Below are 50,814 nucleotides of genomic sequence, written 5' to 3'. Positions count from 1 at the left end.
GGCTCAACTCGGCCATCTCAGTGCTCCTGTTCCAAGATTGCGCTTCAACAGCCGCAATCCTTCAAAACAGAAGCCTCAACCGCAAACCGACCCGCCAAATGCCGCGTCAGCGGCTTCGTTCAATCCCTCTTCGATTCTGTCAAAAGCTGAACCGCTCTAGAGCAATCCCAGGAAAAGTGTGAGGCGGTTTTCTGTTCGAAATCGCGTCAAAACAAACAGCCTTCAATCCCCGGCGACGAAGAACAGCCACTGGCCGGTCGGCGTGATGCCGACGCGGTAGAAGATGTAGGCGCCGAACTGCTTCATGTCGTCATAGTCGCTTGCCGTGACGAGCTTGAACAGCTCGACGCGCTGCCTGGGATCGAGCTTGTCGAGCGGCAGCGCGAAGAAATACGGCCAGACATAAAGTTCTTGCGGCGTGCCGGTGTCGACATGCACATAGCCGGCGCTCAGCACCTCTTCGAGTATAGCGAGGATCTCCTGGCCGTCGCCGTCGCCGGAGAGCCCCTTCAGGAAGGTGATCGGGTCGCCTTCGATGTCGCCGAGCGACAGCTGCGTCATCGATTCGCCCGAGCCGATCAGCGACCGAAGTTTCTCGATATCGCCGCTCTTGCAGGCTTCGATGATCAGGCCGTGCATACGCTTGACCGGTTCGGGGAGCTTATCGAGGTCATAGACGACCGGTGGCGGCGGCGCGTCCGGATCGGCGCGCGGACTGGTGACGCCGCCGCTGCCGGTCGGCGCCTCGGGCTCGCTCTTGTCGTCGGCCGGCTGGCCGGTGTCGGAGGGTTTGGTGCCGGGCGGGACCGGCATCGGCACGGTGGTTCCCGGAACGGCCTGGTCGTCGCTGGCGGGCGGCGTGACCGGCGAAGGCAAATCCTCGCGCTGGATCTCGCTCAGTGCAAAGGAAGGCGTGCTGGAGAGGCATATCGCCAATGGCACGGCGCAGCAGGAAGCAGCGATCCAGATGCTGAGGGCCAGCCCATGCGGTCGGCCTGCCAACGAAAATCTCACCCCTTGCCTCTCCATGGTTTCCGGGCTCGCTCGGTCCGGACAGCGCTTTGAGCTGTTAAGGCACCCAGGCATGATGCCCAAAGGGCGCGTGGCCGTAAAAAGACGCAAAAGCGGGCGGGCTAGTGCTTCAGCCGCTCCGGCTCGAAGGCGCCGGAGATCACTTTTTCGCGCATGCGGTCGAGCAGGGCCAGCGCGGAGGTCTCGCCATTAGCGCGCAGCATCTCGCCAAAGGCGGTTTCAAGCGCCGCCTCGGCAATGATCTCGGGTTCGATGCCGGCCGACAATCCTTCCGCCCAGGCTTCGCTGTGGCTCTCCACGGCGGTCAGGCGCTTTTCTTCCCTGACCAACGCGTCGATGTCGCTGACACCATGTTCCATTGCGATGTCCACCTTTTCAAGCGTCGATCCGGCAAAGGACCGGGCTTGACTTGCCAGTTCATGCACAGCCCGGCATAAGTGATTGTAAATACGACATTTTTGCGGTCGCATCCACATTTCGAGTAAGGCTGCGCTCAAATCGTTCCGAGCTTAGCCGATTAGGCCGGCTTGCGGCATCAAAACCTTCAGTTTGAGTTAATTCCGCATCTGTGCGCTAACGTTTCATTAACATTGTTGCACAAGTGCAACACCATCATTGCACCAAGACACAGCCTGACACAATAAGCCAGGTCACATTGGCGCCGATTGTTGTGGAATGTGTGCGTAACCCGGCGGTCGCGGGTGTCGTCCGTCAATTCCCGTAGCGGGAAGCGATGTCGCGCGAAAGCGTCTCGCCTTCCTTCATGTAGCGGGCGATGGCCTCGGCGGCCGAAGGCGTGCAGCGCGTGTAGGTGCCGCTGAACGAGCGGTAGCCGCGATTGAAAGAGGCGATGAAGCGGGCGCGCCGCTCGGGATCGGGGTTTTCCGACTCCAGCAGCTTTTCCATCTCGAGCCGCCATTGGTCGCCCTTCTCGCCGCAGAGATTGCGCAGGAAATGCAGCGAGCCCAGCACCTCGGCGAGCCGCATCAGCCCGGGTTCGAACGGCGCCTCGGCTGCGAGTGTAGGCCGCGCCGTGACGGCCATGCCGAAGGCCAGGCACGCGGCGAGGAGAGGTGAGGCGCGGGTCATCAGGGTCTTGGCGTGAGAGAGCTAAGGCTTTGTGACGAAACATTTTGTCGCCTGCAAGGCGATTTATGAGAGTTGCCGCCCGTTGTCTTGCGCGGGCCCCAGCAATTCCTCGGCCACCTCGAACACATCGCCCGCCAGCGGCATCGCCGCCATCTCCGCCAGCGAGTAGAAGGCCGCCGTCTCGGCATCGTCGCTGGCCACCGGCTCGCCGCCGGCATAGGCCGCGCCGAAGACCGTCAGCAGATAGTCGACCGCATGGTTCTCGCCACTGCCGTCGATATGGATATCGCGCAACGGCCGGTAATCCCCGGCCTCGAGCCCGGTTTCCTCCTTGAGCTCGCGCGCCGCCGCCTGCGCCAGCGTCTCGCCCGGCTCGACCTTGCCGCCGGGATAGGCGTAGAGCCCTTGCGAGGGCGCCCGCGCCCGCTTGACCAGCAGCACCGTCTTGCCGCGTACGACGGCGACGGAGACGGCGGGAATGATCTTGCGTGGTTCCATGGATTGCCGAATGTTCCTGCAGCCTGTTGTGGACTGACCGGCCGGATCAAGCTTTAGCCGTTGCGGAGTGGCGGTTCCATCGCCACTTTTGGGAAAAATCCCAGGGCATGATCCCGAAAAGTGTGCGGCGGTTTTGCTTCGCTAACCTTCGGTTCGGAAAAGGTCATGCACAGGACAAATCGACGAGCCGAGTTCATGTGCGGACGCTTTGCCCTGACCGCCACGCCGGACGAGACCGCCGCCTATCTAGGCCTGGCGGAGTTGGAGGAGTTTCCGCCCCGCTACAACATCGCGCCGACGCAGCCTGTGCTGATGGCGCTCGCCGGCCCGCAGCGCGCGCCGGGCTCCAACCTGCCGGATCGCCAGGCAATGCTGGTGCGCTGGGGCCTGATCCCGGCCTGGGTCAAGGACACGAAGGAATTTCCGCTGCTGTTCAACGCCCGCTCGGAAGGGGTGCTGGAAAAGGCCTCGTTCAAGACCGCCATGCGCCATCGCCGCGCACTGGTCCCGGCCTCCGGCTTCTATGAATGGCAGCAGTCGGGCAGCGGCAAAGGCCAGCCCTACTGGATCCGGCCACGCCGCGGCGGGGTTGTGGCCTTCGCCGGCCTAGTCGAGACCTATGCCGAGCCCGGCGGCTCCGAGATGGATACGGGCGCGATCCTGACCACCCATGCCAATGCCGGCTTCGCCCATGTCCACGATCGCATGCCGGTGGTGATCGAGGAGCGCGACTTTGCCCGCTGGCTGGATTGCCGCACGCAAGAGCCGCGCGACGTGCTCGACCTCTTGAAACCCGCCGAGCCCGATTTATTCGAGGCAATCCCGGTTTCCGACCTTGTCAACAAGGTCGCCAACACTGGGCCGGGGATTCAGGAGCGGGGCATTGTCGGGCCTCAGCCCGGGAAGGTCAGGCGCCAGAAGCCCGGCGCGGACGAAAACCAGATGACCTTGTTCTAAGGATGATCCCGAAAAGTGGGAACCGGTTTTCGGGGCAAGATCATGCTCAACTAAGGGAACCGAGCATCGGCGTCGCCCTCATCGCCGGCGCCTTCACGATCGAAGACCGCGCCGGTCTGCCTTTTCAGGCGGCGCGCGGCGAGACGATCTTCTGCGCCGGCTTCTTCTTCTTCGCGGTGTGAAGAAGGGCAGCGACGATGGCGGCCGGGCCGATCGCGCGGTAGTGCTTGGTCAGCGGCTGTTGCGGCGGTCGGCTTTGTTCCTGCTTGCTTCGAGGCATTGTTCTCTTCCCTGGTAACGCTTTCGTGTCTTCGCTTGATGGTCGATTCGGACCAAATCGTGACGTCCTGGCGGTCTAGCCGGCGAATGTTTCATCACTGTGCCGACATGTTTAATAAAATGTTTCGTCCGGTCTTTACCTGTGATCCAACGACATCTTTCCCGAGACGAGCGACTTGACGGCAACACCGGCGGGCGCGATAAAGCCGCCCATGAAAACGTCTTTCGCCATTTGTGGCATTTGCATTATTGGCTAGCCTCGCGCTGGTCCGGACGTTTTCGCCTCATCTTTCCCTAGATTGGACAAACGCCCCGGCCAGCAGGCTGGAGTCTGACTTGCGCGTCGGCGCAAAGTGGGTTCGCGAGTAACCAACCGGGAAGGGCACGCATGTCTGACGCATCGAAGGGCCTCAGCCTCTACAACACGCTAACGCGGACGAAGGAGCGTTTCATTCCGATCGATCCGCAAAATGTGCGTATGTATGTCTGTGGCCCGACCGTCTACGACTTTGCCCATATCGGCAACGCCAGGCCGGCGATCGTCTTCGACGTGCTGTTCCGTCTGTTGCGCCAACTCTACGGCGAAAGCCACGTCACATATGTGCGCAACATCACGGACGTCGACGACAAGATCAATGCCCGCGCGCTTCGCGATTTCGGCGCCGATATCGCTGCCGGAAAGCTCTCGCTCAACGATGCGATCCGGAAAGTCACGGAAAAGACCGCCGACCAGTACCACAAGGACGTCGCCGCTCTCGGCTGCCTGCAGCCGACCTACGAGCCGCGGGCGACCGAGTTCGTCGCGCCCCGCGCGGACGGCAAGGCCGACATGCTGACGCTGATTGCGCAACTGATCGAACGCGGCCATGCCTATGTCGCGGCGGGCGAGGTGCTGTTCGACACCGCCTCGATGCCGGACTATGGCGAACTGTCGAAGCGCAATCTCGACGAGCAGCAGGCCGGCGCCCGCATCGCTGTCGACGCGCACAAGAAGAACCCCGGCGATTTCGTGCTGTGGAAACTGTCCACGCCGGAAGAGCCCGGCTGGGAAAGTCCTTGGGGCAGGGGCCGCCCGGGCTGGCACATCGAGTGCTCGGCAATGTCGGCCGCCTATCTCGGCGAGGTCTTCGACATCCATGGCGGCGGCCTCGACCTGATCTTCCCGCACCACGAGAACGAGATCGCCCAGTCGCGCTGCGCCCATGGCACCAAGGTCATGGCCAATGTGTGGATGCACAACGGCTTCCTGCAGGTCGAGGGCCAGAAGATGTCGAAGAGCCTCGGCAATTTCTATTCGATCCACGAACTGCTGGAGACGAAAACCTTCGGCGGCCGCCCATGGCCGGGCGAGGTGCTGCGGCTGGCGATGCTGATGACGCATTACCGCGAGCCGATCGACTTTTCCGTGCGCAAGCTGGAGGAGGCGGAGAACACGCTGCGCAAATGGAAGCGCGCCGCGGACCTGGCACCTACGGCGGCAAAGGAACTGCCGGCCGATGTCGTGGAAGCGCTATCCGACGACCTCGCCACCTACGCTGCCTTCCAGCGGCTGACGCAGCTTGCCGGCGAGGCGATCGAGTTCAGCGGCGATGGCGGGAACGGTGCCGCCGCTTCGCTGAAGGCGGCGCTTGCCTTTCTCGGCTTCGATGTCGGCGCGGCCGAGGTGGACGAAGCGGCGATCGCCAAGGCGATCGCCAAGCGCCTGGAGTTCATCGCCGCCAAGAACTGGACCGAAGGCGACCGCATCCGGGACGAGCTATTGGCTCAAGGCGTGCAACTGAAGGACGGCAAGGACCCTGTCACCGGGGCGCGCGTGACGACGTGGGAGATAAAGCGGTGAGGGAGGGCTGAATGGAGAGGATGGCGCCAAGCACCCCCCTCTGCCCTGCCGGGCATCTCCCCCTCAAGGGGGGAGATTGGCTGTCACTGCCGCTTTCGCCAATCGCCGACGTTGAGGGGTGGGCACCGTCGGCGAAGCTGCTGATCTCCCCCCTAGAGGGGGAGATGTCCGGCAGGACAGAGGGGGGCGCCTCGCGATGACGCATTACCCTGTGCCTCCGACCAATCGTGGCAATGCGCGCAAGATGCGCAGGCAAATGACAGATGCCGAACTGAAGCTTTGGAATGAGATTCGCGCACACCGACTCATGGGACTGGCGTTTCGACGTCAAATGCCGATAGCCGGCTACATCGTCGATCTTGCCTGCCCCAACAAGAAGCTGATCGTTGAATTGGATGGCTCCCAACACGCCAGGGCCGAAGCCTCGGCGTCTGATGCTGCGCGAACCGCGAAGCTCGAAGCGCTAGGCTGGACCATCCTGCGCTTCTGGAACGACGACGTGATCCGCGATATCGACAACGTCTGCCAGCACATCGTCATCGCGGCCGGCCTGGCCGGTGCCGAAGTGCCTGCGTTACCAACGGAGGAGGAACTCGTTTCATGATCGACCATCTCGGCATCACCGTTTCCGATTTCGACGCATCGAAGGCCTTCTACGACAAGGCGATGGCGCCGCTCGGCGCTTCGCTGCTCTATATGGTACCCACCGAATATACCGGCGGTGCCAAGGTCGGCGGCTATGGCCGCGACCGGCCGGTGTTCTGGCTGAGCGGCGGCAAGGACAAGCCGAAAGATCATCAGCATGTCGCGTTCACCGCGCGCAGCCGCGCCGAGGTCGACGCTTTCCATGCCGCGGCGCTTGCCGCCGGCGGCAAGGACAATGGCGGGCCAGGGCTTCGTCCGCATTATCACCCCAACTATTACGGCGCCTTCGTCTTCGACCCCGACGGCAACAATGTCGAAGCGGTCTGCCATGACCCGGAGTGAGCCCATGAATCGGAGCGAACCCGTGAATCGGAGCGAGCGATGAGCCTCGACAATCGGCCGGTCTATACGGGCGGCTGCCAGTGCGGCGCTGTGCGCTTCCGTGTCGAGGGCACGCTCGGCGACGCCTCGATCTGCCATTGCCGCATGTGCCAGAAGGCGAGCGGCAATTTCTATCTGCCGCTGGTCTCGGTGCGCGGCGCCAAGGTCGACTGGACGCGCGGCGAGCCGAAGCGCTTCCGCTCCTCGAGCGCTGCGTGGCGCGGCTTCTGCGCCGACTGCGGCACGCCGCTGACTTTCGAGGCGCCCGACGGCATGGCGCTGGCGATCGCCGCCTTCGATGATCCGACCGGCATCGCGCCCACCATCCAATGGGGCACCGAAGCCAAGCTGCCTTACGTCGATTCCATACCGCAATTGCCGGGCGAGGATACGATGGCCGACATCGGCTCGGCGCCCTATCTGGCGGAACTCGTCTCATATCAGCATCCCGATCACGACACCGACCAATGGCCGCCGGAGGAAAGACAATGACCGATCAAGTTCGAACCGGCGGCTGCCAGTGCGGCGCCGTGCGCTTCCGCATCAAGGGCAAGCTTGGGCGCCCGTCCATTTGCCATTGCCGCATGTGCCAGAAACAGTTCGGCAACTTCTTCGGCGCGCTGGTGACGGTGCCGAAGGACGGCGTCGAATGGACCCATGAGGAGCCGAGCTATTTCCAGTCCTCGGTCAACATCGACCGCGGTTTCTGCCGCCGCTGCGGCACGCCGCTGACCTACCGCCAGCCGGGCGCGCTCGAGATCGCCATCGGCGCCTTCGACGACCGATCGGACCTGGCGCCGCAGATCCAGGTCAACCATGCGGTGCGGCTGCCCTGGGTGGAAAAGATCTTCGAGGCGCCGATCCTCGACGACCCCGATTTCTATCGGCGGCAGGAGCAGATCATCTCCTTCCAGCATCCCGACCACGAGACGGCCAACTGGCCGCAACAGGGCCTGAAACTATGACGATCCACGCCAGTCCTTTGCGCACGCTCTACCCAGAGATCGAGCCGTTCGAGAGCGGCATGCTCGATGTCGGCGACGGCCACACCATCTACTGGGAGCGCTGCGGCACCAAGGGCGCCAAGCCGGCGGTGTTTCTGCATGGCGGCCCGGGCGGTACCATCTCGCCGAAGCACCGGCGGCTGTTCGACCCGAAACTCTACGACGTCATCCTGTTCGACCAGCGCGGCTGCGGCAAGTCGACGCCGAACGCCTCGCTGGAAGCCAACACCACCTGGCATCTGGTCGCCGACATCGAGCGCCTGCGCGAGATGGCGGGCTTCGACAAATGGCTGGTGTTCGGCGGCTCTTGGGGTTCGACGCTGGCGCTCGCCTATTCCGAGACGCATCCGGAGCGGGTCAGCGAACTCGTCGTGCGCGGCATCTACACGCTCACCCGCGCCGAGCTCGAATGGTACTATCAGTTCGGCGTCTCCGAAATGTTCCCCGACAAGTGGGAGCGTTTTCTCGCGCCGATCCCCGAGGCCGAGCGCGACGACATGATGGCCGCCTACCGCAAGCGGCTGGTCGGCTCCGACCGCCAGGCTCAAGTTCAGGCAGCCCTTGCCTGGAGCCTGTGGGAAGGCGAGACGATCACGCTGCTGCCGGAGCCTGAAACCAGCACGCCGTTCGGCCAGGACGACTATGCGGTAGCCTTCGCCCGCATCGAGAACCACTATTTCGTCCATGCCGGCTGGCTGGAGGAAGGTCAACTGCTGCGCGACGCCTGGAAGCTGAAGGACATTCCCGGCACCATCGTCCACGGCCGCTACGACATGCCGTGCCCGGCGAAATACGCCTGGGCGCTGCACAAGGCCTGGCCGAAGGCTGATTTCCACCTCATCGAGGGCGCCGGCCACGCCTATTCGGAGCCCGGAATTTTGGACCGGCTGATCCGGGCGACGGATGGGTTTGCGGGGAAATGATGATGCACGTTCGCGCTCTGCAGTGACGGATCGCGACCTTTCGAGCTACAACCATGACAAAGCAACGCCTCTATCTCTTCGACACCACCCTTCGCGACGGCCAGCAGACGCCGGGCATCGACTTTTCCGTCGAGGACAAGATCGCGATTGCAAAACTGCTCGATGATTTCGGTATCGATTATGTCGAGGGCGGCTATCCGGGCGCCAACCCGACCGACACCGCCTTCTTCCAGGAGAAGCGTACGGCCAAAGCAAAGTTCGTCGCCTTCGGCATGACCAAGCGGGCAGGGGTCTCGGCCTCCAACGACCCGGGGCTGGCAGCGCTAGTGCAATCGAAATCTGACGCCATCTGCTTCGTCGCCAAGAGTTGGGACTACCATGTGCGCGTGGCGCTCGGCTGCACCAACGAGGAGAACCTGGAGTCGATCAAGACCTCGGTCGAGACGGCTGTCGCGGCCGGCAAGGAAGCGATGGTCGACTGCGAGCATTTCTTCGACGGCTTCAAGGCCAATCCCGATTACGCGCTGGCCTGCGCCAGGACCGCCTACGATGCCGGCGCGCGCTGGGTGGTGCTGTGCGACACCAATGGCGGCACGCAGCCTTCGGAGGTGCGCTCCATCGTCGAGAAGGTGATCGGCGGCGGCATTCCGGGCGACCATCTCGGCATCCATGCGCATGACGACACAGGCCAGGCGGTGGCGAATTCGCTCGCCGCCGTTGAGGCCGGCGTGCGCCAGATCCAGGGCACGCTGAACGGCATCGGCGAGCGCTGCGGCAACGCCAATCTGATCTCCATCGTGCCGACGCTTTCGCTGAAGCCTGCCTTCGCCGATCGCTTCGCGACCGGCATTTCGGCCGAGGCGCTGACCGGCGTATCGCGCCTCTCCCGCGCCTTCGACGAATTGCTCAACCGCGCGCCGGAGGCGCAGGCGCCCTATGTCGGCTCCTCCGCTTTCGCCACCAAGGCCGGCATTCATGCCTCGGCTTTAGCCAAGGAGCCGGCGACCTATGAGCATGTGCCGCCGGAGGCCGTCGGCAACCGCCGCCGCGTCATGGTCTCCGACCAGGGCGGCAAGGCGAATTTTCTCGCCGAATTGAAGAGGCGCGGCATCGAGGTACCCAAGGACGACCACCGGCTCGACGCGCTGATCGCCGTCGTCAAGGAGCGCGAGGCCGAAGGCTACGCCTATGAGGGCGCCGACGCCTCGTTCGAGCTGCTCGCCCGCAAGATGCTGCACGGCCTGCCGGAGTTCTTCAACGTCACCTCGTTCCGTTGCATGGTCGAACGCCGCTTCGATGCCAACGGCAATCTGAAGACCGTCTCCGAGGCGATCGTGAAGGTGATGGTCGACGGCGAGGAGAAGATGTCGGTGGCCGAAGGCCACGGCCCCGTCAATGCGCTCGACATCGCGCTGCGCAAGGACCTCGGCAAGTACCAGAGCGAGATCGTCGATCTCGAGCTCGCCGACTTCAAGGTGCGTATCCTCAACGGCGGCACCGAGGCCATCACCCGCGTCCTCATCGAGTCGCATGATTCCACCGGCGCCCGCTGGTGGACGGTCGGCGTCTCGGAAAACATCATCGACGCCTCCTTCCAGGCGCTGATGGATTCGATCATCTACAAGCTGATGAAGAACCGCGAGATGGCGGGGCTGGTGGCTGCGGAGTAGTTTGAACCATCACCAAAAGTCCGTTGATCCATCACAATTTTGCGATGGTCTTGGATGGCCGGCTGGGCCATAGCGTTGGGCCATGGTCACCGCAACAGTCAATCTCGATGCAGACGCCAAGGCCCGCCGCGGCTTCCTTTTGGCGCTCGGCGCCTATTTCCTATGGGGGCTCTTGCCCTTCTACATGAAGGCGGTGGCGCATCTGCCGCTCGCCGAGGTGATCGCCAACCGCGTCGTCTGGTCGGTGCCGATCGCCGCGGCCGTGTTGATCTGGGCCGGCCGCACCGCCGATTTCAAGGCGGCGATCCACTCGCCTCGCTCGATCGCCATGGCGGCGCTGACGGCGGTGCTGATCTCGGTCAACTGGGGCATCTATGTCTGGGCGATCGCGGTCGACCGCACTGTCGAGACCGCGCTCGGCTACTACATCAACCCGCTGGTCAACGTCGTCGTCGGGGCCGTGCTGCTCGGCGAGCGGCTCGACCGGCTGCAGATCGCGGCGGTGGCGCTGGCCGCGATCGCGGTTACGGTGCTTACTGTCGAGGCTGGCAAGCTGCCATGGGTGTCGCTGGCGCTCGCCTTCTCCTTCGCCGCCTACGGTTTCTTCCGCAAGACGCTGCCGATCGGCCCGAGCCAGGGTTTTCTGCTCGAAGTGCTTTTGCTCTCGGTACCGGCGCTCTGCTACATCGGCTATCTGATCGCTACCGGGCAGGACCATTTCATCTCCAGCACCGCCACGGACACCGCGCTCCTGATCGGCTGCGGTCCGATCACCGCGGTGCCGCTCCTGCTCTTCGCCTTCGGCGCCAGGCTGCTGCGCCTCTCCACCATCGGCATCATGCAATATATCGCGCCGACCATGGTGTTCCTGATCGCCGTGCTGATCTTCGGCGAGCCGTTCGGCACCACGCAGGCCATCGCGTTCGCGCTGATCTGGACGGCGCTCGCAATGTATAGCTGGTCGATGTTCAAGGGCCGAGAGGTTCGCCCGGCGGCACCCGCGACGAGATAAAAGCAATTCCAGGAAAAGTGTGAGGCGGTTTTCCATCCGGAATTGCGTCAAAACAAGGCCAGGGAGCGCCTGATGTACGTTCTGCACATTGGCAATAAGAACTATTCGTCCTGGTCGCTTCGGCCCTGGGTGCTGATGCGCGCCCTCGGCATTCGCTTCGAGGAGCGGCTGACGCCGTTCCCGACCGGATCGAGCTTCAGTCTTTTCCGGTCGTTCTCGCCCAATGGCCGCGTGCCGTGCCTGATCGATGATGGCTGGGCGGTCTGGGATTCGCTCAGCATCATCGAATATCTGGCCGAGCGTCACGAGGGCGTATGGCCGGCGGACCCGAAGGCGCGCGCATGGGCACGGTCTGGGGCGGCCGAAATGCATTCTAGCTTCACCGCGCTCCGCAATCTCTGCCCGATGAGCTGCGGCGTGCGCGTCGAGCCGTTGCCGATGTCCGACGCGCTGAAGCACGACATTTTCCGCCTCGGCGACCTCTGGAACGACGGCCTTGCCCGTTTCGGCGGCCCGTTCCTGGCCGGCGACAGCTTCGGCGCCGTCGATGCCTTCTTCGCCCCGGTGGCCTTCCGGGCGCAGTCCTATGGCCTGACGTTCGAGGGCGCCGCCGCTGCCTATCCGAAGCGGTTGCTCGACCTTCCGGCCATGCGCGAATGGTATGCGGCAGGCCTCGCCGAGACGTGGCGCGAGCCCGATCATGAGGCGGAAGTCCGAGCCAGCGGAACGATCATCCAGGACTTGCGCGCGACGGCTTAGACCGCCGCGCCTGCCACCCGATGCCGAGCCTGCTTGGCGTCCTTCAGCCTTGCGGCCGGAGGGTCGAATGAGCGTCTATGAATTCGTCTATGGGGCCGAAGAATGAAGCCTGCTCGGCGCGGATCTTCTCGTCGCTCCAATCCCACCACCGGATGGCTAGCAGGCTTTCGATCTGGCTCTGATCGAACCGATAACGGATGAGTTTTGCCGGGTTGCCGGCGACAATCGCGTAAGGGGCAACATCCTTCGTGACGATTGCTCCCGCGCCGACGACTGCGCCGTCTCCAACCCGCACGCCGGGCATGACGATGGCGCGGCGCCCGATCCACACATCGTTGCCGATCTCAATGGGGCCGTTCGTCAGAAGGTCGGCTCCGTCCGGCTCCTCCTTGGTCATGTGGACCTTGAAGGGGAAGGTCGAAACCAATGATGTCGGATGGTTCGCGCTGCACATGAAAAGCACCTCGTCGGCGATCGAGCAAAAGGCGCCGATCCGAAGCGCGGAGTGTTCTCCACAGCGGTATATTTTCTTTGGCTCGATGTTATAGGTCCAGCGTCCAACGGTGGCAAATCTTGGGAGTGCCTCCTTATCTCGGCGGAGCCCAAGCTTGATTCGGAGCTTCCTGGCAAACCCCATTTGCACCTCCCCTTACGTCAGCGGGACGGTGTTTAGCACAAGCCTTGGCCGGGTGGGATTGCCTCTTTCAGCCAAGCCGGCGGATCGAGTGTCAAACCCGCCCCAGCCGCCGCACGATCATGTAGACGATGCCGGCGAAGGCGATCGAAATCGCCGTCACCGCCCAGAAGCCGAGCGGCGTGCCGACCAGCGGCAGCCCGCCGACATTCATGCCGAACAGGCCCGAGATTATGGTCATCGGCAGCAGCACAGCAGTCATGACGGAGAGGATGTAGAGCAGCTGGTTCGACTGCTCGGTCAGCTTCGCCATCAGCTCGTCCTGCAGGAGCCGCGTACGCGCCTGCAATTGCTCGCCGTCGTGGTGCAGCGTGTGCGCCCGATGCGAGAGCCTCGCCGCCATGTCGTTGATCGGGTCCGGCAGGTCGTCGCGATGCGAATGGTCGAGATGGCGAAAGAGATTGGTGAGCGTCGCCATCTGCCGGTGGATGATCACCAGATGCCGGCGCGCGTCGACCAGCGCCTGCCGCTCGCTGTGCCATGCATCGCAGACGATGCGGTCCTCGATGCCGTCCAGCGTGTCGCCCATTTTGCCGAGCTCGACCGCCATGCCGTCGAGCGATTGGCCCATCACCGCCTCGATCAATTCGGCCGGTGAGCGGAATTTGCGCGCGCCGCTCTCGACCAGCTTGCGGATCTTGTCGACCGACTCCAGCGGCTGCTTGCGAGCCCCGATCAGCATCGTCTCGTTGAAGGCGAAGCGGAAATGGGTGAGGCCGCGCGCCTCGGCGAAGTCGTGCCTGAGGTCGGGCAGATCGCCGTAGAGGAAGTCGTCCTCGAAATCGATATGACAGCCTTGGCTGGGGGAGAGAAACGCCTCCCGCACCAGCGCCGGCAGCGACTGCTCGGCGCCGATCTCCTTGCGCGCGCGCATGTCGGTGATCCGGTAGCTGCGCCACGTCCAGCGCGCCTCGGCCGGGTCCTTGGTGCGCAAGCCGTCGGCGGTGAAATGATAGATGAAGAACAGACCATGCTCGTCGGGCAGGTAGGGCGAGAGGTCGGTGCCTTCGTTGGGGACAGCGATGTTCATGGCGGCTTCGCCGGCTCTTGATGCGGTCGGGTCGCGGGGGCGGCCAGGCTGCGTTCTAGCACGGGCAACCTCGCTTGCGTGTGACGGTTTGATGACGGCCGGCGCAGACACTGCCACCGCGTCTTCGTGCCCGGAAAGGCAATTGCGGAAGCGTTTCGCTTATCCGGTTGCCAGCCATTTGCGGGACTGGGCGAAGGTCCTGAAGGATTTCGCGTCCATCGGGCGGCCGAAGGCATATCCCTGCAGGATGTCGCAGCCAAGCTCCTTCAGGATACGCGCATGTTCCATCGTCTCGACACCTTCCGCCACGACCCCGATGCCGAGCGACTTGCCGATCTCGATGATCGAGGATACCAGCCGCCGTTGCGCCCCGGAGCCGGTGATCGGCGTGACGAGCTGGCGGTCGATCTTGAGGCGACGTGGCTGCAGCTTGAGCAGGCTGACGACAGAAGCATAGCCCGTGCCGAAATCGTCGATCTCGATGTCGATCCCAAGTTCCTTGATATGTTCGATATTCCAGGCGACAAGATCGTCGTTCTCATCGAGGAAGATGGACTCCACCAGCTCGAACGACACGGTTCCTTCCTTGATCGCGAGCTCGCGCAGGCCGCTGATGAGATCCTTGTCCTCAAGGCGCCTCGCGGAGACGTTGACCGACACGCGCGGGATGGTGAGCCCGTCAAGCGACCAGCGGTCGAAATTCTCCAGCGCCTGTTCAAGGACCGTGCGGTCGATCAGCGACACGACGTTCAGTTCCTCGGCCACATTGAGGAAGATGTCGGGAGCGAGGATGCCGCGCCGCGGATGTCGCCACCGTGACAGCGCCTCGACGCCAACGATCTCCAGCGTATTGGCGTCGAACTGCGGCTGGTAATAGGCGACGAACTCGTTGCGCTCCAGCCCGCCGAGTATCTCGTCGGCGGTCTGCTTGGTCCGGACGATCTCGCTCTGCAGTTCCTCGTTGAAGAATTCATAGCGGTTACGACCGCGGCTCTTTGCGCGATAGAGCGCGAGATCGGCATTGACGAGCAACTGCTTCGCGTCAACACCGCGATTGGCTGCAATGCCGATGCTGACGCCGAACCGGCACTGGTGGCCTTGGTAGTCTACGGGCTGGCGCATCTCCTCGATGATGCGATCGGCAAAAGCCGCGAGTTCGTCGTCGCCCCGCCCATGGCTCACCACTACGAATTCGTCGCCGCCGATGCGCGCCACGAAATCGGATTTTCCGGCCATGGCCTTGATGACCCCGGAGGCATGCATCAGCATGGCGTCACCCGCCGCGTGGCCGAGCGTGTCGTTGATGTGCTTGAAGCGGTCGAGGTCGAGATGCAGCAGCGCCGTGCGGCCGTCGACTGTGCCGCCTTCGGCGAGCATCTCGTCGAGATAGCGGCGATTGGGCAGGCCGGTCAGCGAGTCGTGCAGCGCCACGTGCTCGATGCGTGCCTTCGTGGCTTCCAGCTCCGTATTCTTCGATTCCGACAGCTGGCGTTCCCGCATCAGATTCTCGTTGAGGAGCACGTCGCTGGTCACATCCCATTCGGCGCCGACCATCTTCGGCGTGCCGCCGCTGTCCTGCAGGAAGGTTGCTCGCGCGCGCACATGGCGGGTCGTCCCGTCGGGCAACAGAAGCCTGTACTGCGAGGAATAGCGGCCCCTGGTCGCGGCGGCGGCGTCGAAATCACGTCTTGCCCGTTCCAGATCGTCGGGGTGGATGGTTCGTTCCCAATCGTCATTGCCGCGCGGCTTGCCGTCGGCCGGCTTGCCATAGATCTCGTTGACTCGATCGTCCCAGACCAGCTGGTTGGTGGTGAGGTCATGCTCCCATACGCCGATGCCGGAAGCGTCGAGTGCAAGCTCCAGCCGCTGCGAAAGTCGCCTGAGTTCGGCGTAGTTCTTCTGCCTTTCGCCGAAAAGCCAGCCGGCGACCAGGATAGGCAGCACCACCAGAGTGCCGGCCAACGCCATCGTCGCCAGCAGGACGGTCTCGTTCTTTGGCGTGGTCGGCCAGCCCCCCTTGGGAACCGCGGATATCTGCCAGGAACCTACCGGCAATTGCACCTCGGCCGTCACCGGATTGGCGTTGACGATGTTTTCGCCGCCGAAGAAGCGTTCGCCGCCGCCACCCAGCGCATCCTTGCCGATGAGCGCCAAGTCGATGTCGAGACTGGGATCGGTGAGGCCGCTCGCGGCATAAAGGCGATCCACGTCGATCACCGCAGAGACTATGCCCCAGAAGCGGTCGCCGCCGCCCGCCGTCGGCACGAAGATCGGGATCCGGCCGATAAAGCCGCGGCCGCCCTGCGCGAGATTGACGGGACCGGCAAGGATCAGCGCGCGCTGATCGCGCGCGCGAAGCGCCGCCATGCGTTGCGCCTCGTTTTTGCGGTAGTCGAGCCCTATCGCTTTCTCGTTGCCCTTCATGGGATACATCAGCGAGATGACGAGATCGGGCGCGCCGGCAATGTTGTGCAATTGCGAATTCTGCTTGAACAGATTGGCGGCCAGCGAGGCGAATCTCTGCTGCCCCATATAGGGCTCGGTTACGATGGTCGAGGCGAGGCCCTGCACCAGCTGGAGATTGCCGTTTATGTTGCCTTCCAGCTTGGCGCGAACGACATTGACTTTTGCCAGCACGTCGGCACGGGTCAATTGATCCGTTACTTTTCTGTTCTGCTGGTCGACGAATATGGCGCAGATCAGAAGCACGACGGCAGCGATCGCCGCCGGCAAGTTGGCGGAAGAGAAAACGGCCTGGTTGACTCGGCCGAGATTGAGACCCTTGCTGGTCAAATCGACCCGATAACCTTTCCTGGACATTGGTCCATCGGTCGACGCTAATGGAAAGTGCTTAAATTATAACTTCCACGGCGGGCCGAAGTTTCAGCATCGGCCATCAGGTTTTCCGTACTCTGGCCAGCAAACCGAAGCCTTTGGCTTGTCTGTCGAAGCTGCGTTTTCCCAGGTCTTCAAGAATTTTGCGCCTGTCGGGGAATAAAGCCCGGGCCTTCCGGGTCTTGGTGTGTAGCGAGACCATCCGCCCAAGGCACCCATCAACCAACCCGGAAGGCATACGCACATGAACACGACCATTTGCACTCTCGCAGCCATTCTCGTTGCCACGGGCAGCGCCTTTGCCGGCAGTGACCATTTTTCCTCGACCAATGCCGGCCAGCAGGCCGCCGCCGTCGACACCACCTACACGGCTTCGATGGCGAAGCCGGTTATGGCCCGCCACGACATGAAGCCGGCGGCCAGGATCGCTGCGCAAGAGTCCGGCCAGGGCATTTGGGGCCGCTAGGCGGGAGTCAGGATCAAAGGTCCTGATCCCCGTGGGACCGACAGGTCCTCACCCAGGGGTCAGGACCAGGTCCTCCGCCGACTTCTCCGAACTACCTTAATCGCAGCCACTAGAGGAGACTTCCGATGTTCAACATGACGCGCCGCATGGTGCTGGGATCCGCGGCGGCAGCCGCGGCCTTCGGCATTGCCGGCAAGCTGGAATTCGCGCCCGCGGCCTTTGCCGAAACCCCGGTCGAGCCGCTGGTCGGCTTCTACAAATACAAGGTGGGCTCACTCGAGGTCACCGCCGTCTATGACGGCATCTGGCGCAAGCCGCACGACCCGGCCTTCATCAAGGGCGTCTCGGTCGACGACACCAAGGCAGCCCTCGCCAAGGCGGGGCTCACCACCGATTTCATGCCCATCCCGCTCACCGTCGTCGTGCTCACAATGAACGGCCGTACCATCATGATGGATGCCGGTTCCGGCGTCGGCCAGTGGCAGGCCAACGCCACGCATCTGCCGGCCAACATGAAGGCCGCCGGCATCGACTACAGGGCGATCGACACCATCATGATCTCGCATTTCCACCCCGACCATGTCTGGGGCTTGATGGAGAAGGGCACCAACGCGCCGGTCTTCCCCAATGCCGAGCTGATCGTCAACGCCGCCGAATACAATTGGTGGACCGACCCAAGCCGGCTCGCCAAGCTGCCCGAAGGCCGCAAGCCGGCGGGCAAGCGCATCGTCGAAAACTTCCCGAAATGGAAGAACTGGAAGCTGGTCGAGGACGGCACGGAAGTGGTGCCCGGCATCCGCATCATGGCCGCGCCCGGCCACACGCCCGGCCACTCGGTCTACCATGTCGATGCCGGCTCCGAGCAGTTCCTCGTCTCGGCCGACACCATGTACGTGCCGGCGCTGCTTGCGCCGCATCCCGAATGGCAGGGCGCCTATGACCAGGACGGGCCGATGGCGATCGCCACGCGCCACCGGATCGTCGACCAGGTGATCGCCGACAATGTCCGCATCTGCGGCTCGCATTTCCCGTTCCCGGGCACCGGCAGCTTCGTCAAGGACGGCAACGCGTACGCCTTCACCCCAACCCAGATCTGACCCGGATTCCGCGTTTGAATCTCATTCTGAACAGAAAGCGACAACGTCAATGAAACATGCACTTTTCGCGGTGCTCGGCGCCATTGCGGTGCTGACCGCGGGCCCCATAGCCATCGCCGTGCCGGCCTATGCCGTGGACGACATCGAAGGCGCCGACGCGCCGGACCTGACCGCCGTGAAGGCCAAGATCGACGCCAAGGACTATCACGGCGCGCTGGCCGACCTGCGCGACCTCGCGCAGGACACCCAGCAGGCCGACGTCTACAACCTGCTCGGCTTCACGCTGCGCAAGACCGGCGACTACCAAACCGCGCTCACCTACTACACCAAGGCGCTGGAGCTTAAGCCCGACCACAAGGCGGCGCACGAATATCTGGGCGAGCTCTATGTCGAGACCGGCGACGTGGCCAAGGCCAAGGAACAACTCGCCTCGCTGCAGAAGCTCTGCCCGGCGGGCTGCGAGGAGCTTTCCGACCTCAAGCAGGCAATCGACACCAAGGTGACGAAGTAGTCCGGAGAGCTTGGTTCCTCGCCCCCACAAAGTGGGGGAGAGGTGGCCGTGAAGCGGCCGGAGAGGGGGACTGGCGCCGACCGCGCCCCATAACACCGACCTTTTTGGGCGCCACGGCGGTAGCGCCCGAAAACCGGAGCCGGCGTCCTCTCCCTCGCGCCGGCTCCGACACTTTTCAGCATCAAATGCATGCGCGCGTTCGACCGACGCGCGAGCCTACCTGTCTCGAAAACCGGAGCCGACCATGACACCCACCGAACTCGCCGAGAAGCTTCACGCCAGGGACGCGGTCCTGCTTGCCGGCCGCCTGCTCCTGTCTCTGATCTTCGTGCATGAGGGCCTGCAACTCGCGACCCATTTCGAGGGCGCTCAGAAGGCAATGGCAGCGCTCGGCATAGGCACGCCGCTGCTTCTTGCCACCATAGCGCTACAACTCGGCGCTGGCCTGTCGGTCGCGCTTGGCATCCTGGCGCGGCTGGCCGCCGTCGGGCTCGGGCTGTTCTGCCTGATGACGGCAGGCCTCTTCCATACCAACTTCGCCAGTCAGAACGAGCTCCTGCATTTCGAGAAGGATCTCGCCATTGCCGGTGGCATGTTCGTCCTGGCGGCCAGCGGCGCGAGCAAATTGTCGATGGATCGAGTCCTGCGTGGGATGATGAAGGGCAGGGCGGGCGAAGGCTCAAAGGCTGACGCCGCGGCGGTGCGTGAAACCAGCCTGCCGGTCTGAGGAGGCGAGCCGCCGCGTCACAACACGCTGGTGATCCCGCCATCCACCAGGAGCGTCTGTCCGGTCACGAAGCTCGCGGCGTCGGAAGCCAGGAACACCGCCGCACCTGCCAGCTCCTCGACATCGCCCCAGCGCCGCATCGGTGTGCGGCCGGTCAGCCAGCTCGAGAATTTCTCGTCCGCCACCAAAGCGGCGTTGAGCTCGGTCTTGAAATAGCCAGGCGCGATGGCGTTGACACGCACGCCGTGCTGGCCCCATTCGCCGGCCATCGACTTGGTCAGCATGGTGATCGCCCCCTTGCTCGCCGCGTAGGGCGCGATCGAGGGGCGGGCGAGCGCGCTCTGCACCGAGGACACGTTGATGATGACGCCCTTGCGGCGCGCGATCATGCCCTTGACCACCGCCCGGCTGACCTTGAACACGCCGTCGAGATTGGTCGCCATCAGCGCGTCCCAGTCGGCGTCGCTGAAGCTCTCCAGCGGCGCGCGGCGCTGGATGCCGGCATTGTTGACCAGTATGTCGATCGGCCCGATGCCGGCCTCAACCTCCGCTATGGCCGCGTCGACCGAGCGCGTGTCGGTCACGTCGATCGCGGATTCCGCGACAGCGTAGCCCTCGGCGCACAGGCGGTCGCTCGCGGCCTTCAGCTCATCCATCTTGCGACCGCCAAGTGTTACGCGCGCACCGGCGCCGGCAAGGGCCTCAGCGAAGGCGAGGCCCAGCCCTCGGCTAGCGCCGGTGATGAAGGCATGCCTTCCTTCGAGGCCGAACAGCCGGCCGAGATAGTCAGTCGAACGCAATTTGCACCTTCATCGATTGTCCCCGGCAGGCTCGCCAGCCTCGCCAACGTGCCGCGCGGATCGATGAAGTGCAAGCGCCCGCCAGCATCGACCTGACTGCGCAGATTGAGCCAGCCTAAAGCGTGTTGGGGTTCAAGTGCTCAGCTAGTGTAGATAGCCCAGCAGCCAAAGAATGAGGATGATGGGCAAAGGAATCCCGATAAGCCAAAGCAGTGCGCCTCGCAGCATGACGATCTCCAAAATCTCGTTATGTGAGGCAACGCTAACATCCGGGCTTGGTTCCCGGTCGGGAATCTGCTGCAGTGGATCGGCAGGCGATCGGGGGAAGCGATGCTTAAATGGGGCGCGATACTGGGCATCGTCGGGTTCCTCGGCGGTTTCGTCGGCCCGGTCATCTTCACGCCGGAAGCGAACCAGGGGCCGCTGCTCGGTATCTTCATAACCGGGCCGCTCGGCTTCGTCCTCGGCCTTGTAGGCTTTGTCCTGCGGTTCCTGCCGGACCGCGGTTAGGTTCCAGCGCAATGACTTTGCTTCAGTTCACAGTCACCGGCGAACAGGTCTCGAACGAAGAGACGGAAGAGGTCATTCGCGAGGCGGAACCGCATCGCGGCCTGATGCGCTACCGCCCCGATGGCGGCGAGCTTTTCATTCACACGCGGGTGAACATGGCGCTTCTGCGGGCTGCCGCTTCGCTCCCGCTCCTGCGCCTGAAAATCAGCCCGCGTGCTAATGAATTGACGCCGCGCGATGCCCTGCTGACGCCCAAGGGATCAAGGCGGAACTACGCCTTCCTCGAAAGGCTCTGCGAGGATCTGGCTGCCGCCGGCTATCCCGCCTGCTATATCGCGGAGCAGCATGGCGAAGGCCGGCGCGATTTCTACTTCACGACAGAGGACGTCGCCGGCTTCGAGCAGATAGCGCGCGCTGCCGCCGAGGCGCTGGCTTTCCCATTCGCCCTTGAGGAGCATTCGCTTGCCGACGTGGCGCCGCTCATTCTTCCCACCGAGGCGATCGGCGATCTCGGTCTGGAAATCGCCCCGCATGCCCGCGTGAGGCCGACACGCTTCGAGTTCTGGGGCGCGGGGCCCTCGCTTGCAAAGCTGCGCGCCGAGCTCGAGAAACGCGGCTATCGCTTCCTTGGGCTCGAGACATTTTCCAGCGAACTGCGGATGCTGAAGAGCGTGCCGATCGATGGAGAAGGGTTCCTGGCCGTGCTGAGGGAAATCGTTCCCTTGGCCCGGTCGTTGCAGTGCAGCTATCGCGGCACCGAGACCGTCGAGGGCCATGAGCAGTTCCTGCTCGCCCGCCCTCTGCCCGAACGCTATAGCGGCGCCGGGCGAGGCGGCTTTTTTCGTCGCATTTTCGGTGGCGGCTCGTAAGCGCTGCCGGTTTGTGGCAGCGCTTGTTTCTCGGTCGCTTCAGCGCTTCGGCCCGAAGCCCGGATACGGATTGAGCGGCACGATCGCCGCAATGTCCATCATGCCGGCCTCGACCAGCGGCAGGCTGGCGAGATGGCCGCGCACCTCCTTCTCGTCCACCGCCTCGAACATCATGCCGCTGCCGGGAATGTCGCCTCGGTTCCAGATCTGGCGCACGGCGCCTTGCGCATAGAGGGTCTTGCGCTGCTCGGACTCGGGCGGCAGCAGCGGCGCGAAATCGGCGTCACTGAACTTTTCGGTGTTGCGGGTGAGAAGGGCAAAGAACTGCATGGCGGTCTCCTTTGTGGCCGGTTGATGCCGGAGATATCGCGCCGTCTGGCCAGACTGTCCAAGACTGATTAGGATAGAGTTCAGACCTTATAGGACTTACTCCCGAGGAGCTGAAATGCTCGATCTGCGCCAAATAAGATATTTCGTCGCTGTCGCCGAGGCCGGCAATGTCGGCCGCGCCGCCGGGCAACTGCACATCTCCCAGTCGCCCTTGAGCCGGCAGATCATTCAGCTCGAGGAGCAGCTCGGCGTGGCGCTGTTCGAGCGCGCGAAGCAGCGGGTCCATCTCAACGCCGAGGGCAAGGCGTTCCTCGCCGAAGCCCGCGCGCTGCTTGCCAGCGCCGCGCGGCTGGAGGATCTCGGCCGCAATCTTGCCAGCGGCGCCGCCGGCAGCCTCGCCATCGGCTATGTCGAGGGCGCCGTGCATGCCGGGCTGGTCGCCGCCATGCTGCGCGAGTTCCGCCGTGATCGGCCGGATTTCCACCTGCAACTAAGGAGCCGCCGAACGGCGGCGCAGTTCGAGGATCTGCGAAGCCGGGTACTCGACCTTGGCCTTGTCTATGCGTCGGCGCCGCAAGGCGATCCGGACTTGGACAGCATGCTGGTGCGTCGCGAGCCGCTGGTGCTGGCAATCCCCGAGGGCGATCCGCTTGTTGATGTCATCGACATTCGGCCGAGCCATCTCGACGGCCGTGTCTGGATCACCGTCGTTCGGCAGCCTGACGACACCAATCGAGCGCAGTTCCTGGCGGCCTGTGTCGAGGCCGGCTTCGTGCCTGACATCGCCTATGAGACAGCCGACCCGCTGACCTCGCTCGGCCTGGTCAGCGCCGGGCTTGGTCTGGCGACGGTCCAGGAGAGCCTGCGCGCCGCGGCGCCGCCGGGGATCGTCTTCCGCGACCTGCCGTGGTTCGGGCGCAGTGTCGCCATCCATCTCGCCTGGCGGCGCAATGATCGGAGGGCGGTCATTGAGGATTTGAGGAGGACAGTAGGGGAATGATTTCCGAGTGCTATTTTTTGAGCGGCCCCAAAATCACATCTTGTCTATCACCGCCTGCACACCCTCGGTCGGCGCGTCGACCGACGATCCGGCCACCATGATGGCGGCGACGATGGCATCGGGGTCGCTGACCACCAGCGGCTTCACCCGGTGCGCGGTGTGGATGAAGCCTTCCTCAGACATGTGCTCGATCAGCGCCAGCATCGGGTCCCAGAAGCCTTTGATGTTGGCGAAGACGATCGGCTTGCGGTGATGGCCGAGCTGAGCCCAGGTCATGATCTCGACGATCTCCTCGACCGTGCCGATGCCGCCCGGCAGCGCCACAAAGGCGTCGGATTTCTCGAACATCCTGTGCTTGCGCTCGTGCATGTTGTCGGTGATCAACAGCTCGTCGAGCTTGTCGAGAGCGGTCTCGGTCGCCTCCTTGTTGATCAGGAAGCGCGGGATGATGCCGGTCACCTTGCCGCCGGCCTTGAGCGCGCCTTCGGCGACGGCGCCCATGATCCCCTTGGTGCCGCCGCCATAGATCAGGCGCAGACCGGATTTCGCCAGCGAGCGGCCGAGCAGGTGGCCGGCCTTGATGTAGGCCTCGTCGCGGCCCGGAGACGAACCGCAATAGACGCAGACGGATCGAATCGTGTTCATGGCGATGATTGGTGATAGGGACGGTCGGCGCGGTCAAGTCCAGGAATGGGCTTTTTCTTGTAGCACTTGATAAAACACGCTAGATCGGCGTTAGGTGGCTAAGGGGGCAGAAAAGATTATGGCTATTAATCCATCAAAGGCGTTCTTGTTCGCGGCGGGCGGCGTTGCCGTTGTCGCGGCGGTCGCCTACGGTTCGGGCGCGCTCGATCCATATATCAACAACCAAAAGCCGGCGCCGGTCGCGACACTTCCGCAAGCGGAAACGAAGCCGGCGGGATCCAGCAGCACGACCACCGAGGCGCGGTTGCCGCAGACGCAAGCCCCGGCCAACACCATGGCGCCGGCCAACACCATGGCGCCGGCCAGCAACGCTATGGCTCCGGCTTCGAGCAACGCCATGGCGCCCGCCGACAAGGCAACGGCGGCGGCCGACAATGCGGCCGCTCCGGCAGCCTCCGCGCCGGCCGCTCAGGCGCCTGCTGCCCCTGGTCCGACGCTGCCGACCTTCGATGTCGTGCGCGTCGAGGGCAATGGCTCGATCGTCGTCGCCGGCAGTGCCGCGCCCAATGCCAAGGTCGAGATCCTCAACGGCGGGACGGTGCTCGGCTCGACCGACGCCGGCCCCGACGGCGCCTTCGCCATCGTGCTCGACGATCCGCTGAAGCCCGGCGACTACACGATCACGCTGCGCGCCATCGCCGGCGGCGTCGCCGTCGCCTCGGCGCAGACTGCCGTCGTCTCGGTGCCGCAGAGCCCGACCGGCCAGGTGCTGGCGATGGTCGAAGAGCCGGGCAAGCCGTCCGAATTGCTCACCGTTCCGCAGCCGGAGGCCAAGCCCGCGGCCCCGGCCGCCACCGATCAGGCCGCCGCCCCGGCCGCGCAAGCCCCGGCTCCTGCCGCAACCGCGCCGGCGGCGCCCAATACCGAGGCAGCCCCGGCAGTGACCGCTCCGGCAGCCACCGGGCAGGCCGCTGCCCCTGCAACGCCGGCGCCCGCCGCAGCGGGCGAACCGAAGATCGCCGTCGAGGCGGTGGAGATCGACGGCAGCAAGATCTTCGTCGCCGGCACCGCCGATCCCGGCCGCAAGGTGCGCGCCTATGCCGACGACATCCTGCTCGGCGAGGCCAAGACCTCGCCCGATGGCCATTTCCTGATCGAAGCCGCGCGCGACATCCCCGTCGGCAATTACACGATCCATGTCGACGGCCTTGCCGACGACGGCGTGAAGGTCGTCGCCCGCGCCGCCGTGCCGTTCGAACGCGAGCCCGGCGAGTCGATCGCCGCGGTTGCGCCGACAGAGGCCAAACCGGCTGACACCAAGCTCGCGCAGGTTCAGGGTGCTGGGTCCCTGGCCGGACAGGCCAAGCCCGCCGAGACTGCTGCGGCGACCGAGACCAAGCCCGCCGGGACAACGACGCCGGCGCCGGCCGCCGCAGCCCCCGCCAAGGTCGCGGAAGCGACGCCGTCCGCCGATGTGCCCGAGACGGTCGCACCCAAGCTCGAACACGCCGACGGCGCCGTCATCATCCGCCGCCACGATACACTCTGGCGCATCTCGCGCCGGGTCTATGGCCATGGCGTGCGCTATTCGACCATCTATCTCGCCAACCAGGATCAGATCCGCGACCCCGACCGCATCTGGCCCGGCCAGGTCTTCAAGGTTCCCGGCAAGTCGAAGGAAGGCGAGCCGGCGGACATGAAGGCCATGGGCGATCAGATGACCACGCCGCCGGCGAAGACGCAGTAGTAGCGGCGATTAGCTGATCTTCCCCCTTGTGGGGGAGATGCCCGGCAGGGCAGAGGGGGCGCTGTCCCGCCAGCATTGCGAAGATCGGTTTTCAGCGGCTACCCATCCGCCTAGCTTGCCCTATCATCTTCCATCGTCTATCGCCGATAAACGATGACCGAATCCCTCATTGAAACGAGCGCGCGGGCCGACAGCCGCGCCATCGCCGCGCGCTTTGCGGCGTTGTCGCATCCGGCGCGCATCGAGATCCTCAAGCATCTCTCGGCCAGCCGTTGCTGCTCCTGCCGCGAGGTGGTCGACCATCTCGATCTCGCCCAGTCGACGGTTTCGCAACATCTGAAGATCCTGGTCGAAGCCGGGCTCGTTCGCTTCGAGGCAGACCGCCAGCGCTCGCGCTATGCGATCGACCACGCCGCGCTTGCCGGCGTGTCGGCTTCGCTTCGTGAACTCGTCAACTCCTGCTGCTCCAGCCGCTGACCCTCTCACCCAAAAGGCAAGAATAGTGGCCGAAAAGACCGTCTCCGCCGAAACCGGCACTCTCACGACCCTGCGCAACCTCTGGCCCTATATGTGGCCGGCCGACCGCGCCGACCTGAGAGCCCGCGTCACCTGGGCGACGCTGCTCCTGGTCGTCGCCAAGCTCACGCTGGTCGCCGGTCCCTACTTCTTCAAATGGGCGACAGATGCGCTGGCCCACGGCTCGAAGACGCCGCCGCCGCTGCCCGCCTTCATGCTCGCGCCGGTCATGCTGGTCATCGCCTATAACGTCCTGAGGCTGGTGCAACTCGGCTTCAACCAGTTGCGCGACGCGCTCTTTGCCCGCGTCGGCCAGTACGCGGTGCGCCAGCTCGCCTTCCGCACCTTCGTCCACATGCACCAGTTGTCGCTGCGCTTCCATCTCGAGCGCCGCACCGGCGGCCTGTCGCGCATCATCGAGCGCGGCACCAAGGGCATCGAGACGATCGTGCGCTTCGTCATGCTGAACACGGCGCCGACCATCCTCGAATTCGCGCTGACCGCCGGCATCTTCGCCTACACCTATGGCTGGAAATATGTGGCCGTGGTGGCGGTGACGGTGTGGATCTATGTCTGGTTCACGGTCAAGGCCAGCGACTGGCGCATCTCGATCCGGCGCGACATGAACGACAGCGACACCGACGCCAACACCAAGGCGATCGACTCGCTCTTGAACTTCGAGACGGTCAAATATTTCACCAACGAGCGCATGGAGGCCGAGCGCTTCGACCGCTCGATGGCGCGCTACGAAGCCGCCGCGACGAAAACCTGGACCTCGCTCGGCTGGCTGAACTTCGGCCAGGGCCTCATCTTCGGCCTCGGCACCGTCATCGTCATGTGCATGTCGGCGCTCGAGGTGCAGGCTGGCACGCAGTCGGTCGGCGATTTCGTCTTCATCAACGCCATGCTGATGCAGCTTTCGGTGCCGCTCAACTTCATCGGCTTCATCTATCGCGAGATCCGGCAAGGCTTGACCGATATCGAACACATGTTCGACCTGCTCGACGTGCCGCAGGAGATCGTCGACAAGCCGGATGCCAGGCCGTTGAAGGTCGGTCCCGGCAAGGTCGAGTTTCGCGATGTGCACTTCTCCTACGATCCGAACCGCAAGATCCTGAAAGGCGTGTCGTTCGAGGTGCCGGCCGGCAAGACGGTCGCCATCGTCGGCCCGTCTGGCGCCGGCAAGTCGACCATCTCCAGGCTTCTGTTCCGCTTCTACGACGTCCAGCGCGGCCAGGTGCTGATCGACGGTCAGGACATCCGCGACGTGACGCAGGAGAGCCTGCGTGCCGTGCTCGGCATGGTGCCGCAGGACACCGTGCTCTTCAACGACACCATCGCCTACAACATCCGCTACGGCCGCATCGGCGCCAGCGAGGAGGAGGTGCGCAAGGCGGCCGAACTCGCCCAGATCGGACCTTTCATCGAGAAGTTGCCCGACGGCTACCGCTCGATGGTCGGCGAGCGCGGCCTGAAGCTCTCCGGCGGCGAGAAGCAGCGCGTCGCCATCGCCCGCACCATCCTCAAGGCGCCGCCGATCCTGATGCTGGACGAGGCGACCTCGGCGCTGGATACCCAGACCGAGCAGGAGATCCAGGCGGCGCTCGACCTCGTCAGCAAGGGCCGCACCACCATCGTGATCGCCCACCGCCTGTCGACGGTGATCTCGGCCGACGAGATCATCGTGCTCAAGGACGGACAGATCGCCGAGCGCGGCACCCATGCGGACCTGCTGCGCAAGCACGGCCTCTACGCCTCGATGTGGGACCGCCAGCGCGAGGCGACCGAAGCCGAGGAGCGGCTGCGCATCGCCCGAGAAGGCGACGAGCTGGGTGTCATCGTGCGCAGAAGGACCTCGGAGGTTTCGTAGAGCCTTTCCTTCTCCGCTTGTGGGAGAAGGTGGCCTCGCGAAGCGAGGTCGGATGGGGGGTGTTCCAGTATGGCGCCAGCGGCAGGACTTCCGCGCCTCATTCCTTCCAGCACCCTCATCCGTCTCGGCGCTTCGCGCCGATCCACCTTCTCCTCCCACAAGGGGAGAAGGAGAGGGCGCAAAATTCCCCTTGACCTCAACCTATCTTGAGCTTGCAAACCGTCTCCGAGCCCCTGCGAAGCACCTCGTCCAAGAACGGAGACAGATCGAAATGAGCAATAAGAATCAACGCGATGGCAGTGTGTTCCGGGTCGACAAGTTCGTCGTGCCGGCGGAAGCCCGCGACGAGATCCTCGGCAAGGTCCGCATGACGCACGAACTGCTGCGCCAGCAGGAAGGATTCGTGCAGGATTTCCTGCTCGAGCAGTTCTCCGGCCCGGGCGAGTTCAACCTCGTCACCATGGTCGAATGGGAAAGCCAGGCGGCCGTCGACAAGGTGGTGCCGATCGTCAAGGCCGCGCACGAGCGCATCGCCTTCAGCCCGCAGGAGACGATCGCCCGCCTTGGCGTCAAGGCCGACATCGCAAACTATCAGCGCGTGCCGGAATTGTAGGACGGCCATCCCGCCCCGGGCGAGGAAACAGCGACGCTCAGCACCTGACCGGTGCGGGCGTCTCTCACCATGTTCTCGAAACCGCGCCATTCGGCGGCAACGATGAACAGGGTCGTGCCGTCGGCGCCGCCCAGCATGCAGGCAAAGCAGCCGCGGTCGGCCTCGACCCGGTCGAGCTTCGCGCCGCCCTCGCGCACCCTGACACAGTGGCAGTCGGGCACGTCGGCATACCAGACACAGCCTTCGGCATCGATGCAGATGCCGTCGGGATAGTCGTTGCCGAGATCGGCCCAAACGCGGCGACTGGAAAGGCCGCCATCTGCAGCGATGTCGAAGGCGGTCAATCGGTTGGCGTGCGATTCGGCCACGATCAGCGTCCGATTGTCCGGCGTCACCGCCATGCCATTGGCGAAGGCGATATTGTCGGCGACCTGCCGGACCGCGCCGTCTGGTGTGATCAGCACGATGGTGCCCGGCCCGAAATGCTCGCCCGGCGCCGGCGTCGGCCCACCGCCATTGACATAGATGTTGCCGCGTCCGTCGACGACGATCTCGTTCCAAGGGCTTTTCGACAGGTCTCTCAGATCGGCATGGGTGGCGAGCGTTCCGTCTGCTTCCTGACGGAGCAGAACGCCCTCCCGACCGGAGATCACCAGAAGCCGGCCGTCGGGCAGCCAGTCGATCGAATAGGGCAGGACGGCTGGCACGGTGAGCATGACTTCGCTCTTGCCCTCTTCGTCCACGGCGACAATCTCGCCCGTGCCCCAGTTGCAGAGCCAGAGCCGCCCCTCATGCCAGCGCGGCGACTCGCCGAAGGCGAGGCCTTCTGTGATGACGCGGACTTTCCCGGTTGCTGATTTCAGAGAAGGCATTGAAGGGTTCCTTGTTAGGGCTGTCGTGCCAAGGACGGGCGAGGAGGCTGCTTTCCGACAATTCGCGGAGAAATCACCATTGCGATCCGTCGCGCCGGCGATGAGGCGCGCGCGTCTCACCCGGCCTGCCGCATTGTTGCGTTGCGGGGAGGGGGGCTTTCGGCTATTGAGGCCGAACCTGAAACAGGGACCGCCCCAAAGCCCGATGACGCTTCTCGATTCGGTCAAGAATACGGTCGTTCCGATCCATCGCGAGGGCTATCCCTTCATTGCCGCCTTCGCTGCGGCGACGCTCTTCCTTAGCTATTTCTCCTCGGTCCTGTTCTGGATCGGGCTGATCCTCACCGCCTGGTGCGTCTATTTCTACCGCGATCCCGAGCGAGTGACGCCGGTCGACGACCGGCTGGTGGTGAGCCCGGCCGATGGCGTGATCTCGGCCGTCGGGCCTGCAGTGCCGCCGCGCGAGCTTGGCCTGGGCTCGGGCGAAATGACCCGTATCTCGGTGTTCATGAATGTCTTTTCCTGCCACATCAACCGCGCGCCGGTGCGCGGCAGGATCACGCGCATCGAGCATCGTCCGGGCAAATTCCTCAACGCTGAGCTCGACAAGGCCAGCTCCGAGAACGAGCGCAACGGCTTGGTCATCGACAGCCCGAACGGAACGATTGCCACGGTGCAGATCGCCGGCCTGGTGGCGCGCCGCATTGTCTGCTGGGCCGAGGCGGGCGGCTCGATCGCCATCGGCGAGCGTTTTGGCCTGATCCGCTTCGGCTCGCGCGTCGACGTCTTCCTGCCATCGAGCGCCGTGCCGCGCGTCGCCGTCGGCCAGACGGCGGTGGGCGGCGAGACAGTGCTTGCCGAATTTGGCGGCGCCGCCGTCACCCCCCTGGTCAGGATCTCCTGAGCGGTGGGCGCGCCATTCAAGAAATTCGAGGCACACGCCAGCGGCGGCCCGCGCATCCGCGAGATCCCGATGCGCATGGTGCTGCCCAATCTGGTCACCGTGCTCGCCATCTGCGCCGGCCTCTCCGGCATCCGCTTCGCCTTCGAGGACCGTTTTGAGCCGGCCGTCGTCATGGTGCTGCTCGCCGCTTTCCTCGACGGCATAGACGGCCGCCTCGCGCGCATGCTGAAGGCGACCTCGAAATTCGGCGCGCAAATGGATTCCCTGGCCGACATCGTCAATTTCGGCGTCGCGCCGGCGCTCGTGCTCTATGCTTTCCTGCTCGACCGCGCCGGCTCGCCGGGCTGGATCGCGGCACTTCTGTTCACCATCGCCTGCGGCATGCGGCTTGCCCGCTTCAACGTGCTGGCCGAGGAAACCGACCAGCCGGCCTGGCAGACCGAGTATTTCGTCGGCGTCCCGGCGCCGGCGGGAGCCGTGCTGGTCATGCTGCCCTGCTATCTCTATTTCCTGCGGCTCGGCTTGGAACCAAGCCGGCCCGCGGCCTTCGTCGCCACCGGCTTCACCGTGCTCGTCGCTTTCCTCTTGGTCAGCCGGCTGCCGGTCTATTCGGGCAAGAGCGTCAAGGTGCCCGGTGACAGGGTGCTGCCGGTCATCCTTGGCGTCGTGCTCTACATCCTGCTGTTGATGGCCTACCCCTGGTACACGCTGACCGCTTCCGTCGCCGGCTATCTGCTTTTCCTGCCGTTCTCGGTACGCGCCTATTCGAAGCGGGCCATGCGCGAAGGCGAGAAGGTGCCGCCCTCGGATATCGGGTAGTGCGCTACGCCGCAGCACTCAGCCCCAGCCTGTCGATCGCCAGCTTGCGCGCCGAGACGTAGTCCGTCTTGCCGGAGCCAAGCACCGGGATTTCGTCGACCTTGATGATGTCGTTGGGCACCATCAGCTCTGCCGCTCCTGCCTTCTTGCCGAACTGGCGCAACTGTTCGGGATCGGCGTCGCCGGCGGTGGTAACCAGCACGATGCGCTCGCCACGCCTTTTGTCGGGCACCGCCACCGCCGCATGGCGCTCTTCCGGCCACAGCGACTGCACCAGCATCTCGACCGCGCCGAGCGACACCATCTCGCCGGCGATCTTGGCGAAGCGTTTTGCCCGCCCGCGGATGGTGATGAAGCCGTCCCGGTCGACCGACACGATGTCGCCGGTGTCGTGCCAGCCTTCGAGCGGCTGCAACTCGCCAGGGCGATCGGCGGTCATGTAGCCCATCATCATGTTCGGGCCGTCGAGCCAAAGCCGGCCGGCATCTTCGATGCCTTCGACCGGCTCGAGCTTCATGCGGATCGCCGGCAGCAGCCGGCCGACCGTGCCGTCGCGGTTGTGGATCGCGGTGTTGACGGCGACGACCGGGGCAGCCTCGGTCAGGCCGAAGCCTTCGATGATCGATGCGTCGAAGCGCTCGCGGTAGGCGCGTCGCGTCTCCGGCTTCACGGCTTCCGCGCCGGCGACGATGAAGCGCAGGCTGGAGAAGTCGCCGTCCTTGGCGGTACGGGCGTAGTTGGCAAGAAAGGTGTCGGTGCCGAACATGATCGTCGGCCTCACCTTGCGGGCGATCTCCGGGATGATCTTGTAGTGCAGCGGCGAGGGGTAGAGGAACAGTTTCACCCCGGTCACCAGCGGCAGGATGGTGCCGCCGGTCAGCCCGAAGGAGTGGAACACCGGCAGCACGTTGAGCAGGATGTCGGCCGGCGAAATGGTGACGCGCGCCTCGGCCTGCATGGCGTTGGCAAGCAGGCTTCGGTGCGAGAGCACCACCGCCTTCGGCGTGCCCTCCGAGCCCGAGGTGAACAGGATCACCGCCGGCCTGGCCGCGTCCTGCCGCTGCAGCGGGAAGCGCCAGAACAACGCCGCCGCGACCTTGTCCAACGTCGTCACGCTTTCGCGCACGTCCTCGAGCCAGAGCATCTTCGCCCCGCCTACCTCGACGGCGGCGACGATATCGCCGATTCCGGCCTTCTCGATGAAGGCGCGGGATGAGACCACGGTGCGGATCACCGCGGTACGGATCGCCGCTGTGACGCTCGCCGGGCCGGCGGTGTAGTTGATCATCGCCGCCACGCGGGCCCCCGAGACCAGGCCGACGAAGGAAAGCACCACGCCATTGGCGTTGGGCAAGAGCAGCCCGACCGCCTCCCCGGGCGCCGTCACCGCCTCGAAACGGCGGCCGAGCACACGCGCGCCGATGAACATCTTGCGGTAGGAGAGCGCGCCCGAGATCACGTCCTCGATGATCGGATGCGAGGCGCCGACCCGATCCGCAGCGTCACGCATGGCCAGGAACAGGCCGCGATCGAGATTGCCGCCGTAGAGCCGCGCTTCGGCGAAACGGTCGAACAGCGCGTTGGTGTTGGAGGCCTGGTCGGGGTTGCGCGCCACCAGCTCGGCGATGGTCATCGGCTCCAGCACGCTGAGCGACAGGCGCGGGAACCAGTGGCGCGGGGCCCTGTCGGCCGGCGTCAGCGACACCGGCAGGTCGCGCGTGCCGGCGACGAAGATCGGCACGATGCGCGCGTCCGCCTGCATGGCGATGCGGGTGATGGCGCGAAACAGCCGGAACGACTTGACGTCGGGCTCGACCGTGTCGGGCAGATAGACGGCAAGCCGGCCCTTGCCCCTCAGCACGCGCACCAGACGCCGGCTGACGAACACATGCTCGGCGTTGAAGGGGATGGTGCGGCCGAGCTCGCGCCACGGCTCCAGCCAGGGCGAACGAGCGGAAGTCTCGTCGAGGATGTGCAGCGTGTCGTCCGGGAGCAGCGACAGCATCAGCGCCGGCTCGATGCGCGACTGGTGCGAGACCACATAGATGACCGGCGTGCGCGCATTGCGGGCGATGCGGATGCGATCGTCGGCAATGCGGTAAGCAAGCTTGAACGGCACATAGAGCAGCGCCTGGGTGAAGCGCAGGTCGAGCCGGTACGTCTCGGTCACGCCGATCAGCAGCCAGGCAAAGGCAAAGCCGGCAAGCAGCGCCAGTGTCAGCATCATGCCGCTCTCTCCCAACGTCCTCCACGGCGCGGCTCTTGGCGGCCGCTTCGGTGGCAGAGGGTAGCGCAAGTGGGGGCGGCGTCAATGTGGGTGGCGCGACCTGGCCTTCTCCCCTTGTGGGAGAAGGGGAAGACAGTGCCTACGCCGCCTTCAATCTCCCGCTGATGAAGCGAAACTCTTGGCTCTTGCCGCCATAGCCGTAAGCCGCGGCCGCCACCTCATGCACCAGGGCGTAGCTTTCCTCGTGCACGCCGCCGAGCAGGCGCCCGAAGGCGTCGAAGATCGCCTTGAGATAGGCTTCGAGCTCGAGCTTGGTGTTGGTGCCGTCGACCACCTTGATGTCGAGCCAGAAGGTGTTGGTCCCATGCTCGGCGAGCGACCTGCCGCCGGCGAACCAGTGCTGCGGGTCGATATAGTTGACCGCGACGGCGGTGATGGTCGGGTCCTTTCGCAGGTACGTCGCCGTGATCTCGGTGATATCCTTGGCGATTGCGGCGGAAAGCCCGGCGTCCGGCTTGCCGGTGACGCTGACGTTGATGATCGGCATTTTTCTCTCCTTCGGGTTTGGCGGCGTCGCGCCGTCGATGGAGAGACCATGCCATCATACTTGAATCAAAAAAATCGAATTGTTTTTGATAAAAACTTCGATATCATCGAATTATGGAAACACTCGATCCCGACCTGCTCAAAACCTTCCTCGCCTTTGTCGATGGCGGCTCCCTCGCCAAGGCAGCATCCGCTGTCGGCCGCTCGCCGTCCGCGGTCACCGCGCAGATGCAGCGGCTGGAGGAGGTCGTCGGCGAGCCGCTGCTTGCTGTCCAGGGTAGGGGGCGCGGCCTGACGCCGGCCGGCGAGGACCTTGTCGGCCATGCCAGGCGCATCCTTGCCGCCCACACCGAGGCCTGGCTGGCGCTGAAGGGCGCGCGCGCCGGCGGCCGCATTGCCATCGGCACCACGCAGGACTTTGCCGATCGTGGCCTGCCGGATCTATTGCGGGCCTTCGCCGCCAGCCATCCGCGTGTCAGGATCGAGCTGCGCGTTGGCCGCTCGGCCGAGCTTGGCCAGGCGTTGCAGGCGGCCCAGCTCGATCTCGCGATCACCATGCGCCAGGCGCCCTCGGCCGATGAGGTGGCAGTGATCAGCGAGCCGATGCTGTGGCTTTGCTCGCAAAAGGGGCTGGCCGCGAGGGAAGAGGAGGTGCCGCTGGCGCTGCTCGATCCGCATTGCGGATTCCGCGAGGCGGCGCTTGCGGCGCTCGCTGCCGCCGGCCGCCGCTATCGCATCGCCGCCGGCAGCGCCAGCCTTGCCGGCCTGCGCACCGCGGTCGATGCCGGCATTGCGCTGACGCTGCGCACACAGCGCTTTGCGCATTCCGGCATTGTCGAGGCGCCACGCGAGCTCGGTCTGCCGCCGGTGCCGGTCGCCAACTTCGCCATCCGGCTCGGCCGTGAGGCCGGCCGGCCGGCAAGGGATCTGGCGGAGCTTCTCGGCAGCGGCCTGGCATTGCCGTCATGAACGGAAAACCACGACGCATTCCCAGGTATGCCCCAAAAGAAAAAGCCGACCTTTTTGCGGGTCGGCTTCTAGTCGGACGGGTCGAGGGGTTTGGGGGGACTTGGGGGGTGACCCGTCAATCTACACAATGCCTGAGTCGGATGATGGTTCCGTGACCGTGAAAATAATTTACGAACCCGCCCATTTCGCCTTCATCCAGTCGCGTCCGGCATGCGCGAAAACCGCGCAAAGCACGATGGCGCCACCGATGACGCTGGCCATGGGCGGGATTTCGCCGAGGAACAGCAATGCAAACAGGATGGCGAAGGGCACCTCGGCCGAGCCGAGCAGGCCGGACTCGGCTGCCGGGATGAGCCGCGAGCCTTCCGTCCACAGGATCGAGGCCAGCGCGAAGGAGCAGCCGAAGGTGGCAAGCAGCACCACGTCGCGGGTCGAGACCGCCAGCGGATCGGTGACGAACCAGCCGAGCACGAAGAGCAGGAAGGCCGACACCGCGCCGGCCCAGACAACGGGTGAGTTGCGGAAGGCGCGCACCATGATCATGTAGAGCGCGCTGCCGGCGGTCATCAAAAGCGCCAGCCCGTCGCCGAACAGATGGCCGCTGCCGAGGCCGCCACCCACCATGATGGCCACGCCGCAAAGCGACACCGCCGCCGCCAGCATCGTCTGCAGCCGGAATTTCTCCCGCACCAGCAGGAAGGCGAACAGCGCCGCGATAAAGGGCGAGGTCGCATAAATCACTGCGACATTGGCGACATAGGTGAACTTGAAGGCCGAGATGAAGGCAATGCTGGCGGCCGCGCCTTCGACCGCCAGCAGCCAGCCGCGCCAGCCCAGCCTGAGACTCTCGCGCCCGCCTGAGCGGCGCCTGCGCCACAGCACATAAAGGGTAATCAGGATCGAGCCGAAGAAACCGCGCCAGCAGGTGATGGTCAGCGGATCGGCATGGATCGACTTGGTCAGCACGCCGGTGAGCGCGAAGGCGATCGCCGATGCAGAGACCAGCACGATACCGAGCGTGCGTTCGGCGGCGGCCTTGGTCGCCTCGTGCCCGAAGCTACTGGGCATGTCGAGAGAATCCGTCATGCCTACAGTCTACGCTCCCCATCCTGACACCTTTCTGTCAGCAGCGGACACCATCCCATGACAAAGTCGGCGCGCCTCTGCGCCAGCGTCAGGCTTGCGTTGGGGCAGGGGACTGCGGCTTGCATTCGCCTGATTGACAGTGGCCGCTGATGCCATTGCACGAGGAGGCGGCCGCGCATGTTCGGGGCCTCGCAATGCTGGACGGCCAATGCCCAATCCGGTAATTTTGAGGCTCGCGGATTGATCGGCGTGGCTCGCACTGCAGTAGACCACGGAGAACGGCAATGCCTGCGTTGCATAAGTCCGGGAGTTCGATGACTGAAGTGATCGATCGACTGGTGAGCGCGATGAACGCGCATGATCTCGACGCCGTCACCGCTCTCATCCACGAGAACTATCGCAGCGTACAGCCAGCGCACCCGGGCAGAGCCTTCGTCGGGCGCGACCAGATGCGCGCCAACTGGGAGGCCATGTTCGCGGGAATACCTGACTTCCACGCGGCGGCCACGCGCTCGGTCCAGGACGGCGACACGAGCTGGATCGAATGGCATTGGTCGGGCACTCGCTCCGACGGGCAACCCTTCGAGGTGTGCGGGGTGACGCTGTTCGAGATCATCGACGGTCAGATTGTGGCCGGGCGACTGTATCTGGAGGACGTCGAGCGGCAGGCTGTCGGCATCGAAGAGGCGGTCGAAGCCCTCTCCGGGCGCCGTCCGCCAACGGCCGGCGGCGGAACCGGTTCGTGACCCCCGCGCGCCTCCACCTCACTGCGTCGCCTGATAGAGCTCGGACGCAGCCTCCTTCAGCGCGCGCCTTCCGTCCGGCCTGAGATACATCATGTGCCCGCCTTCCACGACATCGAGGCGGATCGGTTTGGCGTCGGCAAGCGAGGGAAGCTGGTTCACCAGATAGCGCGAGGCGAGATAGGGCGTGACAAGGTCGGTGTAGCCGTTGACGATGACGACGCCGAGCGACGGGTTGAGCGAGCGCGCCCGCTGCAGGTCGTTCATCACCCCGGCATAGCCTTGGCCGGAGGTGCCGTAATCCCAGTTGTGGCTAACCTCGCCGTTGAGCAGCCGGTAGCTGACGTCGGTGTGGTAGTTCAGTTCGCCGCGGGCATAGGTGACGAAGGCCGAGGTCAGCACCGGCACGCTGCGGTCGAGCACCGGATCGGGGCCGGCGATGCGGGCGCTTTGCGGCGCGACGTCGCTGGTCCCGACCATGGCGTCGTAAGGGCTGAGCACCTTGCCCTTGGCGCGTTGGAACTCGCGGGCGAAGAGCTCGGTTGGAACGCGAGCGAAATTGCGCTCGACGAGATCAAGCGGCAGGCCGGTGATCTCCGCCACGCGCGCGCTGGCCAGCTTTCCGCCTTGCTCCAGTCCGCTGGTGAGGGCCGTCAGATAGTCGCCGAGCGCGTAGCGTTCGACCTCGGCCAGCCTGTCGCGCAGCGCCTCGCCGCCGACGCCGTCAGCCTTGAGCTTCGCCGCCGCCAGCGACGGCAGCTCGAGCGCCCAGTGCACCTGGTCGAACTGGTCCGGCCGCACCAGCATGAACTCCAGCGCCGGCGAGATCAGCACGATGCCACTTGGGCTGAGGCCCACGTCCTCCTGCAGGGTCCTGGCGAGCAGCGCGGCGCGGAAGCCGCCATAGCTTTCGCCGGCGAGGAAGAGCGGCGATCCGGTGCGGCCGTGCTGGGCCAGATAGAGCCGGATGAAGGCACCGACCGAGCTGGCGTCCTGGTCGACGCCCCAGAACGCCTTCGTGTCCTGGCCCGGCGCCTCGCGGCTATAGCCGGTGCCGACCGGGTCGACGAAGACGAGATCGGTCATGTCGAGCCAGCTGTCGGGATTGTCGATGAGCTTTTGCGGCGGCGGCAGGAATTCGCCGTCCGGCGCGGTGGCGATGATGCGCGGGCCGATCGCGCCGAGATGCAGGTAGGCCGACGCCGCGCCCGGCCCGCCGTTGAAGACGAAGGTGATGGGACGCCCCTTCGCCGGGGCGGGCGACTGCTGTGTGTAGGCGACGTAGAAGACTTCGGCCGTGACCTCGCCCTTGCCGGACAACAGTGACAGCGTGCCGGCCTTGGCCTGATAGTCGAGCTTGCGCCCGACAAGCGAGATCGAATGCTCGGTCACCTGCGGCGCCGGCAGCAGCGACAGCACGCCGCCCGCCGGTGACGGTCGCTCCGGAGTTTCGGCCGGGGCTGGCTGCGCCAAGGCGGTGAGGATCAGGAGGGTGAGGGGGACGAGTTTGGACCGCATGAGGCCTCCGCGCGAACGACCTCCGCAAAAGTATGGCCGGAGCGGCTGAAGTCAAAGGGGCAGTGGCTCTGCACGACGCTGAAGCCGCTGATCTGCCGCACGGGGAAGATCGGCCGCGATCGCCTTTCGCCAGTCTCCTTCGGGATCACTCCCCGAACGCTCTCTCCAGCGCCGCAACATCGATCTTCACCATACCGAGCATCGCCTCGGCGGCGCGTTTGGCGCGCTCGCGGTCGGGATGCGCAGCCATGTCGCCGAGGATTTTTGGCACGATCTGCCACGACAGGCCCCAGCGGTCCTTCAGCCAGCCGCATTGCTCGGGCTTGCCGCCGTTATCGAGAAAAGCGTTCCAGATCCGGTCGATCTCGGCCTGGCTCTCGAGCTCGACGAGGATCGAGAAGGAATGGTTGAACGGGTCGAGCGGACCTGCTTCGAGTGCGATGAAATTCTGGTCGTCGAGCACGAATTCGATGATCTTGACGCTGCCGGCCGGGCCGCTCGGATTGTCCGCCGCCACGTCCGTCATGCGCCCGATCGCCGAGTTGGGAATTGTGGCGACATAGAATTCCACTGCCTGCCGCGCGTCCTTTTCGAACCACAGATGTGAGGTCACCTTGGCCATGCTTGATCTCCTTCCTGTCTGACAACGACCGAAGGACGTTCAAGTTTCGCCTGATCGACAGCGGCTTCGCCCCATCGACGTTGGAAATTGGCGAAAGCGAAGATGATATCCGATCCCCCAAGTGGAGGAGATGCCCGGCAGGCTGATGAGGGCGCTGTCACGCCAGCGCGTCAAGGGTCTGCACATGCCTCGCAAGACAGTGCTATCAAACGACGAGACCATTGAAAGGACAGCAAAAGAATGGATGCGACCGCACTCAAGGCCATGCAGGCACCACTCAAAGAGGCTTATCGCGAAGATGCCGCCAGAGCCCTGATCACGCTCAGGGCGCGCGGCTCGCTCGACGATCAGTCGATCGCCTGCAAGGTGGAGACGGGCAGGGCGCTGGCCGTCGCCGGGCTGCATCCGGCCACCGGCGGGTCGGGGCTGGAGCTGTGCTCCGGCGATATGCTGCTCGAAGCGCTGGTCGCCTGCGCCGGCGTCACGCTGAAGGCGGTGGCGACGGCGCTGGAGTTCAAGCTCGGCAACGCCACCGTCGAAGCCGAGGGTGACCTCGACTTTCGCGGCACGCTCGGCGTCGCCCGCGACGCGCCGGTCGGCTTCCGCGAGATCCGCCTGAAATTTGGCCTCGATACCGAGGAGCCGCAGGAGCGCATCGATTCGCTGCTGAAACTTACCGAGCGCTACTGCGTGGTGTTGCAGACGATCAATGGCAAGCCGGCGCTGAGCGTGAGCGCGGGGCGTTGATACTAGTCTCCCCCTCGTGGAGGAGACTAGCTACTGCGCCGAGGGCACTTCCGCATCCCCTTCGTCGGTAAACGGCGAGGCGCTCGGCACGCATTGCACGGCCCAGCCCTGCGGTGTCGGCTGCTTCTGGTATTCGGTGATGGCGTTGGTGCACTGTTCGCGGGTGTCGAAGGTGCTGGGCAGCACCACCATGCCGCCTTGCGGGCCGGCGATCACCAGATACCAGACCAACGCGACGCTGGGAGTGGCAGCCATGGGAATTCCTCTTTGCTGGATATGGGAGTCGAACCGATCCTAGCAACTCCCCACAAATGGCGAAAGCAGGGCGGCGGAACACGCTTCCGCCGCGCCGTTCACAGACCCGTGAATGGAGCTTTCGCCTGAAGCAATTCCAGGAAAGCTGTGAAGCGGTTTTCCCGTCACGAATCGCGTCAACAAGTTCGTTGTTTCCGGAAACGACGGACCAATCTGTCGCGCTCTCATTCGACGGCGAAGCAGTAGAACAGCCCGTCGCCGCCGGTGCCTTTCAGCGCGTCCTGGCTGCAGCCGCCGCGCGAGGCATGCGAGGAATTCCACGATTTCGCCGCCGCCGAATCGTCGAGGCCGGTGCGGTCGTGATGGCCCATCATGGCCACCCCTTCCGCGCCGCTCATCGTCCAGTCGCCGCAGGTCTGGTCGGCGATCCTGGTACCGTCGGGCTTCGAGCCGGTCAGTATGTCGTGCCGGTTCGGCTTGTCGCCGCGGCCGTTGACCACCTCGCCCTTCTCGTTCAGCGCCGTCTGCTTGGTGATGCCGTTGGCGTCGCCGTGGAGCGAGGCGATGTCGTCGGCGATCTTCTCGCCTTTGGCGTTGAACCAGGGACCCTTGCCGATCCGGTCGCGCGCATCCTCGGTGCTGGTCGAGAGATAGGCGTGCCAGGTCTTGCCGGTGACGCCGGCCGCTTCCGCCAGCGAGGCGCAGTGCGCGTCGGCGCCTTTCAGCCCGCCGAGATCGGCGCCCTTGCCGGCGCCGACGCTGGTGACGAAGAAACTCATCTTTGCGTCTTGCGACAGGGCAGCGCCAGCGGTGGCGGCAAGTGCCGCGGCAATGGCGGTTGCGGCAACGAGAAGCAGTTTGCGCATGTCGGTCCTCCGATTTTCGAATGTCCTACATTCGAAGAACGTAGCCGGAGGCCCGTTTAATCCGTCTTCAGCTCGGGGTTTTATTCCGGCTGCCGGTAGGCGACGAAGCGGTTGTGCTTGGCCTGGAAGATCAGTCCGGTTTCCTTCAGCGCCGGGCTTGCCAGCGGCACGATGCGTTTGGCGATCTCGGAAGGATGCGGCAGCGTCTCCGGATCCTCGCCCGGCATGGCCTGCGCGCGCATTGCCGTGCGGGTGGCGCCCGGATCGGCGGCATTGACCCTGAGCGGCAGGCTCTCGGTCTCATGCGCCCAGGAGCGCATCATCGTCTCGACCGCGGCCTTGGAAGCCGCGTAGGGCGCCCAGAAGGCGCGCGCCGAGTGCGCCGCGTTGGAAGACATGATGATGGCGCGGCCGGCGTCCGATAGCCTGAGCAGCGGGTCGACCGAGCGGATCAGCCGCCAGGTCGCGGTGACGTTGAGAGTCATGACCTTTTCGAAGGTCTTTGCCTCGACATGGCCGATCGGCGAGATGACGCCGAGGATGGCGGCATTCGCCACCAAAATGTCGAGCTTGCCCCAGCGGTCATGGATCGCGCCGCCCAGCCGGTCGATGCCGGCCATGTCGGCGAGATCGAGCGGCACCAGCGTCGCCTGTCCGCGGCCATCGGTCTTGATCTGGTCGTCCAGCTCCTCCAGCCCGCCCACTGTGCGCGCCACCGCCACCACATGCGCGCCGGCGGCCGCCAGTTCCCTGGCGATGAAATAGCCGATGCCGCGCGAGGCGCCGGTGACGAGGGCCACGCGGCCGGAAAGGTCGAGTGTCATGTGAAAGCTTCCGTGAAGTGGTCCGGCTTACGAGCCGCTCGACGCCAGCAGCGACAGCGTGCGCACATTGTCGTGGCCTTCGAAGTCGAGCAGGCGGGTGGGGTACTGGCCGGTGAAGCAGGCGTCGCAGAACTGCGGCTGGTCGTTGTCTCGGCGCGCTTCGCCGACGGCGCGGTAGAGCCCGTCGATCGAGAGAAACCCGAGCGAATCGACGCGGATGAACTCGGCCATCTCCTCGACCGACATGCGCGACGCCAGAAGCTTCGACTTCTCCGGCGTGTCGACGCCGTAGAAGCACGACGCGCTGGTCGGCGGCGATGCGATGCGCATGTGCACTTCCCTGGCGCCGGCGTCGCGCACCATCTGCACGATCTTCTGGCTGGTGGTGCCGCGCACGATCGAATCGTCGACCAGCACCACGCGCTTGCCCTCGATCATGCGGCGGTTGGCGTTGTGCTTCAGCTTGACGCCCATATGGCGGATCGAATCGCCGGGCTGGATGAAGGTGCGGCCGACATAGTGGTTGCGGATGATGCCGAGCTCGAAGGGAATGCCTGCGGCCTGGGAAAAGCCGATCGCGGCCGGCGTGCCGGAATCGGGCACCGGCACGACGATGTCGGCCTCGACCGGGTTTTCCTGCGCCAGTTCGGCGCCGATGCGCTTGCGCACCTCGTAGACGTTGCGGCCCTCGACCGACGAATCCGGCCGCGCGAAATAGACATATTCGAAGATGCAGAAGCGGGTCTTCTGCGGCTCGAACGGGAACAGGCTTTCGATGCCCTTGGAGGTGATCACCACCATCTCGCCGGGCTTGATGTCGCGCACGAAGCGTGCGCCGATGATGTCGAGCGCGCAGGTTTCGGAAGCGAGGATCCAGGCGCCGTCGAGATCGCCGAGCACCAGCGGACGGATGCCCAGCGGGTCGCGGCAGCCGATCATCTTCTTGGCCGTCAACGCCACCAGCGAGAAGGCGCCCTCGACCTGGCGCACCGCGTCGATGAAGCGCGAATTCAAGTCGCGCTCCTTGCTGGTCGCGACCAGGTGCAAGAGCGTCTCGGTGTCGGAGGTCGACGAGAAGATCGAGCCCTGCTTCTGCAATGCGCGCTGCACGGTGAGCGCGTTGGTGAGGTTGCCGTTGTGGGCGACCGCCAGGCCGCCTTCCGCGAGCTCGGCGAAGAAAGGCTGGATGTTGCGCAGGCCAGCGCCGCCGGTGGTGGCGTAGCGCGTGTGGCCGATGGCGCGGTTGCCCTGCAGGCTGTCGATCACGCGCTGTTTGGTGAAGGTGTCGCCGATGAGGCCGACATGGCGTTCGACATGGAATTGCGTGCCGTCGTAGGAGACGATGCCGGCGGCTTCCTGGCCGCGATGCTGCAGGGCGTGGAGCCCGAGTGTGACGATGGCCGCGGCGTCCTGCCGGCCGAAAATGCCGAACACGCCGCATTCGTCGTGGAAATGGTCGTCGGCCTCGGCGGAAAGCACGTCGCCTGCGTCTGCCTTCGGGTCTGCCATGGGGGGCTCAAGCTCCGCTAAAATCGCCATATAGGGCGATCGCTCGTCGAAAGCAACGCATTCACAAAGAGCACGAGGCCAGCCGTCACGGCCGGCCTGCAATCAATTTGCCGGCGCCGGACTTGCGGGGGCCGGGGCAGGGGCCGGAGCCGGCTCGTTGTCGGCCGGCGCTTCGCCCTCGCTGTCGTCGGGCGCCGGCGCGTTGTCCTCGCCGGCAGCCGGCGGTTCGGCCGTCGGCTGGTCGGACGTTGCCGGTGCCTCGGTCGTCGGGGTGCCCTTGTGGGTGTATTTGTTGACCAGCTCTTCCGTGTTCTCGGGCAGCACGCTTTCGAGCTTGGCGCCGATTGTCTCGAGCAGCGGCCGCGACTTGGCGTTGGCGATCCAGGCGGGCGCCTTGGCGCCGGCCAGCCAGTTGAAGAACAACAGCGCCACCGCGACGACCAGGATGCCGCGCGCCGCGCCGTAGAGGAAGCCAAGCGTCCGGTCGAGCGCGCCGATGCGCGAATCGATGATCCAGTCGGCGAGCTTCATGGTGATGACCGAGACGACGATCAGCGCGATGACGAAGACGACGCCGGCGGCCGCCGCCATGGCGATCTTGTCGTTGTCGACATAGGGCTGAACGTAGGGCAGCACCGGCTTGTAGAAGAAAAAGGCCGCCGCCGCCGCCGCTGCCCAGGAAACCACTGACAGCACTTCGCGGGAAAAGCCGCGCACCATGGCAAGCATTGCCGAGACCAGGGTGAAGCCGACGAGAATTCCGTCAAGCAGCGTAATCGGCATGTCTTTCGCCCCACATCATGAGCCGCATCACTCCCCCTCGTCGGCGCGGCTGCGCCGTGAGCCGGCTATGCGCGCCACGAGGTCGGCAAGCTCGGTGGGCTGGAAAGCGCTGGCCGCGATTCCCCCGGCCCCATTACCGCCAACGACTTCCTCGCTGCCGAGCGGCAGCACCGCGCTTCCGAAACCAAGCTTTTCGGCCTCCTTGAGGCGCTGCTGCGCATGCGCAACCGGCCTCACAGCGCCCGAAAGGCTGATTTCGCCGAAATAGACGCAATCGGCGGGAAGGGCAAGACCGGTGAGCGACGAAACAAGTGCTGCGGCCACCGCGAGATCGGCCGCCGGCTCCGAGATGCGGTAGCCGCCGGCGACGTTGAGATAGACATCGTGCTGGCCGAAACGGACGCCGCAATGCGCTTCCAGCACCGCCAGCACCATCGAGAGCCGCGCGCCGTCCCAGCCGACGACGGCTCGGCGCGGCGTGCCGAGCGAGGAGGGCGCCACCAGCGCCTGGATCTCGACGAGAACCGGCCTTGTGCCTTCCATGCCGGCGAAAACCGCGGCCCCCGGCGATTTCGCGTGCCGTTCGCCGAGGAACAGCTCGGACGGATTGGAGACCTCGCGCAGGCCTTTGTCCGACATCTCGAAGACGCCGATCTCGTCGGTCGGTCCGAAACGGTTCTTCACCGTGCGCAGGATGCGGAAGTGATGATTGCCCTCACCCTCGAAATAGAGCACGCCGTCGACCATGTGCTCGACGACGCGCGGGCCGGCGATCTGGCCTTCCTTGGTGACATGGCCGACGAGCACGATCGCGGCGCCTGTGGATTTCGCGTAGCGGATCATCGCCTGGGCGGCGGCGCGCACCTGCGTGACCGTGCCCGGCGCCGAATCGGCAAGGTCGGTCCACAGCGTCTGGATGGAATCGAGGATGACAAGATCCGGCCGCTTGCCGTCGGCTATCGTTGCGAGGATGTCTTCCACATTGGTTTCGGCCGCGAGCTCGACCGGCGTCGAGGCGACGCCGAGGCGCTGCGCCCTGAGCCTGATCTGCGCGACCGCTTCCTCGCCCGAGACATAGACGATGCGGTGACCCTTCGAGGCCAAGGCCGCCGCTGCCTGCGTCAGCAGCGTCGACTTGCCGATGCCGGGATCGCCGCCGACCAGAAGCGCCGAGCCGCGCACGAAGCCGCCGCCGGTGGCGCGGTCGAGCTCGCCGATGCCGGAGGCGATGCGCGGCGCGTCCTCGATGTCGCCCGACAGGCTGGTCAGCACCACGGCGCGGCCCTTGCGGGCCTTTCGCGCGTTGGCGGGTCCGGAGCCTATGCCGCCGGATGTGCCTTCCTCGACCAGCGTGTTCCACTCGCCGCAGGCATCGCATTTGCCGGCCCAGCGCTGATGCACCGAGCCGCAATTCTGGCAGATGAACTGAACGCGGGATTTGGCCACGCTGTTACCTTTTTGCCCGATGGCGGGCGTCGTGATCCGTCGCGCCCCCCTCTGTCCTGCCGGACATCTCCCCCTCGAGGGGGGAGATCGGACGGCGCGAAAGGTCTCGCCAATTTTCGACGTTGCAGAAATGAGCGCCGGCGCGGGTGACAGCCAATCTCCCCCCAAGTGGGGGAGATGTCCGGTAGGACAGAGCGGGGCGCCGTGGAACGCCGATACCCGTCATTTCTGTAGCGATCGCGGACAAGCGCCTACTCAAACCTTTCCGGCAAATGATGCTCCTCCGCCAGATCGGAGAACCGCGTGAACTCGCCGTGGAAGGCGAGGCTGACGGTGCCGGTCGGTCCGTGACGCTGCTTGGCCACGATGCACTCGGCCTTGCCGCGCGCCTCGTTCATCTCGTTTTCCCACTTGATGTATTCATCGGTACCGAGCTTCGGCTCGCGGTTCTTGAGGTAGTATTCCTCGCGGTAGACGAACAGCACCACGTCGGCGTCCTGCTCGATGGAGCCCGATTCGCGCAGGTCCGAGAGCTGCGGGCGCTTGTCGTCGCGGCTTTCGACCTGGCGCGACAGCTGTGACAGCGCGATGATCGGCACGCCGAGCTCCTTGGCCAGCGCCTTGAGGCCCGTGGTGATCTCGGTGATTTCCTGCACGCGGTTCTGCGAAGCCCTGGCGCTCGATCCCTGCATCAGCTGGATATAGTCGATGACAATGAGGTCGAGGCCGCGCTGGCGCTTCAGGCGCCGCGCCCGGGCGGAGAGCTGCGCGATGGAAATGCCGCCGGTCTGGTCGATGAACAGCGGGATCTTCTGCATGGTCTGTGAGCAGGCGACCAACTTTTCGAAATCCATCTCGGAGATTTCGCCGCGGCGGATCTTCGATGACGAAATTTCGGTCTGCTCGGAGATGATGCGGGTGGCGAGCTGCTCCGACGACATTTCGAGCGAGAAGAAGCCGACGACACCGCCATTGGCCGCCTTGAACGAACCATCGGCCTGCTGCGCCGGCACATAGGCCTCAGCGATGTTGAAGGCGATGTTGGTGGCGAGTGACGTCTTGCCCATGCCGGGGCGTCCGGCAAGCACGATCAGATCGGAGGGTTGCAGGCCGCCCATGCGGCGGTCGAGGTCGCGCAAGCCCGTGGCGATGCCCGACAGGTGGCCGTCGCGCATATAGGCGGCATTGGCCATGTCGACGGCGGTCTTGACGGCATCGTTGAAGCTTTCGAAGCCGCCGTCGTAGCGGCCCGTTTCGGCGAGCTCGAACAGGCGTCGCTCGGCGTCCTCGATCTGGTCGGAGGGCGACATGTCCACCGGCGCGTCATAGGCGATGTTGACCATGTCCTCGCCGACGGTGATCAGCGCCCGGCGCGTGGCGAGATCGTAGATGGCGCGGCCGTAGTCGGTCGCGTTGACGACGGTGACGGCTTCGACCGCCAGCCGCACGACATATTGCGCCACCGTCATGTCGCCGACTTTTTCTTCCGCCGGAAGGAAGGTCTTAAGCGTGATCGGCGTGGCGATCTTGCCCATGCGGATGAGCTCGGCCGCGACCTCGAAGATCCGGCGGTGCAGCGGCTCGTAGAAATGCGCCGGCTTCAGGAAATCCGAAACGCGGTAGAAGGCGTCGTTGTTGACCAGGATGGCGCCAAGCAGCGCCTGCTCGGCCTCGATGTTGTTCGGTGCCTCGCGATAAAGCGGTTGCTCCGCCACGCCGATTTTACGCGCTGCCTCTGCCATGATGTCCCCGATTTCGATCCCGGCTTTTCGATATCAGAATGGGGAAAGTCAGTGCTGACTTATCTGCAACAGTACGTGTCCAACCTACTCTGACCGCCCGTTGTTCACAGGCACCGCAAATCGTCCACAGAAGACTATCCCTGTGCCCCGATTCCGATTGACTCGATAAGGCCATGATTCTTTGGAACGAAGCAAGAACAATCTTGCCGTTCAGGCGTCGCTTCCAGCCAGCCTATCGCCCCAGTCCGCCCGCCGCGCCGCCTTGAACAATTCGCCGTCGCGCTTGCTGAACAGGCGCTCGCCGGCGCTGCCGGTCGGTCGGCAAAGCTTGAGCACCGCCTTGCCCGAACCGCCCTTCGGCGGCGCAATCACCCGTGCCGCGCGCACCGCCGCCTGATGCCGCGAGGCGGCGAGGTAGATGTACTTCTCGTCCTCCCATGGCACGTCGGCCTCCTTGGCCAGACGATGGAGGCGCGAACGGGCGACGCGGCGGGAGAAATGGCACCAGTCGGGCGGCTTGAGTGGGCAGGGCGCGTCGTGCGGACAGGGCGCCGAGACATGCGCCCCGGCTTCGACAAGCTGCGTTCGCGCCGCAAGGATGCGCTGCCAGCCGGCCGGCGTGCCGGGCTCGACGATGAGCAACGTGTCGGACGTAAAGCGCCAGAGCCGGTCGACGAGCTTCGGCAGCGAGGCCGGCGCGATCTCGTCCAGGACATAGGCCGCGCTGACCAGGTCGGCAGGCTTGAGGTCATCGAGGTCGATGGTGGCGTCGCCGGCGTTCCAACGGACCCGGGCGGCAACCGCGCCGGCAGCCAGCGACTGGCCGACCTTGCGCACCGCGGCGCTCGCCTCGATCAGAACCGCCTCTTCGAGCTCCGGCCAGGCGTCAGCAGTGGCCCAAAGCATCGTCCCAGGTCCGGCGCCGATGTCGAGCAGGCTCCTCGGCCGGAAGTCGGGACGAGCGTCCGACAGGGCTTCGAGGCTGGCGCGGACCGCGGCATAGGTGGCGGGCAGCCTGGTCGCCAGATAGGCCTTGACCGCCATGTCTTCCGCCATATGCAGGCGGCCGTCGCGCAGCTCGGCGCGGTAGCGTTCGGAAAGCGTCCTCGCGGCTTGTTTGAGCGCCGCAAGCGGCACCTTGTCGAGCAGGCCGTCGACGCCTTGCCGGAGCGGGGCGGGCAGTTCCACGTCAGGCTCCTCTCGGCGCGAGGAGGATGACGGAGGCGCCGACGATGCAGAGCGCCGCACCTGCGAGGTCCCAGCGATCGGGGCGCACGCCTTCGGCCAGCCAAAGCCAGCCGAGCGAGGCGGCGATATAGATGCCGCCATAGGCTGCATAGGCGCGACCTGCGGCCGATGCGTCGACGAGCGCCAAAAGGAAGCCGAACAGTGCCAAGGACACGAGGCCCGGCACGAGCCACAGCGGCGACTTCGCCAGCCGCCACCAGGCCCAGAAAGAGAAGCAGCCGGCGATCTCGGCGAGCGCGGCTGCGATGTAGATCAGGTAGGTCATAAAAAAGGCCTCGCGAACGAGACCTTTTTCGTGGCGTCAGGCCGCAATGGCAAGCGGCAATCGGCGGCGGTTCTATTCCACTGCCTTGCGTCTGCGCGTCGGCTTGGCCGCGGGCGCGGCCGGCTCCTGGTGGCCAAGGTCGCGCACCTTCAGCGCCTTCTCGCATTTGGCCATATAGTCGCGCGTCATCGGCAGCGTGTCGTTCTTCTTGGCGATCTGGAACTGGAAGATGACCAGGTCCTGCCAGCGGAAGGCGGCTTCCGAGGCGGCGAGGTAGAACTCCCACATGCGGCAGAAGCGTTCGTCATAGATCGCCTTCGCCTTGTCGCGGTTGGCGGCGAAGCGCTGGCCCCAATGCTTCAATGTGTCGGCGTAGTGGAGCCTGAGAATCTCGATGTCGGTGACGACGAGGCCGGACTTCTCGATCGCCGGCATCACCTCGGAAAGCGCCGGGATGTAGCCGCCGGGGAAGATGTATTTGCGGACGAAGGCGCTGGTTGCCCACGGCACGCCGGAACGGCCGATTGTGTGGAGAAGCATCACGCCGTCGGGCTTCAAGAGCGTCGCCGCCTTGTCGAAGAAGGTGCGGTAGTGGTTGACGCCGACATGCTCGAACATGCCGACCGAGACGATGCGGTCGAAGCGTTCATTCAGCGCGCGGTAGTCCTTGAGGTCGAAATGCACCCGGCCCTGCAGGCCCATCGCATGCACGCGGTCGGTGGCGACGCCGTGCTGCTCGGTCGACAGCGTCACACCTTGCACGTCGACGTCGAAGGCCTTGGCAAGGTAGAGGCCGAGGCCGCCCCAGCCTGAGCCGATGTCGAGCACCGTCTGCCCGGCTTTGAGCCGCAACTTCGCGGCGATGTGGCGCTTCTTGGCGACCTGCGCTTCGTCCAGCGTCATGTCGGGCTGCTCGAAATAGGCGCAGGAATACTGCATGTCCTCGTCGAGGAAGAGCTTGTAGAGCTCGCCGGAAAGATCGTAGTGGCGCTGCACGTTGCGGCGCGAGCGCGAGGCGGTGTTGATCTGCTGCAGGCGGCGGAATGCGTGGCGCAGGCCCTCGATCGCCTTCGACCATGTGGCGTCGATGCCGCCGCTGCCCATGTTCTGGAAGGCGATGCGCATCATGCCCAGCACGCCGCCTTCGAGAATGTCGAGTTCGCCGTCCATATAGGCTTCCGGCACAGCCAGCATCGGGTCGAAGCTTATGGCGCGCTCGGCATGCCTGGTCTTGATGTGCATATGAACCGGCTCTCCGCTGCCGTCGCCAAAAATGACGGCGGAGCCGTTCGGCCCGGTGACCTTGAGATTGCCTGTACGCACCAGGCGGTCGAGAATGCGCTTCAAAAGAATATTCATGACCAAATGTTCCCTCAAAGTCAGGCTGACTTCTGCGCATGGCCCGAAAACGGCACCGGTTTCGGGAGGGTCCTGCGCGAAAGTCACACGTACTATGGCGCCATTTCTGCGTCCAAAGGACGCGCGACGCTATAGTCTGCCTCAAGATATAGGGGTTCGAAAAGTTCCATTTGGCATAAAAATGCCCGGGTCGTTTGCCCGGGCATTAGTCCAGAAATTCTGGAAGACCTGCGAGCCGGAGCAGCGCTCCGGCCCCGTCGATGAAGTCTTGTCGATCAGGCGGTTTCTTCGCCGCCTTCGAACTCGGCGTTCGGGTCGAAGAAGTTTTCCGGCCGGGCGTTGTCGTTGATGTCTTCGCCATAGATGGCTTCGGCGGTCGTCAGCGTCTCGCCCTTGGCCTGGCGCTCCGCCTCGTCAGCCGAGCGGGCGATGTTGAGCGTCACGGTGACCTCGACCTCCGGATGCAGCGCGATCGCCACATTGGTGAGGCCGATGGTCTTGATCGGGTGGTTGAGCTCGATCTGGTTGCGGCTGACGGTGAAGCCTTCGGCGGTCAGCAGTTCGGCGATGTCGCGGGTCGACACCGAGCCGTAGAGCTGGCCGGTCTCGCCGGCCGAGCGCACGACGATGAAGCTCTTGCCGTCGAGCTTCTCGGCGATCTGCGAGGCCTCCGACTTGCGCTCGAGGTTACGGGCTTCGAGCTGGGCGCGCTGGCCCTCGAACTTCTTCTTGTTGGCTTCGTTGGCGCGCAGCGCCTTGCCCTGCGGCAGCAGGAAATTGCGGGCGAACCCGTCCTTGACCTTGACGGTGTCGCCCATCTGGCCGAGGCGGGAAATGCGTTCGAGAAGGATCACTTCCATGGTTTTGTTCCTTTCAGGTTAGGCGCAGGCGCCGAATTCTTCGGAACAGGTCAGGAAGCAAAAGGGGCGTTGCCGCCGGTGTCGCTGTCCTGCCTGTCGGCAGTTAGGATTTCTTTCGAAATCCAACTCGGGATTTGATGCGAACCCAGCGGCGCCCGTCGCCGTGGGGAAGGAAGCGGGCGGCGAACCGCCCGCTCGAGCTAGACCATGATCCCGAAAAGTGGATACCGGTTTTCGGGTAAGATCATGGTCAAA

At 64.8% G+C, this 50,814-nt stretch carries 54 protein-coding genes; 25 read left to right on the top strand and 29 right to left on the bottom strand.

Annotated features, from left to right (window positions below):
- Nucleotides 1-222: 222 nt before the first annotated feature.
- From EN853_RS22950 to EN853_RS22935, 4 genes are all read right to left on the bottom strand, one after another.
- A complete protein-coding gene (locus EN853_RS22950) occupies nt 223-1,014 on the bottom strand; it encodes a hypothetical protein (RefSeq protein ID WP_127861545.1) in 792 nt (263 codons plus the stop codon).
- A gap of 119 nt (nt 1,015-1,133) precedes the next feature.
- On the bottom strand, nt 1,134-1,391 hold the full coding sequence (locus EN853_RS22945) for a hypothetical protein (protein WP_040972051.1): 258 nt from the start codon (nt 1,389-1,391) through the stop codon (nt 1,134-1,136).
- A 352-nt stretch (nt 1,392-1,743) separates the two neighbouring features.
- The gene (locus EN853_RS22940; RefSeq protein ID WP_127861546.1) at nt 1,744-2,121 is read right to left on the bottom strand and encodes a TIGR02301 family protein; all 378 of its coding nucleotides are present in this window, start codon (nt 2,119-2,121) and stop codon (nt 1,744-1,746) included.
- Nucleotides 2,122-2,184: 63 nt separating this feature from the next.
- Nucleotides 2,185-2,619 carry an NUDIX hydrolase gene (locus tag EN853_RS22935; RefSeq protein WP_127861547.1) on the bottom strand — a complete coding sequence of 145 codons (435 nt, stop codon included), beginning with the start codon at nt 2,617-2,619 and terminating at the stop codon, nt 2,185-2,187.
- Between the two features lie 195 nt (nt 2,620-2,814).
- Here EN853_RS22935 and EN853_RS22930 point away from each other — a divergent pair, with 195 nt between their 5' ends.
- Complete coding sequence (locus tag EN853_RS22930) at nt 2,815-3,576, top strand: SOS response-associated peptidase (RefSeq protein ID WP_127861642.1); 762 nt, start codon at nt 2,815-2,817, stop codon at nt 3,574-3,576.
- A gap of 124 nt (nt 3,577-3,700) precedes the next feature.
- Here the strand turns inward: EN853_RS22930 and EN853_RS22925 are convergent, their stop codons facing one another.
- Nucleotides 3,701-3,856 (bottom strand): hypothetical protein, encoded by a 156-nt coding sequence (locus EN853_RS22925; protein ID WP_096874974.1) that lies wholly within the window; start codon nt 3,854-3,856, stop codon nt 3,701-3,703.
- Nucleotides 3,857-4,243: 387 nt separating this feature from the next.
- Here EN853_RS22925 and cysS point away from each other — a divergent pair, with 387 nt between their 5' ends.
- The 9 genes from cysS to EN853_RS22875 all read left to right on the top strand — a co-directional run bounded on the left by cysS (nt 4,244) and on the right by EN853_RS22875 (nt 12,089).
- Nucleotides 4,244-5,695, top strand: coding sequence for a cysteine--tRNA ligase (cysS, locus tag EN853_RS22920; RefSeq protein WP_127861548.1), 1,452 nt, complete (start codon nt 4,244-4,246; stop codon nt 5,693-5,695).
- 196 nt (nt 5,696-5,891) lie between these two features.
- Nucleotides 5,892-6,299, top strand: coding sequence for a DUF559 domain-containing protein (locus EN853_RS22910; protein ID WP_127861549.1), 408 nt, complete (start codon nt 5,892-5,894; stop codon nt 6,297-6,299).
- Nucleotides 6,296-6,682: a VOC family protein gene (locus EN853_RS22905; RefSeq protein WP_127861550.1), complete on the top strand. Its 387-nt coding sequence runs from the start codon at nt 6,296-6,298 to the stop codon at nt 6,680-6,682. The genes EN853_RS22910 and EN853_RS22905 overlap by 4 nt, the downstream gene beginning before the upstream one ends.
- A gap of 39 nt (nt 6,683-6,721) precedes the next feature.
- On the top strand, nt 6,722-7,213 hold the full coding sequence (locus EN853_RS22900; RefSeq protein WP_127861551.1) for a GFA family protein: 492 nt from the start codon (nt 6,722-6,724) through the stop codon (nt 7,211-7,213).
- On the top strand, nt 7,210-7,686 hold the full coding sequence (locus EN853_RS22895) for a GFA family protein (protein ID WP_127861552.1): 477 nt from the start codon (nt 7,210-7,212) through the stop codon (nt 7,684-7,686). Before EN853_RS22900 ends, EN853_RS22895 begins: the two co-directional genes overlap by 4 nt.
- Nucleotides 7,683-8,648, top strand: coding sequence for a prolyl aminopeptidase (pip, locus tag EN853_RS22890; protein WP_127861553.1), 966 nt, complete (start codon nt 7,683-7,685; stop codon nt 8,646-8,648). Before EN853_RS22895 ends, pip begins: the two co-directional genes overlap by 4 nt.
- A 53-nt stretch (nt 8,649-8,701) precedes the next feature.
- Nucleotides 8,702-10,318, top strand: a complete 1,617-nt coding sequence (gene cimA / locus EN853_RS22885) for a citramalate synthase (RefSeq protein WP_127861554.1) — start codon at nt 8,702-8,704, stop codon at nt 10,316-10,318.
- Between the two features lie 82 nt (nt 10,319-10,400).
- Complete coding sequence (rarD, locus tag EN853_RS22880; RefSeq protein ID WP_127861555.1) at nt 10,401-11,330, top strand: EamA family transporter RarD; 930 nt, start codon at nt 10,401-10,403, stop codon at nt 11,328-11,330.
- A gap of 72 nt (nt 11,331-11,402) precedes the next feature.
- Nucleotides 11,403-12,089 carry a glutathione S-transferase family protein gene (locus EN853_RS22875; RefSeq protein WP_127861556.1) on the top strand — a complete coding sequence of 229 codons (687 nt, stop codon included), beginning with the start codon at nt 11,403-11,405 and terminating at the stop codon, nt 12,087-12,089.
- A gap of 43 nt (nt 12,090-12,132) precedes the next feature.
- Here the strand turns inward: EN853_RS22875 and EN853_RS35335 are convergent, their stop codons facing one another.
- The 3 genes from EN853_RS35335 to EN853_RS22860 all read right to left on the bottom strand — a co-directional run bounded on the left by EN853_RS35335 (nt 12,133) and on the right by EN853_RS22860 (nt 16,633).
- On the bottom strand, nt 12,133-12,726 hold the full coding sequence (locus EN853_RS35335) for a CatB-related O-acetyltransferase (protein ID WP_127861557.1): 594 nt from the start codon (nt 12,724-12,726) through the stop codon (nt 12,133-12,135).
- Nucleotides 12,727-12,817: 91 nt separating this feature from the next.
- A complete protein-coding gene (locus EN853_RS22865) occupies nt 12,818-13,813 on the bottom strand; it encodes a transporter (RefSeq protein WP_127861558.1) in 996 nt (331 codons plus the stop codon).
- A 159-nt stretch (nt 13,814-13,972) separates the two neighbouring features.
- Nucleotides 13,973-16,633: an EAL domain-containing protein gene (locus EN853_RS22860; protein WP_127861559.1), complete on the bottom strand. Its 2,661-nt coding sequence runs from the start codon at nt 16,631-16,633 to the stop codon at nt 13,973-13,975.
- 259 nt (nt 16,634-16,892) lie between these two features.
- Between EN853_RS22860 and EN853_RS22855 the strand changes: the two genes are divergently transcribed.
- From EN853_RS22855 to EN853_RS22840, 4 genes are all read left to right on the top strand, one after another.
- A complete protein-coding gene (locus EN853_RS22855; protein WP_127861560.1) occupies nt 16,893-17,114 on the top strand; it encodes a DUF680 domain-containing protein in 222 nt (73 codons plus the stop codon).
- Between the two features lie 125 nt (nt 17,115-17,239).
- A complete protein-coding gene (locus EN853_RS22850; RefSeq protein ID WP_127861561.1) occupies nt 17,240-18,211 on the top strand; it encodes an MBL fold metallo-hydrolase in 972 nt (323 codons plus the stop codon).
- Between the two features lie 49 nt (nt 18,212-18,260).
- On the top strand, nt 18,261-18,722 hold the full coding sequence (locus EN853_RS22845; protein ID WP_127861562.1) for a tetratricopeptide repeat protein: 462 nt from the start codon (nt 18,261-18,263) through the stop codon (nt 18,720-18,722).
- A gap of 244 nt (nt 18,723-18,966) precedes the next feature.
- Nucleotides 18,967-19,449: a DoxX family protein gene (locus EN853_RS22840; protein ID WP_127861563.1), complete on the top strand. Its 483-nt coding sequence runs from the start codon at nt 18,967-18,969 to the stop codon at nt 19,447-19,449.
- Nucleotides 19,450-19,466: 17 nt separating this feature from the next.
- Here the strand turns inward: EN853_RS22840 and EN853_RS22835 are convergent, their stop codons facing one another.
- Complete coding sequence (locus EN853_RS22835; RefSeq protein ID WP_127861564.1) at nt 19,467-20,249, bottom strand: glucose 1-dehydrogenase; 783 nt, start codon at nt 20,247-20,249, stop codon at nt 19,467-19,469.
- Between the two features lie 144 nt (nt 20,250-20,393).
- Nucleotides 20,394-20,771 carry a hypothetical protein gene (locus EN853_RS22830; RefSeq protein ID WP_127861565.1) on the bottom strand — a complete coding sequence of 126 codons (378 nt, stop codon included), beginning with the start codon at nt 20,769-20,771 and terminating at the stop codon, nt 20,394-20,396.
- On the opposite strand from EN853_RS22830, the gene EN853_RS22825 reads away from it, so the two are divergent.
- A complete protein-coding gene (locus tag EN853_RS22825; RefSeq protein ID WP_127861566.1) occupies nt 20,771-21,628 on the top strand; it encodes a hypothetical protein in 858 nt (285 codons plus the stop codon). The two genes, EN853_RS22830 and EN853_RS22825, sit on opposite strands and share 1 nt — an antisense overlap.
- Nucleotides 21,629-21,667: 39 nt before the next feature.
- Here EN853_RS22825 and EN853_RS22820 read toward each other — a convergent pair whose 3' ends face one another.
- Nucleotides 21,668-21,958, bottom strand: a complete 291-nt coding sequence (locus tag EN853_RS22820; protein ID WP_127861567.1) for a muconolactone Delta-isomerase family protein — start codon at nt 21,956-21,958, stop codon at nt 21,668-21,670.
- 115 nt (nt 21,959-22,073) lie between these two features.
- On the opposite strand from EN853_RS22820, the gene EN853_RS22815 reads away from it, so the two are divergent.
- The gene (locus tag EN853_RS22815) at nt 22,074-22,958 is read left to right on the top strand and encodes a LysR substrate-binding domain-containing protein (protein ID WP_127861568.1); all 885 of its coding nucleotides are present in this window, start codon (nt 22,074-22,076) and stop codon (nt 22,956-22,958) included.
- Nucleotides 22,959-22,991: 33 nt separating this feature from the next.
- Here the strand turns inward: EN853_RS22815 and EN853_RS22810 are convergent, their stop codons facing one another.
- Nucleotides 22,992-23,603 carry a TIGR00730 family Rossman fold protein gene (locus EN853_RS22810; RefSeq protein WP_127861569.1) on the bottom strand — a complete coding sequence of 204 codons (612 nt, stop codon included), beginning with the start codon at nt 23,601-23,603 and terminating at the stop codon, nt 22,992-22,994.
- 118 nt (nt 23,604-23,721) lie between these two features.
- On the opposite strand from EN853_RS22810, the gene EN853_RS22805 reads away from it, so the two are divergent.
- The 4 genes from EN853_RS22805 to EN853_RS22790 all read left to right on the top strand — a co-directional run bounded on the left by EN853_RS22805 (nt 23,722) and on the right by EN853_RS22790 (nt 28,349).
- Entirely contained in the window at nt 23,722-25,350 is a 1,629-nt protein-coding gene (locus tag EN853_RS22805) for a LysM peptidoglycan-binding domain-containing protein (RefSeq protein ID WP_127861570.1), read from the top strand.
- Nucleotides 25,351-25,503: 153 nt separating this feature from the next.
- On the top strand, nt 25,504-25,827 hold the full coding sequence (locus EN853_RS22800) for a metalloregulator ArsR/SmtB family transcription factor (RefSeq protein ID WP_127861571.1): 324 nt from the start codon (nt 25,504-25,506) through the stop codon (nt 25,825-25,827).
- Between the two features lie 25 nt (nt 25,828-25,852).
- Nucleotides 25,853-27,736: an ABC transporter ATP-binding protein/permease gene (locus EN853_RS22795; RefSeq protein WP_127861572.1), complete on the top strand. Its 1,884-nt coding sequence runs from the start codon at nt 25,853-25,855 to the stop codon at nt 27,734-27,736.
- A gap of 271 nt (nt 27,737-28,007) precedes the next feature.
- A complete protein-coding gene (locus EN853_RS22790) occupies nt 28,008-28,349 on the top strand; it encodes an antibiotic biosynthesis monooxygenase (RefSeq protein WP_127861573.1) in 342 nt (113 codons plus the stop codon).
- On the opposite strand, the gene EN853_RS22785 is transcribed toward EN853_RS22790, so the two are convergent.
- Nucleotides 28,328-29,221 (bottom strand): SMP-30/gluconolactonase/LRE family protein, encoded by an 894-nt coding sequence (locus EN853_RS22785; RefSeq protein WP_127861574.1) that lies wholly within the window; start codon nt 29,219-29,221, stop codon nt 28,328-28,330. The two genes, EN853_RS22790 and EN853_RS22785, sit on opposite strands and share 22 nt — an antisense overlap.
- Nucleotides 29,222-29,426: 205 nt before the next feature.
- On the opposite strand from EN853_RS22785, the gene EN853_RS22780 reads away from it, so the two are divergent.
- Nucleotides 29,427-30,125, top strand: coding sequence for a phosphatidylserine decarboxylase (locus EN853_RS22780; RefSeq protein ID WP_127861575.1), 699 nt, complete (start codon nt 29,427-29,429; stop codon nt 30,123-30,125).
- Between the two features lie 75 nt (nt 30,126-30,200).
- Nucleotides 30,201-30,944 carry a CDP-diacylglycerol--serine O-phosphatidyltransferase gene (gene pssA / locus EN853_RS22775; protein ID WP_245517153.1) on the top strand — a complete coding sequence of 248 codons (744 nt, stop codon included), beginning with the start codon at nt 30,201-30,203 and terminating at the stop codon, nt 30,942-30,944.
- Nucleotides 30,945-30,948: 4 nt separating this feature from the next.
- On the opposite strand, the gene EN853_RS22770 is transcribed toward pssA, so the two are convergent.
- Nucleotides 30,949-33,171: an AMP-binding protein gene (locus tag EN853_RS22770; protein ID WP_127861577.1), complete on the bottom strand. Its 2,223-nt coding sequence runs from the start codon at nt 33,169-33,171 to the stop codon at nt 30,949-30,951.
- A 139-nt stretch (nt 33,172-33,310) separates the two neighbouring features.
- Entirely contained in the window at nt 33,311-33,718 is a 408-nt protein-coding gene (locus tag EN853_RS22765) for a 4-oxalocrotonate tautomerase family protein (RefSeq protein WP_127861578.1), read from the bottom strand.
- 113 nt (nt 33,719-33,831) lie between these two features.
- Between EN853_RS22765 and EN853_RS22760 the strand changes: the two genes are divergently transcribed.
- Entirely contained in the window at nt 33,832-34,686 is an 855-nt protein-coding gene (locus EN853_RS22760; protein ID WP_127861579.1) for a LysR substrate-binding domain-containing protein, read from the top strand.
- 168 nt (nt 34,687-34,854) lie between these two features.
- Here the strand turns inward: EN853_RS22760 and EN853_RS22755 are convergent, their stop codons facing one another.
- Nucleotides 34,855-35,754, bottom strand: a complete 900-nt coding sequence (locus EN853_RS22755; protein WP_127861643.1) for a DMT family transporter — start codon at nt 35,752-35,754, stop codon at nt 34,855-34,857.
- Between the two features lie 332 nt (nt 35,755-36,086).
- On the opposite strand from EN853_RS22755, the gene EN853_RS22750 reads away from it, so the two are divergent.
- Entirely contained in the window at nt 36,087-36,518 is a 432-nt protein-coding gene (locus EN853_RS22750) for a nuclear transport factor 2 family protein (protein WP_167524569.1), read from the top strand.
- Nucleotides 36,519-36,536: 18 nt separating this feature from the next.
- Here the strand turns inward: EN853_RS22750 and EN853_RS22745 are convergent, their stop codons facing one another.
- Both EN853_RS22745 and EN853_RS22740 read right to left on the bottom strand, forming a co-directional pair.
- Complete coding sequence (locus tag EN853_RS22745; RefSeq protein WP_127861581.1) at nt 36,537-38,033, bottom strand: peptidase S10; 1,497 nt, start codon at nt 38,031-38,033, stop codon at nt 36,537-36,539.
- A 145-nt stretch (nt 38,034-38,178) separates the two neighbouring features.
- The gene (locus EN853_RS22740; protein ID WP_127861582.1) at nt 38,179-38,655 is read right to left on the bottom strand and encodes a VOC family protein; all 477 of its coding nucleotides are present in this window, start codon (nt 38,653-38,655) and stop codon (nt 38,179-38,181) included.
- 240 nt (nt 38,656-38,895) lie between these two features.
- On the opposite strand from EN853_RS22740, the gene EN853_RS22735 reads away from it, so the two are divergent.
- The gene (locus EN853_RS22735) at nt 38,896-39,402 is read left to right on the top strand and encodes an OsmC family protein (protein WP_127861583.1); all 507 of its coding nucleotides are present in this window, start codon (nt 38,896-38,898) and stop codon (nt 39,400-39,402) included.
- A gap of 30 nt (nt 39,403-39,432) precedes the next feature.
- Here EN853_RS22735 and EN853_RS22730 read toward each other — a convergent pair whose 3' ends face one another.
- The 11 genes from EN853_RS22730 to rplI form a co-directional block, all read right to left on the bottom strand.
- A complete protein-coding gene (locus EN853_RS22730; RefSeq protein ID WP_127861584.1) occupies nt 39,433-39,657 on the bottom strand; it encodes a hypothetical protein in 225 nt (74 codons plus the stop codon).
- Between the two features lie 224 nt (nt 39,658-39,881).
- Entirely contained in the window at nt 39,882-40,523 is a 642-nt protein-coding gene (locus EN853_RS22725) for a hypothetical protein (RefSeq protein ID WP_127861585.1), read from the bottom strand.
- Between the two features lie 80 nt (nt 40,524-40,603).
- Nucleotides 40,604-41,347, bottom strand: a complete 744-nt coding sequence (locus EN853_RS22720; RefSeq protein WP_127861586.1) for an SDR family NAD(P)-dependent oxidoreductase — start codon at nt 41,345-41,347, stop codon at nt 40,604-40,606.
- A 27-nt stretch (nt 41,348-41,374) separates the two neighbouring features.
- A complete protein-coding gene (purF, locus tag EN853_RS22715; protein ID WP_127861587.1) occupies nt 41,375-42,856 on the bottom strand; it encodes an amidophosphoribosyltransferase in 1,482 nt (493 codons plus the stop codon).
- 102 nt (nt 42,857-42,958) lie between these two features.
- Complete coding sequence (locus EN853_RS22710) at nt 42,959-43,639, bottom strand: CvpA family protein (protein WP_127861588.1); 681 nt, start codon at nt 43,637-43,639, stop codon at nt 42,959-42,961.
- Nucleotides 43,640-43,666: 27 nt separating this feature from the next.
- Nucleotides 43,667-45,085, bottom strand: a complete 1,419-nt coding sequence (gene radA / locus EN853_RS22705; protein ID WP_127861589.1) for a DNA repair protein RadA — start codon at nt 45,083-45,085, stop codon at nt 43,667-43,669.
- Between the two features lie 251 nt (nt 45,086-45,336).
- Nucleotides 45,337-46,827: a replicative DNA helicase gene (locus tag EN853_RS22695; protein ID WP_127861590.1), complete on the bottom strand. Its 1,491-nt coding sequence runs from the start codon at nt 46,825-46,827 to the stop codon at nt 45,337-45,339.
- 210 nt (nt 46,828-47,037) lie between these two features.
- Nucleotides 47,038-48,015, bottom strand: coding sequence for a small ribosomal subunit Rsm22 family protein (locus EN853_RS22690; protein ID WP_127861591.1), 978 nt, complete (start codon nt 48,013-48,015; stop codon nt 47,038-47,040).
- A gap of 1 nt (nt 48,016) precedes the next feature.
- Nucleotides 48,017-48,340: a YnfA family protein gene (locus tag EN853_RS22685; protein ID WP_127861592.1), complete on the bottom strand. Its 324-nt coding sequence runs from the start codon at nt 48,338-48,340 to the stop codon at nt 48,017-48,019.
- 72 nt (nt 48,341-48,412) lie between these two features.
- Nucleotides 48,413-49,699 carry a cyclopropane-fatty-acyl-phospholipid synthase family protein gene (locus EN853_RS22680; RefSeq protein ID WP_127861593.1) on the bottom strand — a complete coding sequence of 429 codons (1,287 nt, stop codon included), beginning with the start codon at nt 49,697-49,699 and terminating at the stop codon, nt 48,413-48,415.
- A 275-nt stretch (nt 49,700-49,974) separates the two neighbouring features.
- Nucleotides 49,975-50,559, bottom strand: coding sequence for a 50S ribosomal protein L9 (gene rplI, locus EN853_RS22675; protein ID WP_127861594.1), 585 nt, complete (start codon nt 50,557-50,559; stop codon nt 49,975-49,977).
- Nucleotides 50,560-50,814: the final 255 nt, after the last annotated feature.

This window comes from Mesorhizobium sp. M1C.F.Ca.ET.210.01.1.1 (genome assembly GCF_004791585.1).
Taxonomy (GTDB): domain Bacteria; phylum Pseudomonadota; class Alphaproteobacteria; order Rhizobiales; family Rhizobiaceae; genus Mesorhizobium.
This window is presented reverse-complemented; position numbering and strand designations above follow the sequence as displayed.

Excerpts from the sequence above, each read along its gene's own strand:
- EN853_RS22945 (WP_040972051.1), bottom strand. The coding sequence starts at position 1,391 with ATGGAACATGGTGTCAGCGACATCGACGCGTTGGTCAGGGAAGAAAAG.
- EN853_RS22940 (WP_127861546.1), bottom strand. The coding sequence starts at position 2,121 with ATGACCCGCGCCTCACCTCTCCTCGCCGCGTGCCTGGCCTTCGGCATG.
- EN853_RS22935 (WP_127861547.1), bottom strand. The coding sequence starts at position 2,619 with ATGGAACCACGCAAGATCATTCCCGCCGTCTCCGTCGCCGTCGTACGC.
- EN853_RS22930 (WP_127861642.1), top strand. The coding sequence starts at position 2,815 with ATGTGCGGACGCTTTGCCCTGACCGCCACGCCGGACGAGACCGCCGCC.
- EN853_RS22925 (WP_096874974.1), bottom strand. The coding sequence starts at position 3,856 with ATGCCTCGAAGCAAGCAGGAACAAAGCCGACCGCCGCAACAGCCGCTG.
- cysS (WP_127861548.1), top strand. The coding sequence starts at position 4,244 with ATGTCTGACGCATCGAAGGGCCTCAGCCTCTACAACACGCTAACGCGG.
- EN853_RS22910 (WP_127861549.1), top strand. The coding sequence starts at position 5,892 with ATGACGCATTACCCTGTGCCTCCGACCAATCGTGGCAATGCGCGCAAG.
- EN853_RS22905 (WP_127861550.1), top strand. The coding sequence starts at position 6,296 with ATGATCGACCATCTCGGCATCACCGTTTCCGATTTCGACGCATCGAAG.
- EN853_RS22900 (WP_127861551.1), top strand. The coding sequence starts at position 6,722 with ATGAGCCTCGACAATCGGCCGGTCTATACGGGCGGCTGCCAGTGCGGC.
- EN853_RS22895 (WP_127861552.1), top strand. The coding sequence starts at position 7,210 with ATGACCGATCAAGTTCGAACCGGCGGCTGCCAGTGCGGCGCCGTGCGC.
- pip (WP_127861553.1), top strand. The coding sequence starts at position 7,683 with ATGACGATCCACGCCAGTCCTTTGCGCACGCTCTACCCAGAGATCGAG.
- cimA (WP_127861554.1), top strand. The coding sequence starts at position 8,702 with ATGACAAAGCAACGCCTCTATCTCTTCGACACCACCCTTCGCGACGGC.
- rarD (WP_127861555.1), top strand. The coding sequence starts at position 10,401 with ATGGTCACCGCAACAGTCAATCTCGATGCAGACGCCAAGGCCCGCCGC.
- EN853_RS22875 (WP_127861556.1), top strand. The coding sequence starts at position 11,403 with ATGTACGTTCTGCACATTGGCAATAAGAACTATTCGTCCTGGTCGCTT.
- EN853_RS35335 (WP_127861557.1), bottom strand. The coding sequence starts at position 12,726 with ATGGGGTTTGCCAGGAAGCTCCGAATCAAGCTTGGGCTCCGCCGAGAT.
- EN853_RS22865 (WP_127861558.1), bottom strand. The coding sequence starts at position 13,813 with ATGAACATCGCTGTCCCCAACGAAGGCACCGACCTCTCGCCCTACCTG.
- EN853_RS22860 (WP_127861559.1), bottom strand. The coding sequence starts at position 16,633 with ATGTCCAGGAAAGGTTATCGGGTCGATTTGACCAGCAAGGGTCTCAAT.
- EN853_RS22855 (WP_127861560.1), top strand. The coding sequence starts at position 16,893 with ATGAACACGACCATTTGCACTCTCGCAGCCATTCTCGTTGCCACGGGC.
- EN853_RS22850 (WP_127861561.1), top strand. The coding sequence starts at position 17,240 with ATGTTCAACATGACGCGCCGCATGGTGCTGGGATCCGCGGCGGCAGCC.
- EN853_RS22845 (WP_127861562.1), top strand. The coding sequence starts at position 18,261 with ATGAAACATGCACTTTTCGCGGTGCTCGGCGCCATTGCGGTGCTGACC.
- EN853_RS22840 (WP_127861563.1), top strand. The coding sequence starts at position 18,967 with ATGACACCCACCGAACTCGCCGAGAAGCTTCACGCCAGGGACGCGGTC.
- EN853_RS22825 (WP_127861566.1), top strand. The coding sequence starts at position 20,771 with ATGACTTTGCTTCAGTTCACAGTCACCGGCGAACAGGTCTCGAACGAA.
- EN853_RS22820 (WP_127861567.1), bottom strand. The coding sequence starts at position 21,958 with ATGCAGTTCTTTGCCCTTCTCACCCGCAACACCGAAAAGTTCAGTGAC.
- EN853_RS22815 (WP_127861568.1), top strand. The coding sequence starts at position 22,074 with ATGCTCGATCTGCGCCAAATAAGATATTTCGTCGCTGTCGCCGAGGCC.
- EN853_RS22810 (WP_127861569.1), bottom strand. The coding sequence starts at position 23,603 with ATGAACACGATTCGATCCGTCTGCGTCTATTGCGGTTCGTCTCCGGGC.
- EN853_RS22805 (WP_127861570.1), top strand. The coding sequence starts at position 23,722 with ATGGCTATTAATCCATCAAAGGCGTTCTTGTTCGCGGCGGGCGGCGTT.
- EN853_RS22800 (WP_127861571.1), top strand. The coding sequence starts at position 25,504 with ATGACCGAATCCCTCATTGAAACGAGCGCGCGGGCCGACAGCCGCGCC.
- EN853_RS22790 (WP_127861573.1), top strand. The coding sequence starts at position 28,008 with ATGAGCAATAAGAATCAACGCGATGGCAGTGTGTTCCGGGTCGACAAG.
- EN853_RS22785 (WP_127861574.1), bottom strand. The coding sequence starts at position 29,221 with ATGCCTTCTCTGAAATCAGCAACCGGGAAAGTCCGCGTCATCACAGAA.
- EN853_RS22780 (WP_127861575.1), top strand. The coding sequence starts at position 29,427 with ATGACGCTTCTCGATTCGGTCAAGAATACGGTCGTTCCGATCCATCGC.
- pssA (WP_245517153.1), top strand. The coding sequence starts at position 30,201 with ATGGTGCTGCCCAATCTGGTCACCGTGCTCGCCATCTGCGCCGGCCTC.
- EN853_RS22770 (WP_127861577.1), bottom strand. The coding sequence starts at position 33,171 with ATGATGCTGACACTGGCGCTGCTTGCCGGCTTTGCCTTTGCCTGGCTG.
- EN853_RS22765 (WP_127861578.1), bottom strand. The coding sequence starts at position 33,718 with ATGCCGATCATCAACGTCAGCGTCACCGGCAAGCCGGACGCCGGGCTT.
- EN853_RS22760 (WP_127861579.1), top strand. The coding sequence starts at position 33,832 with ATGGAAACACTCGATCCCGACCTGCTCAAAACCTTCCTCGCCTTTGTC.
- EN853_RS22755 (WP_127861643.1), bottom strand. The coding sequence starts at position 35,754 with ATGCCCAGTAGCTTCGGGCACGAGGCGACCAAGGCCGCCGCCGAACGC.
- EN853_RS22750 (WP_167524569.1), top strand. The coding sequence starts at position 36,087 with ATGACTGAAGTGATCGATCGACTGGTGAGCGCGATGAACGCGCATGAT.
- EN853_RS22745 (WP_127861581.1), bottom strand. The coding sequence starts at position 38,033 with ATGCGGTCCAAACTCGTCCCCCTCACCCTCCTGATCCTCACCGCCTTG.
- EN853_RS22740 (WP_127861582.1), bottom strand. The coding sequence starts at position 38,655 with ATGGCCAAGGTGACCTCACATCTGTGGTTCGAAAAGGACGCGCGGCAG.
- EN853_RS22735 (WP_127861583.1), top strand. The coding sequence starts at position 38,896 with ATGGATGCGACCGCACTCAAGGCCATGCAGGCACCACTCAAAGAGGCT.
- EN853_RS22730 (WP_127861584.1), bottom strand. The coding sequence starts at position 39,657 with ATGGCTGCCACTCCCAGCGTCGCGTTGGTCTGGTATCTGGTGATCGCC.
- EN853_RS22725 (WP_127861585.1), bottom strand. The coding sequence starts at position 40,523 with ATGCGCAAACTGCTTCTCGTTGCCGCAACCGCCATTGCCGCGGCACTT.
- EN853_RS22720 (WP_127861586.1), bottom strand. The coding sequence starts at position 41,347 with ATGACACTCGACCTTTCCGGCCGCGTGGCCCTCGTCACCGGCGCCTCG.
- purF (WP_127861587.1), bottom strand. The coding sequence starts at position 42,856 with ATGGCAGACCCGAAGGCAGACGCAGGCGACGTGCTTTCCGCCGAGGCC.
- EN853_RS22710 (WP_127861588.1), bottom strand. The coding sequence starts at position 43,639 with ATGCCGATTACGCTGCTTGACGGAATTCTCGTCGGCTTCACCCTGGTC.
- EN853_RS22695 (WP_127861590.1), bottom strand. The coding sequence starts at position 46,827 with ATGGCAGAGGCAGCGCGTAAAATCGGCGTGGCGGAGCAACCGCTTTAT.
- EN853_RS22685 (WP_127861592.1), bottom strand. The coding sequence starts at position 48,340 with ATGACCTACCTGATCTACATCGCAGCCGCGCTCGCCGAGATCGCCGGC.
- EN853_RS22680 (WP_127861593.1), bottom strand. The coding sequence starts at position 49,699 with ATGAATATTCTTTTGAAGCGCATTCTCGACCGCCTGGTGCGTACAGGC.
- rplI (WP_127861594.1), bottom strand. The coding sequence starts at position 50,559 with ATGGAAGTGATCCTTCTCGAACGCATTTCCCGCCTCGGCCAGATGGGC.